Annotated in this window: 49 protein-coding genes (1 of these 49 running past the window's edge); 21 read left to right on the forward strand and 28 right to left on the reverse strand. The window is 71.2% G+C overall.

The genetic code is table 11. The features are described 5' to 3' along the window. Positions 1–660: 660 nt before the first annotated feature. The 11 genes from ettA to ETD85_RS13045 form a co-directional block, all read right to left on the reverse strand. On the reverse strand, positions 661–2,325 hold the full coding sequence (ettA, locus tag ETD85_RS12995; RefSeq protein ID WP_138689926.1) for an energy-dependent translational throttle protein EttA: 1,665 nt from the start codon (positions 2,323–2,325) through the stop codon (positions 661–663). Between the two features lie 820 nt (positions 2,326–3,145). Beyond that, a complete protein-coding gene (locus ETD85_RS13000; protein WP_240779120.1) occupies positions 3,146–4,231 on the reverse strand; it encodes a GGDEF domain-containing protein in 1,086 nt (361 codons plus the stop codon). A gap of 1,377 nt (positions 4,232–5,608) precedes the next feature. Then, complete coding sequence (locus tag ETD85_RS13005; RefSeq protein ID WP_170246650.1) at positions 5,609–6,376, reverse strand: single-stranded DNA-binding protein; 768 nt, start codon at positions 6,374–6,376, stop codon at positions 5,609–5,611. A gap of 596 nt (positions 6,377–6,972) precedes the next feature. After that, positions 6,973–8,595, reverse strand: a complete 1,623-nt coding sequence (locus tag ETD85_RS13010; RefSeq protein WP_138689929.1) for a GTP-binding protein — start codon at positions 8,593–8,595, stop codon at positions 6,973–6,975. Beyond that, complete coding sequence (locus ETD85_RS64620) at positions 8,592–11,732, reverse strand: dynamin family protein (protein WP_240779121.1); 3,141 nt, start codon at positions 11,730–11,732, stop codon at positions 8,592–8,594. The genes ETD85_RS13010 and ETD85_RS64620 overlap by 4 nt, the downstream gene beginning before the upstream one ends. Before the next feature lie 62 nt (positions 11,733–11,794). Then, positions 11,795–13,027, reverse strand: coding sequence for a uroporphyrinogen-III C-methyltransferase (gene cobA, locus ETD85_RS13020; RefSeq protein ID WP_138689930.1), 1,233 nt, complete (start codon positions 13,025–13,027; stop codon positions 11,795–11,797). Positions 13,028–13,106: 79 nt separating this feature from the next. Further along, positions 13,107–14,120 (reverse strand): agmatinase, encoded by a 1,014-nt coding sequence (gene speB, locus ETD85_RS13025; protein ID WP_138689931.1) that lies wholly within the window; start codon positions 14,118–14,120, stop codon positions 13,107–13,109. A gap of 25 nt (positions 14,121–14,145) precedes the next feature. Further along, a complete protein-coding gene (gene cobT, locus ETD85_RS13030; protein WP_138689932.1) occupies positions 14,146–15,225 on the reverse strand; it encodes a nicotinate-nucleotide--dimethylbenzimidazole phosphoribosyltransferase in 1,080 nt (359 codons plus the stop codon). A 12-nt stretch (positions 15,226–15,237) separates the two neighbouring features. Next, complete coding sequence (locus tag ETD85_RS13035; RefSeq protein ID WP_138689933.1) at positions 15,238–16,083, reverse strand: sirohydrochlorin chelatase; 846 nt, start codon at positions 16,081–16,083, stop codon at positions 15,238–15,240. A gap of 70 nt (positions 16,084–16,153) precedes the next feature. Beyond that, positions 16,154–17,329: a bifunctional cobalt-precorrin-7 (C(5))-methyltransferase/cobalt-precorrin-6B (C(15))-methyltransferase gene (locus tag ETD85_RS13040; protein ID WP_138689976.1), complete on the reverse strand. Its 1,176-nt coding sequence runs from the start codon at positions 17,327–17,329 to the stop codon at positions 16,154–16,156. A 104-nt stretch (positions 17,330–17,433) separates the two neighbouring features. After that, positions 17,434–18,513, reverse strand: coding sequence for a GNAT family N-acetyltransferase (locus ETD85_RS13045; RefSeq protein WP_138689934.1), 1,080 nt, complete (start codon positions 18,511–18,513; stop codon positions 17,434–17,436). Between the two features lie 77 nt (positions 18,514–18,590). Between ETD85_RS13045 and ETD85_RS13050 the strand changes: the two genes are divergently transcribed. Next, complete coding sequence (locus tag ETD85_RS13050; RefSeq protein WP_138689935.1) at positions 18,591–18,998, forward strand: DUF2795 domain-containing protein; 408 nt, start codon at positions 18,591–18,593, stop codon at positions 18,996–18,998. Between the two features lie 3 nt (positions 18,999–19,001). Next, on the forward strand, positions 19,002–20,024 hold the full coding sequence (locus ETD85_RS13055) for a baeRF2 domain-containing protein (protein WP_138689936.1): 1,023 nt from the start codon (positions 19,002–19,004) through the stop codon (positions 20,022–20,024). On the opposite strand, the gene ETD85_RS13060 is transcribed toward ETD85_RS13055, so the two are convergent. The 3 genes from ETD85_RS13060 to ETD85_RS13070 are packed head-to-tail and all read right to left on the reverse strand — an operon-like array spanning position 20,014 to position 22,686. Continuing rightward, positions 20,014–20,580 (reverse strand): LutC/YkgG family protein, encoded by a 567-nt coding sequence (locus tag ETD85_RS13060; RefSeq protein WP_138689937.1) that lies wholly within the window; start codon positions 20,578–20,580, stop codon positions 20,014–20,016. The two genes, ETD85_RS13055 and ETD85_RS13060, sit on opposite strands and share 11 nt — an antisense overlap. Then, a complete protein-coding gene (locus ETD85_RS13065) occupies positions 20,567–21,958 on the reverse strand; it encodes a lactate utilization protein B (protein WP_138689938.1) in 1,392 nt (463 codons plus the stop codon). The genes ETD85_RS13060 and ETD85_RS13065 overlap by 14 nt, the downstream gene beginning before the upstream one ends. Further along, positions 21,955–22,686, reverse strand: a complete 732-nt coding sequence (locus ETD85_RS13070; protein ID WP_138689939.1) for a (Fe-S)-binding protein — start codon at positions 22,684–22,686, stop codon at positions 21,955–21,957. The genes ETD85_RS13065 and ETD85_RS13070 overlap by 4 nt, the downstream gene beginning before the upstream one ends. A gap of 87 nt (positions 22,687–22,773) precedes the next feature. Here ETD85_RS13070 and ETD85_RS13075 point away from each other — a divergent pair, with 87 nt between their 5' ends. Beyond that, on the forward strand, positions 22,774–23,475 hold the full coding sequence (locus ETD85_RS13075; RefSeq protein WP_138689940.1) for a FadR/GntR family transcriptional regulator: 702 nt from the start codon (positions 22,774–22,776) through the stop codon (positions 23,473–23,475). Between the two features lie 20 nt (positions 23,476–23,495). Here ETD85_RS13075 and ETD85_RS13080 read toward each other — a convergent pair whose 3' ends face one another. Next, complete coding sequence (locus tag ETD85_RS13080) at positions 23,496–24,860, reverse strand: sulfatase family protein (protein WP_240779122.1); 1,365 nt, start codon at positions 24,858–24,860, stop codon at positions 23,496–23,498. A gap of 148 nt (positions 24,861–25,008) precedes the next feature. Here ETD85_RS13080 and ETD85_RS13085 point away from each other — a divergent pair, with 148 nt between their 5' ends. Continuing rightward, positions 25,009–26,010: an LLM class F420-dependent oxidoreductase gene (locus ETD85_RS13085; RefSeq protein WP_138689942.1), complete on the forward strand. Its 1,002-nt coding sequence runs from the start codon at positions 25,009–25,011 to the stop codon at positions 26,008–26,010. Positions 26,011–26,058: 48 nt separating this feature from the next. Here the strand turns inward: ETD85_RS13085 and ETD85_RS13090 are convergent, their stop codons facing one another. After that, complete coding sequence (locus ETD85_RS13090) at positions 26,059–27,996, reverse strand: FtsX-like permease family protein (RefSeq protein ID WP_138689943.1); 1,938 nt, start codon at positions 27,994–27,996, stop codon at positions 26,059–26,061. Then, positions 27,993–28,670, reverse strand: a complete 678-nt coding sequence (locus tag ETD85_RS13095; RefSeq protein ID WP_138689944.1) for an ABC transporter ATP-binding protein — start codon at positions 28,668–28,670, stop codon at positions 27,993–27,995. The genes ETD85_RS13090 and ETD85_RS13095 overlap by 4 nt, the downstream gene beginning before the upstream one ends. A gap of 92 nt (positions 28,671–28,762) precedes the next feature. On the opposite strand from ETD85_RS13095, the gene ETD85_RS13100 reads away from it, so the two are divergent. Further along, positions 28,763–29,410 (forward strand): response regulator, encoded by a 648-nt coding sequence (locus ETD85_RS13100; RefSeq protein ID WP_138689945.1) that lies wholly within the window; start codon positions 28,763–28,765, stop codon positions 29,408–29,410. 46 nt (positions 29,411–29,456) lie between these two features. Beyond that, the gene (locus tag ETD85_RS13105; RefSeq protein ID WP_138689946.1) at positions 29,457–30,170 is read left to right on the forward strand and encodes a DUF4328 domain-containing protein; all 714 of its coding nucleotides are present in this window, start codon (positions 29,457–29,459) and stop codon (positions 30,168–30,170) included. Positions 30,171–30,196: 26 nt separating this feature from the next. On the opposite strand, the gene ETD85_RS13110 is transcribed toward ETD85_RS13105, so the two are convergent. From ETD85_RS13110 to ETD85_RS13120, 3 genes are all read right to left on the reverse strand, one after another. Next, positions 30,197–33,868, reverse strand: coding sequence for a DNA polymerase III subunit alpha (locus tag ETD85_RS13110; protein ID WP_206058279.1), 3,672 nt, complete (start codon positions 33,866–33,868; stop codon positions 30,197–30,199). Next, on the reverse strand, positions 33,868–34,134 hold the full coding sequence (locus ETD85_RS13115) for a DUF6504 family protein (RefSeq protein WP_138689947.1): 267 nt from the start codon (positions 34,132–34,134) through the stop codon (positions 33,868–33,870). The genes ETD85_RS13110 and ETD85_RS13115 overlap by 1 nt, the downstream gene beginning before the upstream one ends. A 79-nt stretch (positions 34,135–34,213) precedes the next feature. Then, positions 34,214–34,960 carry a GntR family transcriptional regulator gene (locus ETD85_RS13120; RefSeq protein ID WP_138689948.1) on the reverse strand — a complete coding sequence of 249 codons (747 nt, stop codon included), beginning with the start codon at positions 34,958–34,960 and terminating at the stop codon, positions 34,214–34,216. Positions 34,961–35,072: 112 nt separating this feature from the next. On the opposite strand from ETD85_RS13120, the gene ETD85_RS13125 reads away from it, so the two are divergent. From ETD85_RS13125 to ETD85_RS13150, 6 genes are all read left to right on the forward strand, one after another. Beyond that, entirely contained in the window at positions 35,073–36,227 is a 1,155-nt protein-coding gene (locus tag ETD85_RS13125; protein ID WP_138689949.1) for an ABC transporter substrate-binding protein, read from the forward strand. Beyond that, positions 36,224–37,048, forward strand: a complete 825-nt coding sequence (locus ETD85_RS13130) for an ABC transporter permease (RefSeq protein WP_138689950.1) — start codon at positions 36,224–36,226, stop codon at positions 37,046–37,048. Before ETD85_RS13125 ends, ETD85_RS13130 begins: the two co-directional genes overlap by 4 nt. Further along, positions 37,036–37,878: an ABC transporter permease gene (locus tag ETD85_RS13135; protein ID WP_138689951.1), complete on the forward strand. Its 843-nt coding sequence runs from the start codon at positions 37,036–37,038 to the stop codon at positions 37,876–37,878. Before ETD85_RS13130 ends, ETD85_RS13135 begins: the two co-directional genes overlap by 13 nt. Continuing rightward, entirely contained in the window at positions 37,875–38,948 is a 1,074-nt protein-coding gene (locus ETD85_RS13140) for an ABC transporter ATP-binding protein (RefSeq protein ID WP_138689952.1), read from the forward strand. Before ETD85_RS13135 ends, ETD85_RS13140 begins: the two co-directional genes overlap by 4 nt. Next, the gene (locus tag ETD85_RS13145; protein WP_138689953.1) at positions 38,938–39,636 is read left to right on the forward strand and encodes an HAD family hydrolase; all 699 of its coding nucleotides are present in this window, start codon (positions 38,938–38,940) and stop codon (positions 39,634–39,636) included. Before ETD85_RS13140 ends, ETD85_RS13145 begins: the two co-directional genes overlap by 11 nt. An 87-nt stretch (positions 39,637–39,723) precedes the next feature. Continuing rightward, positions 39,724–41,349: a serine/threonine-protein kinase gene (locus tag ETD85_RS13150; RefSeq protein ID WP_240779123.1), complete on the forward strand. Its 1,626-nt coding sequence runs from the start codon at positions 39,724–39,726 to the stop codon at positions 41,347–41,349. Positions 41,350–41,532: 183 nt separating this feature from the next. Here ETD85_RS13150 and ETD85_RS13155 read toward each other — a convergent pair whose 3' ends face one another. After that, positions 41,533–42,081 carry a TetR/AcrR family transcriptional regulator gene (locus ETD85_RS13155; protein ID WP_138689979.1) on the reverse strand — a complete coding sequence of 183 codons (549 nt, stop codon included), beginning with the start codon at positions 42,079–42,081 and terminating at the stop codon, positions 41,533–41,535. Between the two features lie 115 nt (positions 42,082–42,196). Between ETD85_RS13155 and ETD85_RS13160 the strand changes: the two genes are divergently transcribed. The 5 genes from ETD85_RS13160 to ETD85_RS13180 all read left to right on the forward strand — a co-directional run bounded on the left by ETD85_RS13160 (position 42,197) and on the right by ETD85_RS13180 (position 47,845). Continuing rightward, on the forward strand, positions 42,197–44,485 hold the full coding sequence (locus ETD85_RS13160) for an ABC-F family ATP-binding cassette domain-containing protein (RefSeq protein ID WP_338087142.1): 2,289 nt from the start codon (positions 42,197–42,199) through the stop codon (positions 44,483–44,485). A 2-nt stretch (positions 44,486–44,487) separates the two neighbouring features. Then, complete coding sequence (locus ETD85_RS13165; protein ID WP_138689980.1) at positions 44,488–45,375, forward strand: Vgb family protein; 888 nt, start codon at positions 44,488–44,490, stop codon at positions 45,373–45,375. 160 nt (positions 45,376–45,535) lie between these two features. After that, positions 45,536–46,105, forward strand: a complete 570-nt coding sequence (locus ETD85_RS13170; protein WP_138689955.1) for a hypothetical protein — start codon at positions 45,536–45,538, stop codon at positions 46,103–46,105. 166 nt (positions 46,106–46,271) lie between these two features. Further along, positions 46,272–47,219, forward strand: coding sequence for a quinone oxidoreductase family protein (locus tag ETD85_RS13175; protein WP_138689956.1), 948 nt, complete (start codon positions 46,272–46,274; stop codon positions 47,217–47,219). Between the two features lie 5 nt (positions 47,220–47,224). Then, complete coding sequence (locus ETD85_RS13180; protein ID WP_138689957.1) at positions 47,225–47,845, forward strand: LysE family translocator; 621 nt, start codon at positions 47,225–47,227, stop codon at positions 47,843–47,845. A gap of 169 nt (positions 47,846–48,014) precedes the next feature. Here the strand turns inward: ETD85_RS13180 and ETD85_RS13185 are convergent, their stop codons facing one another. The 3 genes from ETD85_RS13185 to ETD85_RS13195 are packed head-to-tail and all read right to left on the reverse strand — an operon-like array spanning position 48,015 to position 50,714. Continuing rightward, entirely contained in the window at positions 48,015–49,034 is a 1,020-nt protein-coding gene (locus ETD85_RS13185; protein WP_138689958.1) for a PucR family transcriptional regulator, read from the reverse strand. Continuing rightward, complete coding sequence (locus tag ETD85_RS13190) at positions 49,034–49,825, reverse strand: ABC transporter permease subunit (RefSeq protein WP_138689959.1); 792 nt, start codon at positions 49,823–49,825, stop codon at positions 49,034–49,036. Before ETD85_RS13190 ends, ETD85_RS13185 begins: the two co-directional genes overlap by 1 nt. Then, entirely contained in the window at positions 49,803–50,714 is a 912-nt protein-coding gene (locus ETD85_RS13195; RefSeq protein ID WP_138689960.1) for an ABC transporter ATP-binding protein, read from the reverse strand. Before ETD85_RS13195 ends, ETD85_RS13190 begins: the two co-directional genes overlap by 23 nt. A 100-nt stretch (positions 50,715–50,814) precedes the next feature. On the opposite strand from ETD85_RS13195, the gene ETD85_RS13200 reads away from it, so the two are divergent. Both ETD85_RS13200 and ETD85_RS13205 read left to right on the forward strand, forming a co-directional pair. Continuing rightward, entirely contained in the window at positions 50,815–51,627 is an 813-nt protein-coding gene (locus tag ETD85_RS13200; protein WP_240779124.1) for a patatin-like phospholipase family protein, read from the forward strand. A 25-nt stretch (positions 51,628–51,652) separates the two neighbouring features. After that, positions 51,653–52,663, forward strand: a complete 1,011-nt coding sequence (locus tag ETD85_RS13205; RefSeq protein ID WP_240779125.1) for a 1-acyl-sn-glycerol-3-phosphate acyltransferase — start codon at positions 51,653–51,655, stop codon at positions 52,661–52,663. A gap of 3 nt (positions 52,664–52,666) precedes the next feature. Here the strand turns inward: ETD85_RS13205 and ETD85_RS13210 are convergent, their stop codons facing one another. After that, the gene (locus ETD85_RS13210) at positions 52,667–54,196 is read right to left on the reverse strand and encodes a cobyric acid synthase (RefSeq protein ID WP_138689961.1); all 1,530 of its coding nucleotides are present in this window, start codon (positions 54,194–54,196) and stop codon (positions 52,667–52,669) included. Positions 54,197–54,365: 169 nt separating this feature from the next. On the opposite strand from ETD85_RS13210, the gene ETD85_RS13215 reads away from it, so the two are divergent. Together ETD85_RS13215 and ETD85_RS13220 are read left to right on the forward strand one after the other, a co-directional pair. Next, positions 54,366–55,685 carry an MFS transporter gene (locus ETD85_RS13215; RefSeq protein ID WP_240779126.1) on the forward strand — a complete coding sequence of 440 codons (1,320 nt, stop codon included), beginning with the start codon at positions 54,366–54,368 and terminating at the stop codon, positions 55,683–55,685. A 16-nt stretch (positions 55,686–55,701) separates the two neighbouring features. After that, entirely contained in the window at positions 55,702–56,502 is an 801-nt protein-coding gene (locus ETD85_RS13220; protein ID WP_138689963.1) for an MBL fold metallo-hydrolase, read from the forward strand. A 3-nt stretch (positions 56,503–56,505) separates the two neighbouring features. Here ETD85_RS13220 and ETD85_RS13225 read toward each other — a convergent pair whose 3' ends face one another. From ETD85_RS13225 to ETD85_RS13235, 3 genes are all read right to left on the reverse strand, one after another. After that, positions 56,506–56,769, reverse strand: a complete 264-nt coding sequence (locus ETD85_RS13225) for an antitoxin (protein ID WP_206058280.1) — start codon at positions 56,767–56,769, stop codon at positions 56,506–56,508. 87 nt (positions 56,770–56,856) lie between these two features. Beyond that, the gene (locus ETD85_RS13230; RefSeq protein ID WP_138689964.1) at positions 56,857–57,195 is read right to left on the reverse strand and encodes a hypothetical protein; all 339 of its coding nucleotides are present in this window, start codon (positions 57,193–57,195) and stop codon (positions 56,857–56,859) included. A gap of 122 nt (positions 57,196–57,317) precedes the next feature. After that, positions 57,318–57,671 carry the 3' portion of a S8 family peptidase gene (locus ETD85_RS13235; RefSeq protein ID WP_138689965.1) on the reverse strand. It continues 3,333 nt past the right edge of the window, so 354 of the gene's 3,687 nt are visible here — the last part of the coding sequence; its start codon lies off the right edge, out of view — the gene reads right to left on this strand; its stop codon occupies positions 57,318–57,320.

Raw genomic sequence — 57,671 nt, forward strand, 5'->3', positions numbered from 1 at the left:
GGATCCGGGGCGGGTGGTGATGTACCGGGGATTACGCCTCGAACGCGGGGATGTGCTGGGGTTCTTCCGAGTCATCTACTTCTTCGTGGAATCCCTGGCCGCACTGGCCCGCGTCCCCGCCGATCCCTGAGGGCGGCGGTGACCAGGCGGCCGCCGCTCACCCTCCAGACGGCCGACGTGTTCGGCCGCTCCGCTGGCCACCGTTCGCCTCCCACTCGGTCGGCGTGCCTGCCGTGACGGCGGGCGGCCACGCGCGGGTCAGCGGGCATCTCCCTGGAGGTGCTCCGTCGGTGGGTGGTGCGCCGCCGGCTTGCCGTACGAGCTAGCTGGGCTGTGCGGGTTTTCACCAAGCCCGCGCAGTGCCTCGAACCATACGCAGGTCCAACCTCAAGCCGGCCCAGCGCACCATCCGGAAGCCCCTGGGGGATCGACCCGAAGGTCAGCCCAGCACATCGCTCGGAACAGTGCGCGGGATCGGCCTCGGACCGACCCAGCACACGCCCCGGAACGTGCGCGCGTTCGGTCAGCCTCGGCCCATCGCGAGCAAACCCCCCGGAAACGTGTGCGGGTCGGCCCTGGGCGGACCCGCACACCTTCGGAACGGAGGGTGCGGGACGACCTCGGGCCGACCCCACACCATCGGAGCCGGACGGGGGCGGATCAGTCGCGGTGCAGCTTCCGGTACGTCACCCGATGCGGGCGGGCGGCGTCGGCACCCAGCCGCTCGACCTTGTTCTTCTCGTAGTCGGCGAAGTTGCCCTCGAACCAGAACCAGTTCGACCCTTCCTCCCACGCCAGGATGTGGGTGGCGATGCGGTCGAGGAACCACCGGTCGTGCGAGGTGATGACCGCGCAGCCCGGGAAGTCGAGCAGCGCGTTCTCCAGCGACGACAGCGTTTCGGTGTCGAGGTCGTTGGTGGGCTCGTCGAGCAGGAGGACGTTGCCGCCCTGCTTGAGGGTGAGCGCCAGGTTGAGCCGGTTACGCTCGCCGCCCGACAGCACCCCCGCCTTCTTCTGCTGGTCAGGGCCCTTGAACCCGAACGCCGCGATGTAGGCCCGCGACGGCATCTCCACGTTGCCGACCTTGATGTGGTCGAGCCCGTCGGAGACGACCTCCCAGACGTTCTTGGCCGCGTCGATGCCGCCACGGCTCTGGTCCGCGTAGGAGATCTTGACAGTGTCGCCGACCGTGAGAGAGCCGCTGTCGGGCGTCTCCCCACCCGTGATCATGCGGAACAGGGTCGTCTTGCCGACGCCGTTGGGGCCGATGATGCCGACGATGCCGTTACGGGGCAGGTCGAACGTCAGGTCCTCCATCAGCAGCCGGTCGCCGAAGCCCTTGCTGAGCCGATCCGTCTTGATCACCGTGGTGCCCAGGCGCGGCCCCGGCGGGATCTGGATCTCGTCGAAGTCGAGCTTGCGGTGCTTGTCGGCCTCGGCCGCCATCTCCTCGTAGCGCTGGAGACGGGCCTTGCTCTTGGTCTGGCGGGCCTTCGGGTTGGAGCGGACCCAGTCGAGCTCGTCCTCGAGGCGCTTCTTCCGCTTGACGTCCTTCTGCCCCTCGACCTTGAGCCGCTGCGCCTTGGCCTCCAGGTAGGTGGAGTAGTTGCCTTCGTACGCGTATGCCCGGCCCCGGTCGAGCTCCAGGATCCAGCCCGCGACGTTGTCGAGGAAGTAGCGGTCGTGGGTGACGGCCAGGACTGTCCCGGCGTACTTCTCCAGGTGTTGCTCCAGCCACTGCACGCTCTCGGCGTCGAGGTGGTTGGTGGGCTCGTCGAGCAGCAGCAGGTCGGGGGCCTCGAGGAGCAGCTTGCACAGCGCGACCCGGCGGCGCTCACCACCGGACAGCTTGCTCACCTCCGCGTCGGGCGGCGGGCAGCGCAAAGCGTCCATGGCCTGCTCAAGCTGGCTGTCGAGATCCCAGGCGTTGCGATGCTCAAGCTGGTCCTGCAGCTTGCCCATCTCTTCCAGCAACTCGTCGCTGTAGTCGGTGGCCATCTGCTCGGCGATGTCGTTGTAGCGCTGGAGCATCGCCATCGTCTCGGCGACGCCTTCCTGCACATTGCCGAGGACGGTCTTCTCCTCGTTGAGCGGGGGCTCCTGCTGGAGCATGCCGACCGTGAAGCCGGGCATGAGCTTGGCATCACCATTGGACGGCTGCTCCAGGCCGGCCATCATGCGGAGCAGCGTCGACTTCCCGGTGCCGTTCGGCCCCAGGACACCGATCTTGGCTCCGGGCAGGAACGACAGCGTGACGTCGTCAAGGACAACCTTGTCGCCATGCGCCTTGCGCACGCGCTGCAGCGTGTAGATGTACTCCGGCATGTCCTCTAGCTTAGGGGCTCCCAACCCAGGCTTCCGCCGCTCCTCCCGACTAAGCGGACGGCTCTTCGCGAGTCAGCGGAGGGCGTACGACCCGGCGGCCCCGGCAGACACCGCCGGACACAGCTCCCGTCACGCCCCCTCCTGTCCCTTTCGCTGTCCCTTTCGCTGTCCCTGAGTCCCTCGCCCCTCGCCCCTGTGGCTGTCGCCCGCTCTACCCTCACGAACAACGTCAGCCCCTGGCTTCCGGCGCATGTGTGATGGACAGCACGGGCGCACCTGGGCAACTCAGGTTAATCAGGACGTCCCAGGAGCAGGTCAGAGGCCGTGTCCTTTCCCTCGCTGGCCGACCAGGACTGGCCTTCTGACCGCAAAGAGCAGGTCAGAAGTGGCGTAATCACCTCGCGGGGCTAACCAGGACTGGCGTCCTGACCGCGAAGAGCGGGGGCATTGGGTGGCGCCACCCCCTCGTAGGGCAGGTCAGGAGTGGCCTTCTGACCTCGCAGGGCCGACCGGGAGCTCTCCCGGAGCCGCCCTGATCTCGCGGGGCCGACCGGGAGGTCCCGCAGAGCCGACCTGACCTCCCGGGGCCGACCCGGAGCTCTCCCAGAGCCGACCGGGAACTCTCCCAGAGCTGACCTGACCTCGCAGGGCCGACCCGGAGGTCCCGCAGAGCCGACCTGACCTGACCTCGCAGAGCGACCCCGGGAGGTCCCGCAGAGCAACCCCGGAGACAACGCCTTAACCCCACAGAACGGGTCATGGGCGGCATTCCAACCTCACAGAGCAGACCAGGGGTGGTGTCCATTTCTCTCGGAGTCGGTCAGGGGGTGGTGTCCTTGGGGAGAGAGCGTGGGGGTGGGGGTTGCGCCGTGGGGATGCAGACGCGGTCCCGGCCCAGCTCCTTGGCCCGGTAAAGGGCCAGGTCGGCGGCGGCCAGCAGGTCGATCAGGTCATCACCGTGCACGCTCATCAAGGCACCTCCCGCCGAGATGGTGACCCTGATCAGGGTGTCGTCGGCGGGGACAGCCATGTGGCCGATGTGGGTACGCAGGCGTTCGGCGACCCGGCGAGCCTCGTGGGCGTCGGCACCGGGCAGCAGGACAACGAACTCCTCTCCCCCGAACCTGCCCACCACGTCATAGTCACGTAGCTGGCTGCGCAATGTGCTGGCCACTCCGACCAGAACCTGGTCGCCGACCAGATGCCCGTGGGCGTCGTTGACGCGCTTGAAGTGGTCGATGTCGATGATCAGCAGGGCCAGTGCCTCTCCCGTGCGGCGCGCCCGGACGATCTCGGTGTCGGCCTCGCGTTGCCAGGCAGCGGCGTTCAGCAGGCCGGTCTTGGCATCCGTACGGGCGGCGGCCTGGAGCTGGGCGTGCAGGAGGCTACGTTGCAGCAGCACCACCGGCGGCAGCGCGAGCACCAAGAGAGCCAGGTTGAGACCGCAGCCGATCGAGACCGTGACGCCCAGGCAGAGCTCGACGATGTCGAGCAGCACGCTCTCCCTGTCCCACAGAACCTCCCGCCAGGGCATGTCAGGGTCGGCGGTGTGCGCGGCGATGGCGATGAGGCCGATGTTGAGCAGGGAGAAGAGCACGGCTGCCACCACAGCGAAGGTGATCGGCGCGCCGCTTCCCTTGGACAGCACCCACGGGTCGTCCACGAGATGGTGGAACATCACAGAAGCAGTGCATCCGGCCAGGCCGATGGCGGCCGAGCTGAACACCCGGCGGTAGAGGACCGTCGCTCTCACGCGTATCTGGAGCAGGACCTGGAGCACGATCGGCGCGAAAAGGGCATAGATCGGCGGCAGGAGCAGCGCCACCGGCAGCCACCAGGCCGACAGCAGATCCCGCGAGACTCCGGCCGGGACGCCCAGGCGTCTGGTGGCCTCTATGCAGACCATGCCGCACCCCATAAGGGCGGCAAAGGTCAGCAAATCTCGCAGGCGGAAGTCGGTGGACATCGCAAAAAGCAGAATCGCAAAGAGATCAAGAGCGACTATCGCGCACAAATAGACCACGAGCGGGCGACGTTGCCCAAGCAACGGCCAGCGCCCGGCCAGTGTTGACACAGCGTCGCGAGACTTGACCGAGGCGTGACTGGTCGCCGCCATCTCGTCTCCTCCCTGACTAACGATGTGTAACACAATAATTGCGGAGTGTGCGATGCGCGATGGGAACCGATACGTTGGCAGTGACCACACCTGCTCAATCCGTGAGCGGGCCGTGATGGAAAGGAGCAGCCATGGTTCGGGGCGTGGTATGGACCTGACAGGTGCTCTAGCCATCTGACACGGCGACACACCATCGGCCGCCCTCGGGGTGACATAGGGATTTTGGCCGGTGCCCCCCTCCCCCCCCCCTTTCGACTCAGCCTTCTGCCGCTTCTCCGGCTCCCTTCGCAGCCCATCCCTTCGCGGCTCGTGCACCTTCCGGCTCGTCCTCGGCATCTCCCCTTCGTTCCGGGTCGTCTGCCTGGCACTTCTCCCGCTCGCTCCCCATCGCGGGGCTTCTCTGCGCATCGCCTCCCTGCGCATCGCCTCCCCGCGCATCGCCTCCTGTCGCGTCACATGGCCGCACGCTCCGTCGCATCACATGTCCGCGCTTCCCGTCGCGTCGGCTGTCCGCGCGTCCCGTCGCGTCGCGAGTCCGCGCGTCCCCTTGCATCGCCCGTCCGCACGTCCCGCCGCGTCACATGTCCGCACGTAACGTCGCGTCACATATCCGCACGTAACGTCGCCTCACCTCGCCGTACAAGACCCGATCCCCTGCGGCAGGTCCCATCGCGCTCATCCCACACCGCTTCGGCGCGTCCCCGTCGCTCTGTGCGCCGTCCCCGCCGGCTGCCCCTCCGGCCGAGCCTGTGGCTTCGCTCCTGCTGAGCGACCCTTTTGCCGATGCCAGGCCGGGCTTTCGTTCTTTGGACGCTGCCAGCACCTGACTGCGCGACGCCCCCTGGACACTCGCCTTCGTGGTGCCCGCCCTTAGAGTGCTCACCTTCGGAGTGCTCACCTTCGGAGTGCCCGCCCGTGGGGTGCCCGCCTTCAGGGTGCTCACCTTCCGGGTGCCCATCCTCGGGGTTCCCGCCCTTCTGGGTGCCCATCCTCGGGGTACTCGCCCTTCTGGTGCTCCCTTTGGTGTGCTCCACCTTGGGAGTGCTCGCCCCCGGGATACTCGCCCTTCAGACGGTCCCCCCTCAAGGTGCGCCCACTTGGGAGTGCTCGACCCGGTTGTTCGCCGGGTTGTGGAGAGGGCGGCGCGGTGGCCCTCTCCACCGGTGCTTACGCCGCTACGCGCTCGTCAGCCAAGCCAGCCTGCTCGGCATCGCCGTCTCCCTCGGCGCCTCCAGCGCGAATGGGGTCGAGGTCGTCGGCGCCCAGGATGCGTACGGTGTCACCGTCGCCTCCCAAGGTGAGGATGTTGCCGCCATCCGGTCCCGTGGCACGAGTGTCACCGCCGCCCAGTTCCAGGGCGTTGGGGTTATCGCCTTCCGGTCCTGAAGCGTGAATGCTGTGGCTGTCCGGTCCCAAAGTGCGTACGGTGTCGTGATCGGCGCCTGGATGAGCCGTGCCGGGTGCGCTCTCTTGGCGGGCGAGGGGCCGGAACGTGCGTGAGCCCATCGCCCAGTCCCGGGTCTCCTCGTCGAGCTGGTCGCGCATCTCCTTGCTCATCGATCCCGCCCCGCCGGCCCGGTCCGGCTTGGTGAAGACACCGCTGCCCCAGCGCAGGTCGTGCCCCACTGCGCTGGCTTCGATCTCGGGCACGAAACGGCGGTCGCCCTCGGCGCCGAACTCACGGATGCGTAGTTTGCCCGACACGACCACCGGGTGGCCGGCACGTACTGAGGCAGCGACGTTGTCTCCCAGGGTGCGCCAGCAGCGGACCGTGAAGCAGACCCGATCGCCGTCGGTCCACTGCCCCGTCCTCTTGTCGAAGTAGCGATGCGAGCTGAACACCTTCAGCGAAGTGACCTTGCTGCCGTCGTCAAAGCTGTATTGCCGTGGCTCTGCTGCGACGTTGCCGGTGAGCGTGATGTAAATGTCGTTCATCCCGTGCCTCCCATGCGGCGGGCCGGCTGCCCGCGACCTGGGACTACGGTGCCGCGCGGAGGATGGGTGGCGAGCGTTGGAACGCGGTTCTGTGGATGAGCGCCCTGCCGTGGGCGGGGGTTGTGGACGAAGGCCCGCCCGACTGTCCAGTTCGCAACAACTGCCCAGATCGCAACATACGACAGCACGCCCATGGGACACCCGTCGCCGCGCGCTGACAAGCCGATGCGAGGTCCATCGCCACACAGTGACGAGCCGACGCGACGTGTATCCCCGCACGCCGACACGCCGGCGCCTCTGCATTCCCGCACGCCAACAGGCCGACAGGACAACGCGCATCGCCGCCCGTCAACGCACTGGCGCAACGTGCGTCGCCACGGATCGGTGCATTGGGGGTGCCCCGCATCACCGCATGTCGGCGGGCTGGGGCGAGGTGTATCACCGCATGTCAGGCGGACTGGGCGCCCCGTATCACCGGGCGTCGGCGGACTGGGCGCCCCGCATTACCGCACGCCGGCAGGCTGGACGCCCCGCGTCACCGCACGCCGACAGGCAAGGGCGACGTATATCGCCGCACCAGCCAAGCCCGTGGTGGGTCAGACCGACAAGTCCCGCATGGCCGTGTAGAACGCGTGGTGCCGGCCCAGCTCTCGCTCGACCGGCTCGACGACCATGGTCGCCGACACCGCCCCGACCCTGCGGCGCATCTCCCGTTCCAGTCGCTCCCGCTCCCGGGAGGCGCCCAGCTCGACGAAGTTGCGGGACGCGATTCCGGACAGCGCGCCCAACCCCAGGACAGAGGCCATCATGAGCCCCACCCACGGCAGCGTCGCGGTGTCCCCCAGCAGCTCGAGCGAGGCCGGGAGCTGGCCGGGCATGAGCAGGCCCACCGCCAGCCAGGCGATCCCGGCCACGAACGCGGCCACCAGGAAGTATTGCCACACCTTGAGCACCCGCCACCAGCCCGGCACCCGGTCGAGCTGCGGCGCGACCTCCGTGAGGTCCTCGGTCAGCGCCTGCGGGAGCTGACCGGAGCGGGACCTGGCCGCCTGCTGGACAGCCGTACGCCACACCGGGCTCATCCCCATGGACAGCCCGTCGGCGAGCGCCTGCACGGCGTTGGCCACCTCGGCCGACTGCGCGCTCACCGAGCTGGTCGAGATGCCGCGGATCTCCTCGCTCACATCTTCCAGGCGCAGGCTCTTGAGCGGGTCTGAGCGGAATTTGGCGAACCACCGCGGGTACGGCCAGCCGACCCACCGGCTCGACCGCTCCGCGTAGACGTTCTCCATGGCCTCACCCACGGCCGGTACGCCCACCGCGTCGCACAGCGCGTCCGTCAGCCCCATTCTGCGGGCCTCGTCGACCGACGAGGGAGCCGACAGCGCCTCGCCCAGCGGCATCGCCTGGCTGAGACGCTGCTCAAGCCGGTGAAGGTCGGCTTCGAGCTTCTGGATGGCGGCGCGCCTGCGAGCGACGGCGGTGGCGACGACGCTCTTGAGGCTCTCGACGCCCCGGCCGGTGAGCGCCGAGGTGGGAACCACGCTGGGGTGTTCGACGCCTTCGCGGCGCAGCAGGTCGTTGAGGTCGATGACCAGCTCGGCCAGCTCCTCCGCGGTCAGCCGGTCGGCCTGGTTGAGGGCGAACACGGTCACCGCCTCGTGCCCCGCCAGCTCCGTCACGTACCGCCGGTGCGTGGAGGCGTCGGCGTACTTCTGCGGGTCGAGCACCCACACCACCAGGTCGGCCAGCCCGATGAGCCGGTCGGCCTCGGTGTCGGTGAGCGCCCTGATCGAATCGTGGTCGGGCAGGTCGAGCAGGATCAGCCCGTGGAGCTGGCTGTCGCCCTTGTCGAGCGCGCTGGCTCGGGAGAACCGGTGCCGCCACTGGATCTGCAGCCAGTCGAGCAGCGGCCCCGCGCCCTCCAGGCCCCACACGCAGGCGTGGGTACGGGCGGTGGTCGGCCGGCGTACGCCGGTGGGCGACAGCTCCAGCCCCGAGATGGAGTTGAACAGCGACGACTTGCCGCTGCCCGTCCCGCCCGCGAGGGCGACGACGGTGTGCTCCGACGACAGCTTGAGCCGGTCGCCCGCACGCAGCAGCAGGCTGTTGGCCTCGTTGAGCAGCTTCTTGTCCAGGCGCCCCGGACCCAGCTCCACCACCTTGGTGAGCGCGGTCAGCTTCGGCGCGAGCCCCGGCTTGGTGGTCGTGGTGGTCATCGAGCGACCTCGAGGTTGTACGTTGCCTGGTAGAGGCGGGTCGCGACAGACTCGTCGGGAATGCCCGCGGAGTCGAGCGCTTGCACGTAACGCATGGCTTCCTCGTCGAACAGCATGCCTATCCTGGCTCGCAGGTCACTGAGCGCCTTGGCGCCGATTCCGCGCAACGACTCCGCGCCCAGCAGGGCGGTGACCAGCCGGTGCGGCACTCCTTCGCCGTTGGCGCCGCTGAACATCGCGACCGTGAAAATGAGGGACAGCGAATCGGGGTCGAACGACACCAGCTTCGACACCGACCGCTTGGCCACGCCTTCCGTGCGTACGAGCTCGCTCAGGTGCTCCTGCCAGGAGGCGATGGCGCGGTTGGTGAGGCGTACGAGATTGTCCGAGGGCCGGTCGAGGCCCTCGGCGAGGGTGGCGCCCAGCTCCGAGCGGTGCCGCCAGCGCGCGACCACCTCCTCGGTGGCGCGGTTCGCGGCGGCGACGATCACCGATTCGAGGCCCGTACGGATCGCGGCCTTGAAGGCCAGGACGCGCTCCGGCGCCTGCTTGGCCGCCCGGCCGCGCTTGCGCAGCTGCAGCGAGCGCATGAGATCTCCGGAGCCGGCGAAGTCCTGCCAGCGCGCCAGCACCTCGCCGTGGAGCAGCGAACCGTTCTTCGACGCCTTGTCGATCTCGCTGAGCGCGCCCAGGAAACAGGTCTCCACGTCGCTGCGCAGCTCCGCCCTGAACGCGACCTGCCCTTCCAGGTGCCTGGCCAGCGCGGGTACGCGGGTGCGGAAGCTGTCGAGCACGCCGTTCAGGGTCTCGCGTACGGCCTGCGCCCGGCGCTCCTCGTCCACCGAGAGCTCGGCCAGCCAGAGTCGCAGGTCGGTGACCTCGCTGTCGGGCAGCCTGCCGTCGGTGACCTTCGCCTCGTTGATGACGAACCTGTCGATGTCGCCGAGCCCGTATTCGGTCAGCATGCGGACGAAATGCTTCAGAACCACGTCGGCGGACTTGGGCTGCACCCGCGAGAGCACGATGGCGAGCCGGGCGCCGCGCTCCTTGGCGAGCCGCAGCAGGCTCCAGGCCGGGGCGTCGGCGTAGCGGGCCGCCGTGGTCACGAAGACCCAGAGGTCGGCCGCGTCGAGCATGCGGTGGGCGACGTCGTGGTGCTCCTCCACGACCGAGTCGATGTCGGGGGTGTCGAGCAGCGCGACGCCCTGGGGCAGCTTCTCGGTCGCGACCACGACCATGCTGCGCATCCCGGCCTCGGGCGAGGGCTTGTCCACGCGTTCGAGCCCGCCGAGCAGCGCCCCCTCCTCGAACCACTTGCGGTCGTCGGGGTGGCAGGCGAGCACGGGGGTGCCGGTGGTCGGGCGGCGTACGCCGGTGCGCGAGACGGTCTTCTCGGCGAGGGAGTTGACCAGGGTGGACTTGCCCGCCCCGGTCGAGCCCGCGATCACGATGAGAGCGGGGGCGGTGTTGGTCCGCACCCGGGGCAGTACGTAGTCCTCCAGTTGGGCCAGCAGGTCGGCCTGCGCGCTCCTGGCCTCGCTCGCACCGGGCAGGTCCAGGCCGAAGCGCAGGTCGGCGACGCTTTCACGCAGGGTGTCGAGCGCCGCTGTGAGCGCCTCCACGGCTTGCGGCGGCAGCGCCTCCGACCTGCCTGGCGCCGGGCGCTCAGCGCCGCTGCCGACGCCCGCCTGCTCAGCGCCGCTCCCGGCTTCTGCTCGCTCCGCACCGCCGCCGGCTTCCGGCCGCTCTGCGCCGCCGTCGGCATCCAGGGGCTCTACACCGTCGGCCTCCGGACGTTCTGCGCTGCCGTCCACCTGCTCGTGCGACTGGGCGTCGGCTTCAGGGTCGTCCTCGGGCGACGGTTCGCCGGACGGCTCGGGCTGCTCGCCAAGCTGGCGCCGAGCGGTTGGCTCCTCGTCGTCCGGCTGCTCCTCGACCGCCTGCGGGCCGGTCAACGCCTCGTCGGCCGGCTCGTCGTCCGTCGGCTGCGCATCGCCCGGCTCCTCATCGGCAGGAGCCTCCTGCTCGTCTCGCGGCTCTTCACCGAACGACTCCGCGCGGGACGGCTCCGCATGAAACAGGTCCACGCCGGAAGGCTCCGCGCCGGACGACTCCACCTCGACAAGCTCCACGTCGGTGGGCCCTGCGTCGGTGGGCCCTGCGTCGGTGGGCCCTGCGTCGGTGGGCCCTGCGTCGGCGGGCTTCCCCTCGACGGGCTTCTCGTCGGCGGGCCCCGCGTCGAACAGGTCCACGTCGGCAGGCCCGGCGCCGAACAGGCCCTCGCCAGCGGTCTTCGCGTTGGCAGGCCTCGCGTCGAACAGGCTTACGCCGGCAGGCCCCTGATCGGCGGGCTTCTGGCCGGTCAGTCTTTCGCCGGTGATCTCCTCGCCGACCGCCGCCTGGTCGTCGGCGTGCTCGGCCGCCGCGCCCTGGGCCGCCCGCTTGGCCTGCTCACCGGCTGTGGCGCGTTCCGTAAAAGCGGCGCTCGGCGTCGCCTCGTCCGACCCGGTTTCGGCGGCGGCACGCGCCGCACGCGCCTCCCGGATCGCCTTCGCGGCCTCCGCCGCGTGCACGGCCCGTCCGGCCAGGGTCTGTCCGGGTGAGCTCTGTCCGGGAGGGGTCTGCGGTGCGCCCGGCCCGCCCAGCGAGGCGGGCTTCACGAAAAGGGAGGGCCGCTCGGCGGCCTGCGGCTCCTCGGGCGCGGCGGGCTCCCGCAGGGCCCTCGGCTTCTCGAAAGCCGAGAACGCCTCACTTCCGGCAGCCGGAACGGGGCCCGAAACCGGCGGCCGACCTGCCCGGGAAGCCTGAGGCCGCCTCACCTCCAGCGCCGGCGGGCGCTCGGCGGCCGGCGACCGTCTGGCGCCCAGAGCCGGCGACGACTCGGGTGACCGCCCGGAGTCGGCGGCAGCCGGGTGCCCCGCAGCGGAGCCAGGCGAGCTGCCCGCGCCGGAGCCGGCCGGGCCGCCCCCGCCGGAGGCAGGTGGCTCCTCGGCACCGCCCGAGGCAGCGGCCGGTGGGTCGTCAGCGCCGTCCGAGACCGCGGCCGGGTCGTCGCGGGCGCCGCGCGCGTCCACCGCCTCCGGCTCCCCTCGGACGCCCTTGGCGTCGAAAGCGTCGAAGGCGTCGTCATCCGTCACCGCACGGAAGCTCAACGTCTGCTCCCCAGGCGACTCCGGTCGCCCGTCATCCATGGCCGTATTCACGGCAAGCGCTCCGCTCGAACCATCTCGACCTCCTGGCCGACCCTCACGACGTCACCGACGATCACGATCGCCGGCGGCCGGATCCCAGCCGCGGACACGCGGTCGGCCACGGTGGAAAGCGAAGCGGTGACCGCCCGCTGGGTCGGAAGAGTACCGTCCTGTACCACCATTACGGGAGTATCCGGGGAACGTCCGTCTCGAAGGAGTGCCTCGGCCACCTTCGCCAGCCGCTCGACGGCCATCATCAGCACCAGCGTGCCCTGGGAACGAGCCAGCCCGGGCCAGTCGACAGTGGACTTGGGGTCGTCGGGCGCCACGTGCACGGAGATCACGTGGAACTCCTGGCTGACCCCCCGATGGGTCACCGGCACACCGGCCGCGGCGGGCACCGACACGGCGCTCGTGATGCCCGGCACCACCAGCACCGGGATGCCCGCCTGGGCGCAGGCGATCATCTCCTCGCCGCCGCGCCCGAACACGAACGGGTCGCCGCCCTTGAGCCGGACCACGAACTTGCCCTGCCTGGCGCGGTCCACGAGCAGCTCGTTGATCGTCTCCTGGGACAGCGAGCGGCCGTAGGGCACCTTGGCAGCGTCGATCAGCTCGACGTCGGGCGCGAGCTCGTCGAGCAGGCTGCGGGGCGCGAGCCGGTCGGCGACGACCACGTCGGCCTGGGCCAGGAGCTGGCGGCCGCGTACGGTGATCAGCCCGGGATCGCCGGGGCCGCCGCCGACCAGGGCCACTCCGACCGGTTTGGTGCGGTTGCGGCGGGCATCGACGGTGCCGTCACGCAATGCCCCGACGACCGCGTCCCTGATGCCGGCCGCCCGGCGCGGGTCGCCGCCCGCGGTGACGGCCACGCTGATCTCGTCGACCCGCCCGGTGGCGGGCGTCCAGGCGGCCGAGGCGTCCTTGTCGTCGGCTCGCACGCACCACACGCGTTTGGCCTCCGCCTCGGCGGCGACCGCCGTGTTGACGGATCTGTCGTCGGTGCAGGCCTGTACGAGCCAGGCCCCGTCGCAGTCGCCGACCTCGTAGGGGCGGGCGTGCCAGGTGACCCGGCCCGCCGCGATCAGGTCGTCGAGGGCGGGCGTGACACCCGGCGACACGACGGTGACCTCCGCACCGGCCTCTAGCAGCGCGGGAACGCGCCGCTGGGCGACACGGCCGCCACCCACGACGAGGACCCGGCGGCCGGAAAGCCGCAGGCCGAGGAGGTAGGGGCCCATGGGGGGAATCTCCCGTTCGCGAAGGTTGTGTTAAGAGGTAAACCTACCGGCTCTCACTGTGTCATTTGCTGCGCACACGTTAACGCCCGTCGAGAAGCGGCTGCCGGGGATCCCAGCGAGGCCCGCCCTCATCGTCCTTACGGCGTCTGGCCATCGCTGACAGAGCCTCAAGGATAACGCGGTTCCCGAGGTAGGCGGTGATGTCCGCGTGATCGTACGGTGGCGCCACCTCGACCACCTCCATGCCGGCCACGGGCAGCTCGTAGCAGATCCTGCGCACGGAATCGAGGAGCTGCCTGGCCGACAGCCCGCCGGGCTCGGGCGTGCCGGTGCCGGGCGCGTGCCCGGGGTCGCAGACGTCGATGTCGACGGACAGGAAGATCTGGTCGCACTCGTCGAGCGCGATCCCGAACGACTCCGTCAGGCACTCCTCCAGGCCGCGGGCCACGATCTCGGTCATCTCGTAGGAGCGCATGTTCTGCTCGGCCATCCAGCCGAGCGTCTCGGGCTCCGGCCAGTAGCCGCGCAGCCCGATCTGCAGGAACCTGTCGCCGCGGATGGCCCCGGACTCGATGAGCCGCCGCATCGGCTGGCCGTGGCCGTAGAGGTGGCCGAACGCGATGTTCCCCGTGTCGGCGTGCGCGTCGAAGTGGATCATCGAGGTACGGCCGGCCGCGTGCGCCCTGGCGGTGCCGCGGGCGTCGGGCAGCGCCACGGTGTGGTCGCCGCCGAGCACCAGCGGGATCGCCCCCGAGGACGCGATGCGGTGCACGGCCTCCTCGATGGCCGCCAGCGAGCCCTCGACGTCGCCCGAGTAGCACTCGACGTCACCCGCGTCCAGCACCCGCAGGTCCTTGAGCGCGTCCACGCGCAGCGCCAGGCTCGGCCTGGAGCCGTCATGGGGCAGGTAGCAGGCCTGGCGCAGGGCCATCGGGCCGAACCTGGCGCCCGGCCTGTTCGAGGTCCCGCCGTCGAAGGGGGCGCCGATGATCACCACATCGGCGTTCTCGTAGCTGGCGGGGTCGCCTACGTCGCAACGGTCCACGCCGAGGAAAGTGACATCCGGGCCGTACATGGGGCCGTAACGGGACACTGCCTCACCTCCAGTGTCCCCATCATCACACGGGCTTTTCCGTCACTCCCGCCGAGTCGAACGTGGCCACGTCGTGCATCACGCGCACGGCCGCGCAGACCATCGGGTGGGCGAGCAGGCCGCCGGTGCCCTCGCCGAGCCGCAGCTCCAGATCCACCAGCGGGCGCAGCCCGAGATGGGTCAGCGCGGCGGCGTGGCCGGGCTCAGCCGAGCGGTGTCCCGCCACGCAGTGGTCGGTCACGGCCGGGTCCAGGGCGGCGGCCACGAGCGCGGCGGCGCCCGCGATGACGCCGTCGAGGATCACCGGCACGCGGGCCGCCGCGCCGCCCAGGATGAAGCCGGCGAGCGCCGCGTGCTCGAACCCGCCGACGGCGGCCAGCGCCCGCAGCGCCTCGCTGGGCGGCGAGCCCGAGTCGATGAAGCCGACGAGACCGTTCACCCGCAGGGACTCGCGGACGATGTCCACCTTGCCGTGGTACATCGCGTCGTCGATCCCGGTGCCCCTGCCGGTCACGTCGGCCGGGTCCTTGCCGGTGAACACGGAGATCAGCGCGGCCGACGCGGTGGTGTTGGCGATGCCCATGTCGCCGGTGATCAGGCAGCGCGCGCCCTCGGCGATCAGCCCTCTGGCCACGACGATGCCTGCCTCCAGCGCCCTGACCGCCTGGTCGACGGTCATCGCGGGCCCCTGGGAAAGGTCGTCGGTGCCGTGCGCGATCTTGCGGATGACCAGGCCGGGCGCCTCGGGCAGGTCGGCGGCGACGCCGACGTCCACCACGGTCACCGTCACGCCCGCCTGGGCTGCGAAGGCGTTGGCGACCGCGCCGCCGGCCAGGAAGTTCGCCACCATCTGCACCGTGACCTCCTGCGGCCACGGGCTGACGCCGCGGGCGTGCACGCCGTGGTCGGCCGCGAAGATGGCCAGCGCGGCCGGCTCGGGCATGGGCGGCGGGCTGGCGCCGGCCGCCCCCGCCAGGCGGATCGCGACCTCTTCCAGCACGCCCAGCGAGCCGCGGGGCTTGGTGAGACGATCTTGGTGTGCGCGGGCCTCGGCGAGCGCCCGCGGGTCGGCGGGACGGATCGCGGCGAGCGTCTCTGCCAGCACGGCAACCTCCACTTACGGTACGAGTTGGAGCGCTTCCTCATATCGGTCGATCACGACGTCTGCCAGGATCTCGCAGTCGCCGATCACCTCGGCGCATCGGATGTCGAGGTCGGGGTGCCCGGCGCCGTAGGCCAGCGCCTGCGCCCACACGCGTTCGAGCAGGCCGCCCGCGAACAGCAGGTACGGCACCACGATCACGCGCTTGGCCCCCAGGCGCCGGCAGCGCTCGAGCCCTCCGGGAACCCCCGGCGGGGTGACCGACACGAACGCGGTCTCGACCGTCATGAAGTCGTAGGCGTGCGTCTCCCAGAACAGCCGGGAGACGCGGTGGATCTCGGCGTTGGCCGCGGCGTCCGTGGAGCCCTCGCCGACCAGGACGACCGCGGTCTCCCCCGGCTCGACGTGCACGGGATGGTCCTCGACCGGCAGCGAGTCGACGGCGCGCAGCCGGGGCCTGGCGCCGGCCAGTTCGAGCGCGCGCGGCTTGAGTATCTCGGCGGCGGCCTCGTTGAGCCGCTCGGCCAGCAGCGCGAGCACGCGCGGGTCGGGGCCGAGCGGGCGGCCGTAGTCGTACATGAGGGTGGGGTGACGCTGCTGTTCGAGCGCCATCGCGGCGGGGGCCTCCTCCACCATGCTGCTCAGGCTGAGCGGCAGGGCCACCAGGCGGTGGTGCCCCCTGGCGACCAGGGAGGCGACGGAGTCGCTCAACCGGGGCGTGGCCCGCTCCAGGTATCCGCCGGAGACGTCGGCGCCCGTCTGGTCGAGCCGGCAGCGCAGCCGGTGTACGAACCTGCCGAACTCCGCGGCGTAGGCGTCGTCTTGTGAGCCCTGCCCGATCAGCAGGAGCGGCGGCTTCATTGTGAGCGATTCTCCGGTGCACTAGACAAAGTCACGCGAGGATAACCGATGCGCACCGGTAGGGAACAGGTCACGCTGTGTGCGCAGGCGTCGCATGCACCACGAACACGGGGTCAGAGGCGCTCAAGGCGTGCGAGCCGTCGGGGTCGAGCGTGAGCCTGGAGGCCAGGATCTGGGTGCCCTCGCCCCGGTAGCCCTGCTCGCGCAGCCGGGCCAGCACCGAGGAGACCTGCTCGATCTTCTTGACCGTGCACACGAGCGTGCGCGGCCTCCGGGCGGCGCAGGCGACGACCACGTCAGGGCCGCCGCCGCCCACGTAGACGGCGTCGGGCTCGGGCAGCGGCTCCAGCGCGGGCGGCGCCTGGCCCCTGGTGAGAGCCACTTTGACGCCGTGGCGGAGCACGTTGGCGCGCAGCTCGGCGCAGAGCCGCTCGTCGCGTTCGACGGCCATCACGGCCGCGCCCATCCTGGCGCACTCGACGGCGATCTCGCCGGCGCCCGCGCCGACGTCCCAGACCAGGTCGCCGAGCCGCGGTCCCAGCTTGGCCAGGATGAACGCCCTGACCTCCGCCGGGAGCGCGTTCTCGAACGGCAACGCCCACTCGGCGGGACCCGGCTGCGCGCCCGCCACCCAGCCGGGCTCCTTGGGCTGGTGCAGCGGGTCGACGACGAGGACCACGTCAGGGTCCTTCCACGGCCTGGTCGTGGCCTCGCCCATGCGGCTGTGCGTGACCCGCTCGTCGGGGCCGCCGAGGTCCTCGCAGACGATCAGCGCGCGCGGCGTGGTCGGCGCCAGCTCCCTGGCGATCTCGCCGGGGCCGACGCCCGGTGCGACGAGGAGCGCGACCTTGGGGTGCGCGCGGCAGGCGTTCACGACCCGGTTGAGCTGGGCGGGGCCGGACGGGGCGACGACGAGCGCGTCCTCCCAGTTGAGCCCGGCGCAGGCGAAGGCGCGGGTGACGAGCGAGGTGGCGGGCAGCACGTCCGGGTTGAGGCCGTGTGAGCGTAATGTGCGCACGACGCCGAAGAAGCCGGGATCGCCCTCGGCGAGCACGACGGCGGGGCCTTCGCCGTGTTCGAGATGGTCGTCGAGCGCCTGCAGCAGCGCCCCGTCGGCCGCGGTCGGCGCGGCGAGCCTGAGCTGCCCCAGAATGGCGTCGGGTCCCACGACCAGCCTGGCCTCGTGCAGCCGGTCCACCGCCCTGGCCGAGAGCTCGGATCCGTCCCAGCCGACCACCGTGATCATGCGCCTCACCGTCCTCACCTCAAGGGTGACGGCTGCGGAGTGCTTTCACAAAGGGGTGCGAAGGTCAGGACGGCATGTCCTGAGGCCGTGAACGCCACGCGCGCTCAGGGCAGGTCGGCCGGGATGAGGCTGTAGACGACCAGGTCCTCGCCGCCGAGACCGGCGCGGGCGACGCCCTCGCGCAGGAAGCCGGCCTTCTCCGCGACCCGCTGGGAGGCCACGTTCCCGACGACCGCGCGCAGCTGGATCCTGGCGAACCCCTGCTGCTCGAACATCCAGCGGGCGATGGCCGCCACCGCCTCGCCCGCGTAGCCGTGGCCGCGGGCCCAGGGCGCGGTCATGTACCCGACCTCGGCCGTCCGGTTGTCCCAGTCGAGATCCCTGAGGTCCACGTTCACGGCGTATCGGCCGGTCTCCGACACCTCGCCGGTCCAGCCGACGCCCGCGCCCCTCGTCCGCATGCGTTCCACATGGTCGATGTAGGCCACGGCGTGCGCTTCGGTGTAGTCGCGCGGGACGCCCGCCTGGGCCTGGGTGAGCGGGTCCGCGCAGGTGGCGGCCAGGTGGGGGACGTCCGCGAGGGTGTGGGGGCGCAGGAGCAGCCGCGGGGTACGCAGCTCCGCCCTGGGCACGGAGTCGGCGGGCGACCGGCTGTCGTCGCGCAGCAGCCCGAAGATGACCAGGTCGTGCGGGCCGTCCACCTCCATGACCGCGTCGCGCAGCACGCCCTCCCAGGTGAAGCCCGCTTTGTGGGCCACGCGGAGCGAGGCCAGGTTGTCCAGGTTGGCCGTCAGGTCGATCCTGCGCAGCCCCGCGGTCTCGAACGCCCAGCGGGTCAGCCCGCGCACCGCCTCGGTGGCGAAGCCGCGGCCCCGGTAGTACGGGTGCACGCCGTACCCGACCTCGGTGGTGCGCGTGCTCCACGAGGTCTTGAACAGGCTGATGGCGCCCACGATCAGGCCGTCGGCGTCCGTCATGGCCAGGTGCACCCCCTGCCCCGAGCGGCTCAGCTCATGCACGCCGCGCGAGAGCCACTGGGCGATGCCCGAGGTCTTGGCGGGAGCGCCCGGCGGGAGGAACCGGACGCCGGACTTCACGATGGACCGGATCCTGGGCGTGTCCCGGGGGCCGAACGGCCGCAGTGTCAGCCGTTCCGTGGCGATGTTCACATCGAGGTCGAACACGGTCGGCAGGGTACACAGCGGCGATGTTTGCCCACGAAAGCGGGGGTAGGGGCGCCTTTGAGAGGAGTGAGGGAACTATGGAACGTGGGAGCGACAAGCACAACCCCCGCTTGGACGATCAGCAGAAGCATGAGACCGAAGGCCTGATCCGCGGCGGTGGCACCACGCACGCCGAGGAATGGAAAGAGCCCGAGGCCATGCCCGCGCCCGGCGAGGAGTCCCTGCAGTCGTACCCCCCAGGACACGCACCCGGCACACCCGAGGGCATCACGGCGGAAGGCGTCGACGTCCGGAGCGATCTTGCCAAATGGCTCAGCGATGCCCATTGGCCTGCGTCCAAGGACGAGCTGGTGCGACACGCCGAGCAGGTGGACGCGCCCGACCCGGTGGTGAGCATGGTGGACTCCCTCCCCGATCGCCGCTACGCCAACGTGGCGGAGGTGGCCAAGTCCCTCGGCCTCGGCGTGGAGAACAGGAGGTGGTGAGCGGTGCGGCTCGACTTCATCAGGCCGCTGTACGAGCGGCGGGGCCCGTACGCGTCGGTGTACCTGGGCGCGCTCACCGGCGCTGAGCGGGTGACGCACTGGCACAGCGTGCGCGACCAGCTCCACCGGCTCGACCACGTCGACAAGGCCACGCTGGAGGCCCTGGAGGAGGAGGCGACCGAGGCCGCCGCGGGGCGGGCGCTGTTCGCCACGCACGGGGACGTGGTGCTGGCCGAGTCGCTCGAGCGGCCGCCGTACGAGCAGGCGACCTGGTCGCCGTTGCCGCACATCACGCCCATGCTCATGCAGCGCGGCGAGAACGTGCCGCACATCCGCGTCATCGTGGACCACGCGGGGGCGGAGGTGACGGTGTTCGGGGGCGGCTCGCCGCGCAAGGCCACCGTCGAGGCCGAGACGTGGCCGCTGCAGAAGACCGCGCAGGGCGGCTGGTCGCAGAAGCGGTACGAACGCGCCGTGGACGAGACCTGGGAGCGGAACGCGGTCGCCGTCGCGCACGAGATCGACGAGCAGGTACGCCGCATCGGCGCCGAGCTGGTCGTGGTGGCCGGCGAGCCGAAGTCGCGCTCGTACCTGCTGCACCATCTCGGCACCAAGTCCGCGGACCGGGTGATGATGGTCGAGCACGGCAGCCGCGCCGACCACGGCCAGTTCGAGGAGGACGTGGAGCGAGCGCTCGACGACTGGCTGGAGCGCAGGCGCGCCGAGCTGGTCGAGCGGCATGCGGAGTCCGGGGGGCCCACCGGGATGTCCAGGGTGGCCCAGGCCCTGCGGGAGGGCAGGGTGCACGCGGTGCTCTCGCCGGGCGAGCTCGCGCGCAGGGTGTGGATCGGCGAGAACGGCGGCACCCAGGTCGCCACCGACCCGGCCGAGCTGCGCCGCTGGGGCGTGGCGGAGCCGATCGCGGAGCGCTCGGACTCCGCCCTGGCCAGGGCCGCCGCGATGACGGACGCGGAGCTGTGGTTCACCGACCGCGTCCCGGACGTGGCGGCCGTGCTCAGGTACTGATGATCACTTCGAGCGTCCTCGGGCCGTGCACGCCTTCGACCCGGTTCAGCTCGATGTCGCTGGTGGCGGAGGGTCCGCTGATCCAGGTGAGGGGGCGCGCCGGGTCGAGCCTGGCGATCGCCTCGGGCACGCCCGCGACGATCTGATCGGCCCTGACCACGCACAGGTGGTAGTCGGGGACCAGGGTCTGGGCCCTGGTGCCCTGGCCGGCGCCGTGGTCGAGGACGATCGTGCCGGTCTCGGCGATGGCCACGGCGCAGCTCGTGATCACGCCGTCGGCGTCGTCCAGGCCGCCGGCCTCGTCGAGCGAGCCGGGGCCGGCGAAACCGTCCGGGACGATCATGCGGCGGTCGCCGGCGCACTCGGCGATCCTGGCGGGGACGTCCGCCGCCGGGATCACGTGCACGATCGCCCGGTAGTCGTCCACCCGCTCGGCGAACAGGCCGACCAGGTCCTCGACGTGCCGTTCCGTCCGGTAATCGCGTGGGATCTCCACGTCGTCCGCGCCTGCGACCGCCGTGGCGATCCTGGCGAGAATCTCCTCACGCGCGCTCATTCCGCTCCCACCAGTCTCTGAAGGATTCTTCCGGGATCTCGGGCAGGTCCCTGGTGTCGGTCCACGCCGACAGCGGCCCCGGCAGGCGTCTCGGCACCAGCTTGCGCAGGCGGGTGGCCGCGCGCTGGGCCTTGGCCAGCCGTTCGTGGTCGTTCAGAATCCAGCCCGCCACCTTCATGCCGGCCCGCTCGGCCGCCGCGTGCGGGGCCTTGGCCCGCAGGTCCACCAGCACCTCGGGGATGTCGATGGCGACCGGGCACACGTCGTAGCAGGCGCCGCACAGGCTGGAGGCGAACGGCAGCGAGGCGTCCAGGTCCGAGGACATGCCCCTGAGCTGCGGGGTGAGGATCGCGCCGATCGGACCCGGATAGACCGAGCCGTACGCGTGCCCGCCGGCCCGCTCGTACACGGGGCACACGTTCAGGCAGGCCGAGCAGCGGATGCAGCGCAGCGCCTGGCGGCCCACCTCGTCGGCGAGCACGTCGGTGCGGCCGTTGTCGAGCAGCACCAGGTGGAAGTCCTGGCCTTCGACCGCGCCCGTCCACATGCTCGTGTAGGGATTCATCCGCTCGCCGGTGGAGCTCCTCGGAAGAAGCTGGAGGAACACCTCCAGATCCCGCCACGACGGCAGCAGCTTCTCGATCCCGACGACGCTGATGAGGGTCTCGGGGAGGGTCAGGCACATGCGGCCGTTGCCCTCGGACTCCAGGACGACCAGCGTGCCGGTCTCGGCGATCATGAAGTTGGCGCCGGAGATGGCGACCTTGCTCTTGAGGAAGCGCTCGCGCAGGTGCAGCCGGGCCGCCTCGGCCAGGGCCGGCGGGTCGTCGGTCAGGTTCTCCGGGACCTTGGGCATCTTGTCGAGGAAGATCTCGCGGATCTCCGACCTGTTGCGGTGGATCGCGGGGACCAGGATGTGGCTGGGGAAGTCGTCGCCGAGCTGGACGATCAGCTCGGCCAGGTCCGTCTCGTACGCGGTGATGCCCTGCTCGGCCAGCGCCTGGTTGAGGTCGATCTCCTGCGTGGCCATCGACTTGACCTTGACCACCTCGGTCTCGCCGGTGGCCTTGACCAGCCCCGCGACGATGCGGTTGGCCTCGGCCGCGTCCCTGGCCCAGTGGACGGTGCCACCGGCCGCGGTCACGGCCTCCTCCATCCGGATCAGATAGCGGTCGAGGTTGCGCAGCGTGTGGTCCTTGATGGCCTTGCCGGCCGCGCGCAACTCCGGCCAGTCGGGCAGCTCGCCGACGACGCCGGCCCGCTTGCCGCGGATGGTGTGCGTGGCCTTCCTGAGGTTGTAGCGCAGCTGCGAGTTCTGTACGGCCGCCGCGGAGTTCTCCGGGAAGCTGCCGGGCATGCCGAGAAAGGTCGCGCTCATTGGGCCTCCTCCGTCGCCGCGAGGATCTCGGCCAGGTGCATCGTCCTGACTCCGCTCTTCTGGCGGCTCAGCGTGCCGCCGATGTGCATCAGGCACGAGTTGTCGGCCGCGCACAGCACCTCGGCGCCCGTGTCCAGGATGTTGCGGGCCTTGTCCGTGCCCATCGCCGCCGAGACCGCGGGGTTCTTGACCGCGAACGTGCCGCCGAAGCCGCAGCACTCCTCCGCGCCGCCGAGGGGCACCAGCTCCAGGCCGCGGACGTTCTGGAGCAGCCTGGTGGGCCGGTCGCCCAGGCGCAGGCCGCGCAACGAGTGGCACGTCGGGTGATATGTCACCCGGTGCGGGAAATATGCGCCGACGTCATCAGTCTTCAGGACGTCGATCAGGAACTCGGACAGCTCGTACACCCTCGGCGTGAGCTCGGCGATCGCCGCCGCACCCTTGCTGCCCGGCTTGGCCAGCTTGGGGTACTGCTCGCGCACCATGGCGGCACACGAGCCCGACGGCGCGACGACGGCGTCATAGCCGGCGAACACCTCGGTGAAGTGCCGCGCCAGCCGTACGCCCTCCTCGCGATAACCGGTGTTGACGTGCATCTGCCCGCAGCACGTCTGGGCGGCGGGGAAGTCCACGTCGCAGCCGAGCCTGCGCAGGAGCGACACGACGGCCTTGCCCGTGCCGGGGAAGAGCGTGTCGTTCACACACGTGATGAACAGGGCGACTCGCACGACTCTCCTTCCAAGGTATGGTCTGACCACTGTATGGTCAGACCATACCTAACACCATCCTTTCCGGCCACCACGAGGGAGGCTTCGTTGGACGGCAGCGGCTGGCGGCCCGTCAAGCGAACCCGGACGTTCGAGGACGTGCTCGCACAGATCGAGCGGCGCATCGCCGAGGACGGCCTGACCGTGGGCGACCGGCTGCCCGCCGAACGCCAGCTCGCCGAGCAGCTCGGTGTCAGCCGCTCGTCGGTACGCGAGGCCATGCGCGTGCTGGAGACCCTCGGCGTGGTGTCCTCGCAGGTGGGCCGGGGTCCTGACGCGGGCGCCGTGCTGACCTCGCGGCCCGACTCCGCGCTGACGGACCTGCTGCGGCTGCACCTCGGGCTGGCCAACCTGGAGATGCGCGAGGTCATCGACACCCGGCACATGATCGAGCAGTGGGCCGCCGCGCAGGCGGCCGCCGCCGGGGCCGACACCTCCGAGCTCGCCGCCGCGCTGGCCGGGATGGACGCGGCCAGGACGGCCGAGGAGTTCGTGGAGCACGACACTGCCTTCCACTGCGCGATCGCGGACGCGTCGGGCAACCGGCTCATCGCCGCCATCATGCGCTCACTCCGCGACTCGATGCGGAAATATTCGGTCGAAGCGGTGCGGCGCCTGGGCGACACGTCGGTCCTGCGGGCCGACCACGTGCGCATCCTCCAGGCCATCGGCGGCGGGGACGCCGACGACGCCGTACGCGCCGTGTCCGACCATCTGGCCCACGCCTATCCGTCACTGTTCGATCGCTGACGTCCGGTCACCGGCGCCGGTCACTGGTGGAGGTCGGCCTGCCGGCAGGTGGGCCCCGAGCAGGCCGCCATCGCCGCCAGCCGCGTCTGGAGATTGGCCAGCAGCACGGGATCGGCGCTCGCCGCCAGGTTGTGCAGCTGGTAGGGATCGGTGCTGAGGTCGTAGAGTTGCGTCTCGCCCGTCTCGTAACGCACGTACGTGTACCGGTCCGTCCGCAGGGCCTGATACGCCGGCACCGGCGTCTGGGCGGCCGACGACCTGTTCGCCGGCCGGCTGAACTCGACCAGCACGTTCTTCCGCCACTCCGCGGGCGGCCTGCCCCGCAGCAGCGGCGCCAGCGACCGCCCCTCGGCGAACGGCGCCGCCGTGGCCCCGCCCAGCTCGGTGAACGTCGGCGCCAGGTCCACGGTGGCGCCCATCTGGTTGATCGTGGCGCCTGCCTTGATGCCCGGCCCGCGCACCACGAGCGGCACCCTGATCGCCTCCTCGAACGGAGTGGTCTTGCCCTGCTTGAGGCGGTGCGTACCGAGATGGAAGCCGTTGTCAGAGGTGAAGAAGATGTAGGTGTTGCCGAGCTTGCCCGACTCCCGCAGCGCCTGGACCACGGAGCCGACCAGGTCGTCCACGCCGAGCATGGCCCGCAGCCTGGCGCGGTAGCGCTCGTCCACGCCTTCCAGGGCGGGCCCGGAGAGCTGCGGCCTGCTCCGCAGCCAGAGCGGCTCGGCGCTCACGTCCTCCTGGTTGAACGACGGCGTCCGCGGCGCCATGGCCGTCGGGAAGGCGCCGGCGTGCCGGATGGCGGGATTGGCCGGATTGTGCGGGCCGACCGGCGCCAGGTAGAGGAAGAACGGCGTCTGCGACCCGGCGATGAAGTCGCGGGCCTTCTGCGCCAGCACGTCCGACAGGTAGTCCCGCTCCGACCAGCCGTAGTCGAACAGGCCGCCGTTCTCGTTGAGCCGGTAGCCGTACTCCTCGTAGAGGGCGTGCACCGGCACGTCCCACTGGTTCCACCCCGGCGGCACGTACGTCTCGTCGGCGGTGCGCCCCGGATAGTGGTTGAGGAACTTGCCCATGAGCCCGGTGCGGTAGCCGGCCTGCTGCATCCAGGTGCCGATCGTGGAACGTTCCAGATCCAGCGTGTGGAAACGGTCGAACCCGCCTTCCGGCGCGGTGTTGGTCAGCACGCCGTGACTGTGGACGTACTGGGAGCGCAGGATCGACGCCCTGGACGGGCAGCACCAGGAGTTCGTCACGAAGAACCGGTCGAACGAGGTGCCCTGGGCGACGAGCTCGCGCGTGATGTTCGGGAAGTACGGCAGCGTGCCGCTCTCCAGGTCGTCGGCCATGATGAGCACGATGTTCGGCCGGGCATCGCCGTTGGCCATAGTCGACTCCGCCGCCGGCATCAGGAGAACCAGCAGGCAGGCGAGTCGACAGAGAGCCTTGACCACAGAGTGTGACTTCCCCGGAAGGTCCTCCATTGACACTTAGGACCGCCTCCGCCGTAATAGAACTTAATTCGGGAGGTGTCCTATGAAACTTGGCCTCAATCTCGGCTACTGGCAGCGGCACGGCGACGACGCGACCGAGTCGGTGCTGGCCGCCGAGCGGCTCGGCTACGACTCGGTGTGGACGGCCGAGGCGTACGGCAGCGACGTGTTCACGCCACTGGCCTGGTACGGAGCGCGTACGAGCCGCATCAAGCTGGGCACCTCCATCGCCCAGATCTCGGCCAGACCGCCCGTCACGACCGCCATGACCGCCATGACCCTCGACCACCTCACCGGCGGCCGCCTGCTGCTCGGCGTCGGCGCCTCGGGGCCGCAGGTCGTGGAGGGCTGGTACGGCCAGCCGTTCGCCAAGCCCCTGGCCAGGACGCGTGAGTACGTGGACATCATGCGCCAGGTGTGGCGGCGCGAGGAGCCGGTCACCAGCGACGGCCCGCACTATCCGCTGCCGCTGTCCGGCGGCCTCGGCAAACCGCTCAAGCTCATCACGCATCCGCTCCGCCGGGAAATCCCGCTCTATCTCGGGGCGGAGGGCCCCAAGAACGTCGCCCTGGCGGCCGAGCTGGCCCAGGGCTGGCTGCCGTTGTTCGCGTTCCCCGCCAAGATCGAGGAGATGTACGGCGAGGCGCTGTCCGGCGCCGCCGAGGGCTTCGACGTGGCCGCCATGGTGATGGTGGTGATCTCCGACGACGTGCGGGCCGCGCTGGACGGGGTGAAGATGATGCTCACGCTCTACATCGGCGGGATGGGGGCCAAGCAGCGCAACTTCCACGCCGACATCATCGGCAGGATGGGCTACGCCGAGGCCGCCGAGCACATCCAGGCCCTCTACCTGGCCGGACGCAAGGACGAGGCGTTCAAGGCGATCCCGGACGAGCTGGCCGACGGCATCTCGCTCGTCGGCCCGCCCGGCCGGATCAAGGAACGCCTCGAGCTCTGGCACAAGAGCCCGGTCACGAGCCTGCTGGTGATGGGCCCGCGCGACGAGCCCTCGCTGAAACTGGTCCGCGACCTGGTTCTCGGCTGACGGGCCCCATCGACAGGCTCGATCGAAGGCTCGGCTGACGGCACCGGGTCAGTCGGGGCGGGGCGCCGGGTCGGCGGTGACCGACCGCAGCAGGGGCCTGCTCAGCGCGCCCGCCCCGATCACCCCGGCGAACCCGGCGACCACGCAGCCCACCAGCGTGATCACCCCGATCGCGCTCACCGAGCCCAGCATGAACGGCAGCCCGCAGAACACCCCCACCAGGATCGCCCCGCCGCCCATCACGGTCAGCGGGATGAGCGTCTCCGCGCGCCTGGCCCGGTCCAGCACCTCCAGCGGCGTGCCCGCCAGCCGCAGCAGCCCGTACGTCTGCCGCCGGTCCAGGACGGACGACGCCGCCGTGATCCCCGCACTGGCGATGGCCACCAGGAACGACACCGACAGCACCACGATCGTCCCCACCCGGACGTCGGCCAGGATCTGGGTGCCGAAGCGCTGGTCGTCGGCCTCGCTCGTGGGCGTGCGGCCGGGCACGATCCCGGCCAGCGCGGTGCGCGCCCGGTCGATGACGGCCGGATCGGCGCCGCTGCCCAGGGCCGCGACGACGACGTTCTTCGAGAACTTCACGGTGGCCGGGACCCCGGCCGCCGCCAGCCGTTCGCGGGCCTGCCCGCTCACCTGCGCCACCTGCCCGGCCGGCGCGGTGACGCGGAGCTGGGGCGGCGCGGCCCCGTCGCCGAACACGCCCGGGCTGAGCAGGCCGAGGAAGCCCGCCACGAAGCCGGTCATGGCCACGCCGCTCACCGTGCGCCAGGCCGAGCGCGGATCGTCCACCAGGCGGCGGCCCGCCAGCAGCCGGGCGGGCTTGCGCGCGCCGGCCGCGGTGATCCGGCCGATCAGCCCGACCACCCACGGGCCGGCCAGGTTGATGCACAGGAAGGCCAGGCCGAGCGCGACCGCGATGATCGCGACGCTGGATCCCCTGCTCAGCATCGGGAAGACGGCCAGCACGGCCAGCAGGGCGACCACCCGGACGAACCGCATGGCGGGCGGGGTCTCCCGCTTGGCCACGCCGAGCGGGCTGACCACGACGCGCCGCAGGCCCACCACCGCCGACAGCCCCACCAGCAGCGGCACCGCCACCAGCACCGCGGCCAGGTACAGCGGGGCGGGGAACAGGTCGGAGACGAACCACGGGCCGCCCTGCATCTCGATGCCGGACAGCGGCGGCACGGCCAGGGCGAAGGCGGCGGCCCCCGCGAGCGCCCCGGCCAGCGCCACGATCACTGCCTCCGCCACGGTCATCCCGGCCACCTGGCCGGGCGTCGCGCCGATCAGCCTGAGCGCGGCCAGCCGCTGGTCGCGCCTGGCCACCGTGAGCCGGGCCGCGGCGCCGCCGAAGACCAGCAGCGGCACCACCATGAGCACGCTCGCGATGAGCGTGAGCACGCGGTAGGCCTCCGCGTCCTCGCTCGGCGTGCCCGCCAGGCCGGACACCTTGACCGGCGGCTTGGCGATGATCCAGTCGTCGCTGCGCGGCGCGGTCATCTCCGGGGCGGCCGGCTCGTGACCGACGACCGCGACCAGCTCGTCCGGATGGACCAGCGCCGCCTCGCCGAGCACGCCCGCGGGATCCGGGTAGCGCTTGGCGAGCTGGTCGGCGGGCAGCTCCTTGGCCAGCTCGGCCAGGGCGGGCGACAGCCACACCTCGCCGGGCGCGGGGAAGCGCGGCATGCCGGGCGGCGCGGGCGCCGGGCCGAGCGCGGCCAGGTCGACGACCGTGATCGCCTGGTCGCGGACGAAGTCGTAGCGTTGCGCCTCGATCGCCACCGCATCCGCGCCGGACCGCGCTGGTACGGGGTTGCGCCAGGCGCCGCGCTCGGCCCTGGCCTCGAAGGCGGAGTTCGCGGCCACGGCGAACAGCAGCAGCGCCGTGGACACGGCGACGGCCCCCAGCGTGAGCCAGGTGCCGAGCATTCCCTTGCGGCCTCCGCCTCTGAGCAGCCGCCAGGCCAGGCCGAGGTTCACGCGGGCACCCCGCCCGCGAGAAGCCGGCCGTCGCGGACCTCGACCGTGCGGTCGCACCAGCCGGCCACGTTCGGGTCATGGGTGACCACGATCAGGGAGGCGTCGTTGTGCCTGGTCGCCTCCACGAGCAGGCGCATCGTGTCCTGGCCGGTGCGCTGGTCGAGCGCCCCCGTGGGCTCGTCGGCGAACACCACGGCCGGCCTGCTCACCAGCGCCCTGGCGATGGCCACCCGCTGCGCCTGGCCGCCGGACAGCTCGCCCGGCCGCCTGGACTCCATGCTCTGCAGGCCGAGGGGCGCGAACCACTCGCGCGCCTGGTGTACCGCCTGGGCCCGCGCCACGCCGCCCAGCATGAGCGGGAGCGCCACGTTCTCCTCCGCGGGCAGCTCGGGCAGGAGCTGGCCGAACTGGAAGACGAAGCCGAAGCGGGTGCGGCGCAGCGCGCTGCGCTTGCGCTCGCCCATGGCGTCGATGCGCTGGCCGAGCAGGTGCACCTCGCCCGCGTCCGGCTTCATGATCCCGGCCAGGCAGTGCAGCAGGGTCGACTTGCCGGAGCCGCTGGGGCCCATGATCGCCACGGCTTCGCCGGCACGTATCGCGATGTCCACGCCGCCCAGGGCGACCGTCTGCCCGAACCGCTTGGTCAGGGCTCGTCCAACAAGCACGTCGTTCATGGCGTCCAGCCTCGCGGCGGCGCGGGGTCCGGCGGATCGGCCGTGCGACCATAACCGCCTCGGCCGAACGGCTGATCCTTAGAGTTGGGACCGTGACTATTCGGGTTCTCATCGCCGACGACCAGCAACTGGTGCGCACCGGCTTCCAGATGATTTTGGACGCTCAACCGGACATGGAGGTCGTCGCCGCGGTGGCCGACGGCGCGGAGGCGGTGTCCGAGGCCCGGCGGCTCAGGCCGGACGTTTGCCTGCTCGACATCCGGATGCCCAAGCTCGACGGGCTGGAGGTGACCAGGGTCCTGGCCGGGCCCGGGGTGGAGCACCCGCTGCGGGTGGTCATCGTCACGACGTTCGACCTGGACGAGTACGTCTACGGCGCGCTGCGCTCGGGCGCCACCGGCTTCCTGCTCAAGGACAGCGGGCCCACGCTGCTGATCGAGGCCGTCAGGGCGGCCGCGGCGGGGGACGCGCTGGTGTCGCCGTCGGTGACCGTACGGCTGTTGCAGCACCTGGCCCAGCCCCGGCGGGCCGCGCCGCCGGCGACCGACCCGCTGACCGACCGCGAGCTGGACGTCGTGCGCCTGGTGGCCAGGGGACGCACCAACCAGGAGGTGGCCGGGGAGCTGTTCGTGTCGCTCTCGACCGTCAAGACGCACCTGGGCAGCATCCAGGCCAAGCTCGGTGTCCGCAATCGAGTTGAAATCGCAGCTTGGGCGTGGGAATCCGGCGTGGTGAGCTGATTAACAGCGGGGCTCGCGGGATACAAGTGAATCAGAGCCTCAGCGCATGGCCCGGGGGGAGAACAACGTGCGCTACACCCAGACCCTGCCTACCAGAGCCGCCTCCGCCGTATATGTGGCGCTTGCCGCCCACGTGGTCTCCCTCGCCGCTCTCGTGATCTTCGAGCTGTCCCGCGGCCGCCGGCTCGCCGCCCAGCTCGCCGCGTTCGGCGGCCGGCCGCAGGGCGCGGACGCTGAGGCGGTGGTAGGGGCGGTGACGACGTTCGCGGTGCTGATGATGCTGGTGGCGGGCACCTCGATCGCGGCGGCCGCCGCCTACGTGACCTGGCTGGTGCGGGCCAGGCAGGCCAACGACCGCTCGGCCGCCTCCGGCCCGGTGGCGGCCGCCTGGCTGATCCCCGGCTACAACCTGGTCGCGCCCGCGGTGCTGGTCGACGAGGTGTGGCGCGGCACCAGGCCGCCGGCCGGGCAGCGGGGTCGCTGGCTCGCGCTGCTGGCCGGGTGGTGGCTGAGCTGGCTGGCCACGCTCGCGCTGGTCACGATCCGGCTGCCGCTCGACGCGTCCGCCGGTGATCTGACGGGGGTGGGGGTGCCCGAGCTGGCCTGCTCGGCGGTGGCCGCCCTGCTGTGCGCGAGCACCGTACGCGAGCTGACCCGGCTCCAGCTGGCCGCCCGCTCCAGCCGGGCCGAGCCCGAGGCCGTACGCGCCTTCTCGCCCCATCCGTCCACGGGCACCACGCCGATCGGGCACACGGGCTAGGACGGGCTAGGACGGGCTAGGACGAGCTAGGCGGCCGTCGGGCCCGAGCTGCCCTGGCTGGCGTGCCAGAGCTTCCTGGGCGGCTCGGCGATGGCCGGGCCGAGGTCGGAGTAGGGCGAGAGCCGGTAGCCGTTGGCGTACTCGATCTTGCGTCCGCCGACCCCCGCGAGCTCCTCGGGAGAGCGGGTGAGCACGGCGCGGACCGCCTCGACGCCCTGGGCGCGCCACAGCGCGTCCAGGTCCGTCAGGTTCCAGCAGTCGACGGCGCGCATCGACACCGCGCGGGTGCCCGTGCGCCGGACCACCCCCTTGGCCAGCACGAGCCACGAGCCGAACACCGTCGCCGCGCACCGGCCCTGCACCGACTCGAAGAACGTCAGGTCGATCGGCCCCGTCGAGTCGTCGAGCGTGGTGAAGATGACGCGCTGGCCGGAGCGCACCGCCGGGGTCTGCGTCGCCACCTTGACCCCCGCCACCAGCACCTCCGCCCCGTTGCGCTGCGCGAGCAGGTCTCTGGACCTGACCACTCCGAGCGCGTCGAGCAGCTCGTCGTGGAAGCTGATGACGTGCCGGCTGATGTCGATGCCGAGGATCTCCAGCTCGGCCTCGACCATCTCCGTCTCCGTCATCTCGGGCAGCTCGCCGGGCGGCAGGTGCTCGCTGAAACCCAGCGGGAGCTGCACGGCCGGCTGGGCGGCGGGCCGCGAGGACAGGTCCAGGTGCGAGGTGTAGCGCTTGGACTTGCGCGGGCCCGCCCGCACGCCGATCGCCGAGGCCCGGTCGAGCGCCCCGACCTGGGCGATCAGGTCGCGCCTCGTCAGCTCGCCCGGACGCCATCGAGGGCCGCCCGGGTGCAGGTCGTGCAGCGCGTCCAGGCCGCCGACCTGGACGATCCGCTCGATCGTGGGCCGCGAGGGCCGGGCCCGGTCCCAGAAGTCGGCCAGCGACGTGTACGGCTGCCCGGCGACCATGCGCTCGACCTCGGCCTCGCTCACCCCCTTGATCGCCGAGAACGGCACCCGCAACGCGTACCCCCTGCCGATCTCCCCGATCTTGAAGTCTCTGACCCGGCGCTGCGCCTCCGCCGGGGAGGAGCCGCCCAGGGCCGAGGCGCGCACCCGCACCTGGACGCGCGGCCCGAGCCGCTCCACCCGCCAGTCCTTGCCCGACTTGTTGATGTCGAGCTGCAGGATCTTGACGCCGCACTGCCTGGCCTCGTCGATGATGACCCGCGGCGGGTACATGCCGGGCTCGTGCGTGAGCACCCCCGCGAAGAACGCCGCCGCGTGATGCCGCTTGAGCCACGCCGACTGGTACGTGGGCAGCGCGAACGCCGCCGCGTGCGCCTTGCAGAACCCGAACGCCCCGAACGCATCCAGCACCTGCCAGGCCCGCTCCACCGCCGCGTCGTCGAAGCCGCCGGCCTTGGCCAGGGGCACGAACGTCTTGCGCACCCGCGTCCGCCCCTCCGGCGTGGCCAGCGTGCGCCGCAGCTTCTCGGCGAACGACAGGTCCCGTCCGGTCATCACCGAGATGATCTTCAGCACCTGCTCGTGGAACACCACGACGCCGTGCGTCTCCTTCAGCGCCTCCCGCAGCCTCTCGTGCGGGTAGTACGGCTGCCGCCACCCGTGCCTGGCCTCCAGGTAGGGGGTGACCATGTCGGAGTTGACCGGCCCCGGCCTGAACAGCGAGATGTCCACGATCAGGTCGTGCATCCTGCGCGGCTCCAGCTTGGCGACCAGCTCCCGCTGCCCCGGCGACTCGATCTGGAAGCAGCCGAGGGTGCGGGAGGCGCAGATCATGTCGTAGGTGTCCTGGTCGTCGTGCGGCACGTACTGGACGTCCGGGTCGCCGCCCTGCTGCGCGTCCAGCTCCACCACGACGTCGTCCACCCGCTTGATCTCGCTCAGCGCGTACGCCAGGGCGGACTGCATCCGCACGCCCAGCACGTCGAGCTTGAGCAGCCCGGCCTCCTCCACGTCGTCCTTGTCGAACTGCGACATCGGGAACTCCAGCATGCTGCGCTCCACCGGCGTCCTGTCGTGCAGCCCCGAGTTGCCGATCAGCACGCCGCACGGGTGCAGCGCGATGTGCCTGGGCAGCCCGTCGAGCTTCTCAGCCAGCCGGAACACCCGGTCCAGCCCGGCCTCCCCCAGCCGGCTCTCGCGCAGCTCCGGCAGGTCGTTCAGGGACGCGGTGATCTGCCTGGCCCTGATGTGCGGGAACGCCTTCGCGATCGCGTCGATCTCGTGCGGGGGCAGGCCCATCGCCCCCGCGACGTCGCGGATGGCGCTGCGCGCCCGGTAGGTCTCCATCATCGACACGCAGGCCACCCGCGCCTCGCCGTACCGCTCGAAGATGGCCTGGTAGCAGTCGAGCCTGCGGGCGGACTCGACGTCCACGTCGATGTCCGGCAGCCCGATGCGGCCCTCCGAGAGGAAGCGCTCCATGAGCAGGCCGTGTTCGAGCGGGTTCACCTCGCCGATGCCGATGAGGTAGTTGACCAGGCTGCCCGCGCCCGAGCCGCGGATGGCGCAGCGGATGCCCATGCCGCGGATCATGTCCGTGATGCCGGCCACGGCTATGAAATATCCGGACAGGCGCTTCTTCTCGATGATGGCCAGCTCCGCCCTGAGGCGTTCCCTGGCGTCGCCCGAGCGGCCGAGCCCGCGCCTGAGCAGCCCGTCCTCGACCCGGTGGCGCAGCAGCGGCACCGGGTCACGGCCGATCTCGGGCAGGTGCAGGTTGGGCGGGTCGTTCTTCAGCGCGAGCAGCTCGGCCGGCTCGATCGAGCACGCCTCGGCCAGCCGCCTGGTGGTGAGCAGCAGCCGCGCGACCCGCTCCTGGTCCGCGCCGCAGACCTTGGCCGCCACCTGCCACATCTCCTTGGTGCTCTTGAGATAGGCGTGCGAAGTGGTGCGTTCCAGGTGGCGCGGGTGCAGCGGGACGAGCTGGCGGGCCGCGTCGAGCACGTCGCCCACCTGGTGGTCGGCCGGGTCGAGGTAGCGGGCGGCGTTGGTCAGCACGGCCGGCACGCCCATGGACTCGGCCAGGCCGAGCATGCGGACGGCCGTGATCGCGTCGCGGAAGCCGTACTGGTCGACCAGCTCGATCACCACGCCCGGCACCGCGGAGCGCCACAGCCCGAGCAGCGTCCTGGCCTGCTCGTCGCGCCGCGCGGCCACCGCGCGGCCCACGTCGGACCGGGGGCCGAGCAGCACCACGAGGCCGTCCTCGTCGCCGAGGCCGTACTCGCCGCCGCGCCCCTCCCCCGGGCCGCCCGCCCATTCGCCGACCAGCTCGCGGGTCACCTTGGGCGCGCCGCGGTCGCCGGCGCGGTGCGCGGCCGTGACCAGGCGGCACAGCCGGGACCAGCCGCCGGAGCGGGCCAGCACCGTGACGCGGTCCTCGGCCTCGGGTCCGGTCCTGGGCCTGGGCGTCTGGATGCCGGGCACCGGGCTGAAGGGCGAGGCGGGGGCGTCGAGCGCCAGGTTCACGCCGAAGACCGGGGCGATCCCGGCCTCCGCGCACGCCTGGGCGTGCTTGATCGCGCCGTAGAGCCCGTCGCGGTCGGTCAGCGCCAGGATGTCCATCCCGTGCTCGGCCGCCCGCTTCACCAGCGCCTGCGGGAAGGCGGTGCCGTAGCGCATGGAGTACGCCGAGCACACGTTGAGGTGCGCGAAGGGGGGCGCCATCAGTCCCACGCCCGCAACAGCAGCCAGCCGTTGCTGGCGGTGTCGTATCTCAGCTCGTACGAGCCCGGCTCGCGCCCCGGGCTGGCCTCCACCCGCCAGAACTGGCGCTCGCCGGGATCTCCCTCGCCGGTCTTCCACCACTCACGCGCGACCACCCAGTGGTCGAGGACGTTGCGAACGAGATAGAGCCGGTCGCGCCAGACGAACTGAGTCGGCTCCCCGTCCCTCGTCCACACCTCTATCGGATCGCCATAGAGTCTGCTCAAGTCGCTTCTCCCCGCGGCTCTGGTCCGTATGCTGAGCCACCCGGGGGAAGACGGGTGCTTATGACTCGAACATATGTTCTCAGCCCCCGAAACGCAAGTCGCCCGCCCGCCGGACGAGCGGGTTGGCGCCGATCGAGTTGCGGATGCTGAAGGTCACGCTGCCTGCGCGGTAGCGGTCGTCCGACGACTCCACCGGCCTGCCCTCGTGCGTGGTCGTGGTCCTGCGCTGCCGCAGGAGCGGGCTGCCCCGGCGCACCCCCAGCAGCCGGGCGTCCTGCGCGCCCGCGGGGACCGCGTCGATGAGGTGCTCGCCATAGGCGAACACCAGCCCGATCGAGTCGTACAACGCCTCGGTGACCGACTCGCAGCCGGCCGGCAGCCCCTCCACGGCCCCGGCCACCCACCCGGCGTAGACCGTCCGCTCGACCAGCACCGGCTCGCCCTCCAGCGAGCGCAGGCGCAGCACCTCCAGCACCTCTCCCGGGCCGAGCCTGGCGGACTCGGCGCCGCTCGCGCGCCTGCGGCGCTGCTCGATCACCTGGCCGCCGAAGCGGTGGCCGTTGGCGCGCGCCCACTGGGCGAAGCTGTGCAGCTCGGCGAAGCTCTGGCTGCGCGCGTTGCCGAGCACGATGCGCCTGGCCCCCTGCCGGGAGCCGACCAAGCCCTCGGCGGCCAGCACGGCCACCGCCTGGCGCACGGTCCCGCGGGCCGCGCCGAAGCGCCCGGCCAGCTCGGACTCGCTCGGCAGCTGGGAACCGACCGGATGCGCGCCGGCGAGGATCTCATCCCGCAGCTCATCAGCGATCCGTTCATAGCGGGCAACCATCCCCGACCCTTCCAATTCACGAAAGAGCAATATTTATGCGACTTACTAGTGCTCGCTTGTTTGTACAAGTTCCCCTAAGTTCTTTCCACACCCCCTGGAAAGTGGAGGCGTCGTGTTCACACCTCGCGCCCGTTCGGCCGGCGTTGTAGCAGCCCTTACCGTAGTCACCGCGGCCTGCGGCGCCGCCCCCAGCACCCAGCAGACCACCCAGGCGTCGGAGGGCGGGGTGAACGCGGCGACCGCCGCCTCCGCCGCCGACTTCGGCGGATTCGACAAGCTCGTCGAGGCGGCCAAGAAGGAGGGGAACCTGCACGTCATCGCCCTGCCCCCCGACTGGGCCAACTACGGCGAGATCATCGAGAAGTTCCAGGCCAAGTACGGCATCAAGATCGAGAGCGAGACCCCCGACGCGGCCAGCGCGGACGAGATCAACGCCGTGAAGACCCGCAAGGGCCAGGACCGCGCCCCCGACGTGCTGGACCTCGGCCAGTCGTTCGCGATCAGCGGCGCCAAGGAGGGGCTGTTCGCCCCGTACAAGGTGCAGACGTTCGACAAGATCCCCGAGGGGCAGAAGGAGGCCACCGGGCTCTGGGTCAACGACTACGGCGGCTACGTGTCCATCGGCTGCGACGCGAAGAAGATCGCCACCTGCCCGACGAGCTTCGCCGACCTGCTCAAGCCCGAGTACAAGGGCAAGGTCGCGATGAACGGCAACCCGACCAAGTCCGGCTCGGCCTTCGCCGGCGTGTACGCGGCCTCCATCGCGAGCGGCGGATCCTTCGCCGACATCCAGCCCGGCATCGAGTTCTTCAAGAAGCTGAAGGACGCCGGCAACTACAACCCGGTGGAGACCACGCCCGCCACCATCGAGAAGGGCGAGACCCAGATCAGCATCGACTGGGACTACAACAACGCCGCCTACGCGCCCCAGATGACGCCCAAGGGCCTCGACTGGAAGGTCAACGTACCCACCGACGGCAAGTACTTCCAGATGTACGCCCAGGCGATCAACAAGGACGCCCCGCATCCGGCCGCCGCGCGCCTGTGGCAGGAATACCTCTACAGCGCCGAGGGCCAGAACCTCTTCCTCAAGGGCTTCGCCCGTCCTGTCCTGCTGCCCGTCATGACCGCCGACGGCACCGTGGACAAGGCGCTGGCGGAGAAGCTGCCCGCGGTGGAGGGCACGCCCGAGTTCCCCACGACCGAGCAGGTGGACGCGGCCAAGGCCAAGCTGGCCAGCGGCTGGGACGCCGCCATCTCGGGATGACCCGCTCCCGTTCGAGGGGCTGGCTGGGCGCGCTGCCGCTGCTGGCGTTCTTCGCGTTCGTGTTCGGCGTCCCCGCCATCGCGCTGGTGGCGGGGGCGTTCACGGCGCAGGGGCGGCCGAGCCTGGCCAACCTGTCGCAGAGCCTGCAGGGCGGCTACCTCACCGCCATGATCGGCAGCGTCAAGCTGTCCGCGGTGGTGGCGCTGCTCGGGGCGGTGCTGGGCACGTTCCTCGCCTACGCCGTCGTGACCTCCCGCTTCACCCTGCTGCGCGAGGCCGTGCTGACGGCCTCCGGCGTGCTGGCCAACTTCGGCGGCGTGCCGCTGGCCTTCTTCTGGATCGCCACGCTCGGCAACTCCGGCGTGATCAGCGGCCTGGCCGGGCTCCCCTCGGGGGCGCTGTACACCTTCTGGGGCCTGGCCGTGGTCTACCTGTACTTCTCGGTCCCGCTGATGGTGCTGGTCATGGCGCCGGCGCTGGACGGGCTGCGGCCGCAGTGGCGCGAGGCGGCGGCCAACAGCGGCGCCACCGCCTGGCACTACTGGCGCTTCGTGGCGCTGCCCGTGCTGACGCCCGCGATGCTCGGCGGCGTGGTCCTGCTGTTCGGCTCGGCCTTCTCCGCGTACGCCACCGCGAACGCCATGGTCGGCACCGTCGTGCCGCTCGTCACGCTGAAGATCGCCAGCGCGCTCACCGGAGACGTGCTGATCGGCTACGAGAACATCGCGCTGGCGCTCAGCCTCGACATGGTCGTCGTGGCCGGGCTGGTGATGGCGATCTACCTGCCGCTGCAGAAGAGGAGCTCCCGATGGTTGCACTGACCGGCCTGGAGCGCGTCTCGGGGACCGCCGCCCGGCCGAGGGTGTGGCGCGGGGTGGTGTTCCTGCTGGCCGCGGCCTATTTCCTCATCCCGCTGGGCGCTTCGCTCTGGTACACGGTCTACACGCCGACCGCCGGGGTCTCGCTGTCGGCCTACGGCGAGCTGCTGACGGCCGAGGGCTTCATCCGCTCGCTGGCGCTGTCGCTGTCGCTGGCGGCCGCGACCATCGTGCTGGTGCTGCTGCTCGCGCTGCCCGCGATGCTGGCCGTACGGCTCTTCGCGCCCCGGCTGCGGCCCGTCATGGAGGTGCTGTGCACGGTGCCGCTGGTGGTGCCGCCGATCACGTTCGTGGCCGGGATCGGCACGTCGCTGCGCAACGGGACCGAGGCGCTCGCGCCCACCCCGTTCTGGGGCACGCTGATCGCGATGCAGGACCCGGCGTTCCCCGTGGTGCTGGTGCTGGCGTACGTGGTGCTGGTGCTGCCGTTCGTGTACCGGTCGCTGGACGCGGGGCTGCGCACGATGGACGTGCGGACGCTGGTGGAGGCGGCGCGCAACCTGGGGGCGTCGTGGCCGTACGTGCTGGTGCGGGTGATCGTGCCCAACCTGCGCTCGGCGCTGGCCAGCGCGTCGTTCCTGACGCTGGCGCTGGTGCTGGGCGAGTACACCGTCGCGAGCCTGCTGGGCTACGAGCCGTTCGCGGTGTGGATCGTGACGGTCTCCGGCTCCAAGGGCCAGCTCTCGGTCGCGGTCTCCATCCTCAGCCTCCTGCTCATCTGGCTGCTGCTGCTCGCCGTGTCCACCATTTTCGGGAAGGAGAAGGGGAAATGACGGCATCGGTGGAGTTCCGCGGGCTGCGGCGGGTGTTCGGCAAGACCGTGGCACTGGACGGTTTCGACCTGACCGTCTCACCCGGCGAGTTCGTCGCCCTGCTGGGGCCGTCGGGGTGCGGCAAGACGACCGCGCTGCGGTGCGTGGCCGGGTTCGAGCGGCCGGACTCCGGTGCGGTGCTGGTGGATGGCCAGGACATCACGGACGTCCCGGCCAGCAAGCGGGACGCGGGCATGGTCTTCCAGTCGTACTCCCTCTTCCCCAACCTGAACGCCCGCGACAACGTCGCCTTCGGCCTGCGCGTACGCAAGGTGCCCGTGGCCGCGCGGCGGGCGAAGGCGGACGAGCTCCTCGAACTCGTCGGCCTGCCCACCCACGCCGACCGCTACCCGCACCAGCTCTCCGGCGGCCAGCAGCAGCGCGTCGCCCTGGCCCGCGCGCTCGCGCTGGAGCCGCGCGTCCTGCTGCTGGACGAGCCGCTGTCGGCGCTGGACGCCAAGGTGCGGGTGGCGCTGCGCGAGGAGATCCGGCGGCTCCAGCTCGACCTCGGCATCACCACCATCTTCGTCACGCACGACCAGGAGGAGGCGCTGTCCATCGCCGACCGGGTGGCGGTGCTGCGGGACGGGCGGCTGGAGCAGGTGGGGGCACCCGCCGAGGTGTACGACCGGCCGGCCACGCCGTTCGTGGCCGAGTTCGTCGGCACCATGAACCATCTGGCCGGGCGCGTCTCCGGGGACCAGGTCACGGTGCTCGGCCAGCTCCTCCCGCTGGACGGGCCGCCTCCCGCGGATCCGTCCGTGGACGTGCTGATCCGTCCGGAGGCGGTGCGGATCGTCCCTGCGGCCGACGGTCCCGCCGAGGTGCTCGCCGCGTCCTTCCGCGGCTCCTCGGTCCGGCTCAGGGTGGCCGTGGAGGGCGGCGAGGTGCTCGCGGACGTGCCCGGACACGAGGCGGCCCGGCTCGGGCCGGGGGCGCGCGTCACGGTCCGGCTGGTGGAGCGCCCGGTCCTGGTGGCGGCGCGCACGGTCACGGTCCCCGTACCCGTCATCGCCGCCGATGCCGTCTGACCTCGCGGGGCTCGCCGCCGTCCTGCTGGACATGGACGGCACGCTGGTGGACACCGAGGGGCTGTGGTGGGAGGCGGTCGCCGACGTCGCCGCCTCTCTTGGGCGGCCGCTCGGGCCCGCCGACCTTCCCCACGTCCAGGGGCGGACGATCGAGGACGTGGCACTCCACCTGCTCCGCCCCCACCCCTCCACCCCTGCCCGGACGGGCTCGGCGGGGTCGGCCGGCTCGGCCGGGCTCGTGGAGCGGCTCACCGGCGCGTTCGCCGACCGGGTCGGGCGGGAGGTGACGATCATGCCGGGCGCGCCGGAGCTGCTGGCCGGGCTCGCCGCCACCGCCATCCCCACCGCCCTGGTCAGCGCCTCCCCCCGGAGCATCGTGGAGCTGGTGCTGCCGCGGCTGGGGCACGCGTTCGACCTGGTCATCGCCAATGAGGACACCTCGCGGGGCAAGCCCTGGCCGGACCCCTACCTGGAGGCGGCCCGGCGGCTCGGGGTCACGCCCTCGCGATGCGTGGCCATCGAGGACAGCCCGGCCGGGATCGCCGCAGCCAGGGCGGCGGGGTGCCGGGTGCTGGTCGCGAGCCCCGAGAAGGGGCTTCCGTCGCTGCGCTCCATACGCGCGTGGAGAGCCGGTCACGAGGGATCCATGGATGAGCCGGCTCGAATTCGTCAGCCACGAAACTTCTGAGCCGTCGGCCGCGCAGGATCCTGTCCGGGAAGGGCGGGTGCCGCCAGGCCTGCGGCAGCGGGCCTGGTGTAGGTAAGCTTGCGCGGCGTGAACGGTGAAACCTCCCACATCGGGCGCTACAGGTTGCTGAGCGTGCTGGGCCGGGGTGGGATGGGCACAGTCCATCTCGCCGAGGACCCTGCTGGGCAGCGGGTCGCCGTCAAAGTGATCAACCCGGAGCTCAGCCAGCACGAGCAGTTCCGCATGCGCTTTCGCAGGGAGGCCGATGCGGCGCAGCGGGTGCGCAGGTTCTGCACGGCCGCGGTGATCGAGGCCGCACTCGACGGCGGGCAGCTCTACGTGGTGACCGAATACGTGCCGGGGCCGAACCTCGAGGAGGCCGTACGCCAGTCGGGCCCGCTGCGCGGCTCCAGCCTCGACGCGCTGGCCGTCAGCGTGGCGACCGCGCTCACCGCCATCCACGGAGCCGGTGTGGTGCACCGGGATCTCAAGCCGTCCAACGTGCTGCTGTCCCCCGTCGGCCCGCGGGTGATCGATTTCGGGATCGCGCGGGCGCTCGACACCCTCGGGGGCGTCACGGGCACCGGCGAGCTGGTCGGCACGCCTCGCTACATGGCTCCGGAGGTGCTGCGGGGCGAGCCGGTGTCGCCGGCCTGCGACGTGTTCTCGTGGGGCTGCCTGGTGGCGTTCGCGGCGAGCGGACGGGCGCCCTTCGGGGGCGACACGCTGCCGTCGATCGTCTACCAGGTGCTCAACACCGAGCCGAAGCTGGACGAGGTCGAGCCCGGCCTGCGCGAGCTGGTCAGGGCCGCGCTGCAGAAGGATCCGGCCCTCCGGCCGACCGCTCAGCAGCTGCTCGACCACCTCGTCGGGCGCTCGGCCGCGCCGGAGCAGGCGGCGCACACCGTACAGGTGGCCTGGCAGCGCGCGACCACGCCGTTCACCGGCGTCGCGCCCGGCGGGACCAAGCGGCGTGGCAAGCTGATCGGCGTCCTCGCGGCGGCCACGGCGGTGGTCGTGGTCGGGGCCGTGGCCACCTGGGCTGCGCTCAGGCCCGGCGGGCCGCCCGAGGACCTGGCCGTTCTCTATCGCGAGGACTTCACGCAGACCTCCGGCGGCTGGAACGGGATCTACGATGCCGACGAGAGCGCGAGCTACGGCTACCGTACCGACGGGACGTACGGGCTGGACGTGGAGGACGGGTACGAGGAGCGGCGGACCAAGGCTCCCATCCCCTTCCTCATCGCCACCCCGACGACCACGCCGGACCCCTCTGCCACGCCCACGCCGATGCTGCCCTCGTCCGTCGTCGTCGCCGCCACCGCCGAGGTGAAGAAGTCGACCGGGACCGGCGAGTACGGCATTTACTGCCACAACTCCGACAATGACGACACCTATTACGAGTTCGCCCTCGACACCACCGGCAAGGCCCGGATCCGCCGGATCGTGAACGGGTCGGGCGGGACGCTGGCCCAGCCCGTACAGGTGGACGGGCTGCCCGGCAAGGCCAGGATCGTGGCGTCGTGCGCGCAGTCCGGGTCCTCCGTGCGGCTGACGATGTGGGTGAACGATCGGCAGGTGCACGAGGTGGATGACCCGAACGGCATCGGCAACGGGTATGTGGGGGTGTTCGCGCGCACGCCCAAGGGCAGCGAGTCGCTGCTGAAGACCACGTTCGACGACTTCGAGCTACGCGGCCAGAAGGAACCCTGACCCGAGCTCTGGCCACTGACCGGCTATCGTCCGGCCACGGAATCCCGTCCTGTCCGGCCACGGGATCCCCGTCCTGTCCGGGTTCGGAATCCCCGTCCCGACCGGGTACGGGACCTCCTTCCCGACCGGATACGGAGCACCCGTCCCGACCGGCCACGGACCCCTGGCCGGCTCCCGGCCTGCCTACAGGACGCCGGCGCGGGCTGCGGCGAGTGCCGCGTCGGCGGCCCGGTCGGCGTCCCGCTCGGTCACCGGCTCGTGCGCGACGAACAACCGGTAGTAGACCGGGGCGACCGCGACCCTGATCACCTCTCGCACATCGATGACATCGGGCAGCTCACCTCTCGTGATCGCCCGCCGCACCACCTCAGCCGACTGCTCGTGGCGGGCCACGAAGAACTCGTGCAGCGCCCGGGCCGCATCTGCGTCCTGTACGGCGGCCGCCACGAACGCCGCCGACACCGGCCCCAGCTCCGGATCGTCGAACCCGCTGCGCACCAGCTGGACGATGCCCCGCAAATCGCCCTCGATCGAGCCGGTGTCGGGGATCGGCCACGGCTCGTCCTTGGCCAGTTCGAGCGCATCGGAGATGAGCCCCGCCACACTCCCCCAGCGCCGGTAGACGGTCGTCTTGTGCACGCCTGACCGCTCGGCCACGTTCTCGACCGTCAAACCCCTGAAGCCGTGCTCGGCCAGCTCGCCGAGCGTGGCCTGCCGTACGGCGTCGCGCACCCGCGCACTTCGCCCGCCTGGCCGCTTGTTCGATTCCAAAAACTACTCCAGTTGCGTTAACGTCGCCTGCGTGGCACAGTAAAGCTACAACAGTTGCGATTGGAGTTCCATCCTGATCAGCCTCAAAAGGGTTTCCAAGTCTTACGGCGAGCGGGCCGTCCTCACCGACGTCAGCATGTCGGTGGGGCCGGGCGAGCGCGTGGGCATCGTCGGCGAGAACGGCTCGGGCAAGTCCACACTGCTGCGGCTCCTCGCCGGGATCGAGCGCCCCGACGACGGCACGGTCACCGTGCCTGAGGACGCCGGCTACCTCGGGCAGACCCTCGAGGAGACGCTCAACCTCCCGCACGGACGAGCGCAGGACCGCCCGTACGACCACATGAACGACCGGACGCAGGACGGCTCATACGACCGTGTGAACGACCAGACTCTGGACCGCCCGTACGACCGTGTGAACGACCGGACTCAGGACCGCCCGGACGACCGTGTGAACGACCAGACTCAGGACCGCCCGGACGACCGGACACAGGACCTCCAGTACGCCTGCTCGCACGAACGAACGCCGCACCCGGCACACGACCGGACGCACGACCTGTTGCACGAGCAGGCGCACGGCCTTTCGCACGTGCACGAGCAGACGCACGACCTGCCTCACGTGCACGGACAGGGCCACGACCTGACGCACGCGCGCGGACAGTCGCTCGATTCGCCTAGCTCGCATGAGCGGACGCCCGGCCCATCGGTCGACCCGGTGCTCGGCCACACGGTCCAACAGGCGATCGACGCCGCGCTCAGTGACCTGCGCGCCATGGAGCGCAGGATGCGGGAGCTGGAGTCCGACCTTACCGACGACGTCATGGACGAGTACGGCGAGTTGCTCACGGCGTTTGAGCTGCGGGGCGGCTATGAGGCGGACGCGCGGGTCGACAAGGCGTTCCACGGCCTCGGGCTGGCCCACGTGGGTCGGGAGCGGGTTCTGTCGAGCCTGTCGGGTGGCGAGCGGGCGCGGCTTGGCCTTGCCTGCGTGCTGGCCGCCGCGCCCCGGGTGCTGCTGCTCGACGAGCCGACCAACCACCTGGACGAGTCGGCGCTGACCTGGCTGGAAGACCGGCTGCGCGAGCACAGGGGCGCGGTGGTCGTCGTGTCCCACGACCGCATCTTCCTGGACCGGATCGCCACGGCGGTGCTCGAGGTGGAGGAGGGCTCCATCACCCGCTTCGGCGGCGGCTACACGGGCTTCCTCACCGCGAAGGCGGCGGCCAGGGCGCGCTGGGAGCAGTCGTACGCGACCTGGCAGGAAGAGCTGCGGCAGTTGCGGGAGCACACGGCCACCACCGCCCATCGAGTGGCGCCTGGGCGGGTGATGCGCGACAACAACAAGATGGCCTACGACCGGAACGCGGGGCGGGTGCAGAGCTCGGTGGCCAGCAGGGTGCGCAACGCGTACGAGCGGCTGCGCAGGCTGGAGGAAAACCCAGTGCCGAGGCCCCCGGACCCGCTCCGCTTCCACGGCACGTTCACCAGCCGCCCGGAGGACTCGCACACGACCGGCAACCCGCGGGAGCACTCGCGCGCACCCCGCAACCGGCCAGAGGCGTCGCGCACGTCCGGCAACCAGCCAGAGGAGTCGCGCACGTCCGGCAACCAGCCCGGAGACTCGCTGTCGCTCGGCGGCCGTCCCGCAGAGTCGCACACGTCCGGCGACCGGCCCCAAGAGTCGGGCCCGCTCGGCGGCCGTCCCGAAGAGACGCGCACGTCCAGCGGCCCTTCCGAAGAGTCGGGCCCGCTCGGCGGCCGACCCCAACGGTCGGGCACGCTCCGCAGCCGACCCGACGACTCGGGCACGTTTGGCGGCCGGGCAGCGGCTTCGCGTGCGCTTGTCGAGTTGCGCGACGTCCAGGTCGGCGACCGGCTGTACATTCGCTCGCTGACCATCGGGAGCGGTGATCGGCTGCTGGTCCGTGGCGCCAACGGCGCGGGCAAGTCCACGCTGCTGCGGACCATCGCCGAGCATGCTCGCGGACGGGTCGGCCACCTGTTGCAGGAGGACACCTTCGACCCGGACCTGACGGTGCCGGCCGCCTACGGGTACGGCTACCCGGACGAGCGCAGGGCGGCCCTGCTGCGCACCGGCCTCTTCAAGGCGCACACGCTCGACCAGAAGGTGGGCGCGCTGTCGGTCGGGCAACGGCGCCGCCTGGCGCTGGCCCGGCTGCTGGCGGGCGAATACGACCTGCTCCTGCTCGACGAGCCGACCAACCACCTGTCGCCGGTCCTGGCCGAAGAGCTTGAGCAGGCACTCGCCGACTACCGTGGCGCACTCGTCGTGGTGTCGCACGATCGTGCGCTCAACCGGCGCTTTCGAGGAAACGAAATCCAGCTCTCAGGGGGACGCATATGCTGACCATGATCGACGAAGGCGCACCGTACGGCATCGCGGCCGGGCCCGATGGGGCGCTCTGGTTCACGCTCGTTCACCAGGGGCGTATCGGCAGGCTGGTGCCCGGACAGGACCCGGAGATCCATCAACTCGACCCGGCCGACGGGTTGCCGACCGTGATCACGCCTGGGCCCGACGGGGCGATGTGGTTCACGGAGTACAAGGGCGGGCGGGTCTGCCGCATCACCGCCGACGGGCAGGTGACGGCCTACCCGACGAGTTCACCGTACGGGCTCGTCGCCGGCCCTGACGGCGCCATGTGGTTCACCCAGATGGAGCCGGGAAGGATCGGCCGCATCGGGCCCGACGGGATCCTGACGGCGTTCGATGTGCCGGTGGAGGGTGGCATGCCCTCCTTCATCGCCGCTGGTCCCGACGAGGCTCTCTGGTTCACCCTCAACCAGGGCAACGCCATCGGGCGCATCTCGTTGTCGGGCGAGGTGAGCGTTCATCCCCTCCCCACGGAGGGGGCCGCGCCGGTCGGGATCACGTGCGGGCCGGACGAGGCGCTCTGGTTCGTCGAGATCGGTGCGGGCCAGGTCGGGCGGATCGACACGTCCGGCAAGATCACCGAATTTCCACTCCCGGACCGGGCCGCTCGTCCGCATGCCATCATCACGGGTCCGGACGACGCCCTCTGGTTCACGGAGTGGGGCGCCAACCGACTCGGCCGCATCACCACCGACGGCGACATCAAGGAATACCCGCTCCCTGAGTTCGGGACGGTTGAGACGGTCGGGGAGGGCGATGGAGCGGCGCGTAAGGCCGAGCCGCACGGGCTGACAGTGGGCCCGGACGGGGCGATCTGGGTGGCTTTGGAGGCGGGCGCCCTGGCCCGGATCGCTGGAGCTTGACCCGTCTGACCGCGACTGATGTGTGGGACACACGCATGAGCCGCACTTGTCCTCGAGAGAGCATGAGGAAACACGTATTTTAGGCACCCCCACGTGTCGGGCATTGGGGCGAGGGGAGGAATGCCCCTGCAAACGTCGCCCGTGTGAAAGGGATGCCGCCGTGGGCCAGGATGCCGATGTGCTGATCGTCGTACCCGCACCCCAGCAATTCCAGAACGCCACCGGCATCTCCTGGTGCACGGCTTCCGACGGCGACTCGGGATTGGTCATCACCGGTTTCAGCGAGGACGGAAAAGAGGTGGGAAACCTCACCGCTGCATTCTCGGGCGGCATCACGCTGGCCATCGCCGAAAACTCCGAGCGGGCCACGCTCACGGGGAGCATCTCGGCGTCAGAGGAGTACGGCTACGAGGTGGACGGCCAGGAGGTCGGGCAGTGGGGAAGCTTCGTCATCCAGAGCAGCCAGGCCGAGGGTAATCCTGCTTTCTCGGAACTCCTCCAATCCTGGGGTCTCCTGGGCGATGCGTTCATCACCGTTGGATATGCGCTCAAGAATGGCGGCACAGGCGGTGGAAACACGCAGCGGGTCTCTTGCCGGGCTCTTGCCACGGGAATCCTTCTGGAAGGCGTCAGATATATCGTCGACGCGGGCAATAATCAGGAATGGGGCAGGATAGGGGATGCCACTCTCGCCTACCTCGGCAACGGTTGTGGCTCCGTCTCCACGTGAGAATGCGGGACGGGTGGCGCGCGGCGCCGACCAGCCCAACTGGTGAACAGGTGAACGGCTGACCGACCCACGGCCCGACGGCCCGACGGCGAAGCGGTCGGTGACGGGCGCGCCGAGCGCCGGGGGCGGGTGGCACATGCGGGCGCAGGCGGAGTTGACTAGGGGCATGCATGCCATCACCATTTCCGCCCAGGGCGGCCCCGAGGTACTCAAATACGTCGAGCGACCCGACCCCGTCCCCGGCGCCGGGGAGATCGTGGTCGACGTCGCCGCCAGCGGCGTGAACTTCATCGACATCTATCACCGCTCCGGCGCATATCCCCTCAGCCTGCCCACCACCATCGGGTCCGAGGGCGCCGGCACCGTCTCCGCGCTCGGCCCCGGGGTGCAAGGGGTCGCCGTGGGCGACACCGTGGCCTGGGCCAGCGTGCTCGGGAGCTACGCCGACAAGGCCGTCGTGCCCGCCGACCGGGCCGTGCCCGTGCCGGACGGGGTGCCGGCCGAGGTGGCGGCCGCGGCGATGCTGCAGGGCCTGACCGCCCACTACCTCACCCACTCCACTCACGAGGTACGCGCGGGCGACCAGGTGCTCGTGCACGCCGGAGCCGGCGGCATGGGGCAGTTGCTGGTCCAGCTGGCCAAGCTCAAGGGCGCCAAGGTCTACGCCACCGTCTCCACCAGCGAGAAGGAGAAGCTGGCCCGCGAGGCGGGCGCGGACGAGGTGCTGCGGTACGAGGACTTCGCCGAGGCCCTGCGCGGCAAGATCGACGTGGTGTACGACGGCGTCGGGGCGGCCACGTTCGACGGCGGGCTGGAGGCGCTGCGCCCGCGCGGCCTGATGGCCCTGTACGGCGCCGCCAGCGGCCCGGTCCCCCCGATCGACCCCCAGACGCTCAACAAGCAGGGCTCGCTCTTCCTCACCAGGCCCACGCTCGTCCACTACATCGCCGAGCGCGCCGAGCTGCTCCAGCGCGCCTCCGACCTGTTCGGCTGGATCGCCTCGGGTCAGCTCGCCATCAACGTCTCGCACCGCTACCCGCTGTCCGAGGTACGCCAGGCGCACGAAGACCTCGCGGGCCGCCGGACAACCGGGAAGCTCATCCTCATACCCTGACCATCATGGACATCGCCGGATCGATCTGGTCGTTCGCCGCCGTGGTGGCGCTCCTCACGCTCACCCCGGGCCTGGACACGGCCCTCATCCTGCGTACGTCGCTGCTGGCGGGCCGGCGCCCGGCCTGGGGCGTGACGCTGGGCATCCAGCTCGGCACGCTCGTCTGGGGCGTGCTGACCGCGGCGGGGCTGTCGGCGCTGCTGGCGGCCTCGCAGACGGCCTACGACGTCCTGCGCTGGGCCGGTGCGGCGTACCTGGTGTGGATGGGGTTGCGCATGCTGCTGGCCAAGGACGGCGCGGAGGGCGTGCCCGAGCAGGAGGCGGTGGGGTTCGGGAAGGGGTTCACCCGCGGGCTGGTCACGAACCTGCTCAATCCCAAGGTCGGGGCGTTCTACGTGGCGATGCTGCCCCAGTTCATCCCGGCCGAGGCTCCGCACGCGGTCATGGGGCTGCTGCTGGCCGGGGTGCACGTGGCCGAGGGGCTGGTGTGGAGTGTTGTGCTGATCGGGTTCGCGTCGCTGATGAGCGGGTTCCTGCGCACACGGGCGGTGCGGCGCTTCCTCGACCGCCTGACCGGCGTGGTCATCGTCGGTTTCGGCGTCCGGCTGGCGCTCACCGACGGCTGAGCCCCCCACGCTCACCGACGGCCGAGCCCCCGCCCCGTCGTCCCGCTTGCGCTCACCGACGGTTGAGCCCCGCGCCGGCGTCCGATCGGCCCTCATCGACGGCCGGCCGAAGCCCCGCCGGAGCCCCACCGAAGCCCCACCGCCGGTCGGCGCACGTCCGGCAGCGGTCTCAGGAGGAGAAGCCGGCGGGCCAGCCCAGCAGGCGGGCGCCGAGGACGGCCGTCTCCAGGGTGAAGCGCTGCGTCGGGTCGTCCGGCGAGAAGCCGGTCAGGCGGCGGATGCGCTCCAGCCGGTACGTGACCGCCCGCGGGCTGAGCCCCAGCCGCCGGGCCGCGGCCGTCTGGTTGCCGTGCGAGGCGAAGATGGCCTCCAGGGTCTCCAGCAGCGGCTCGTGCCCGCCCCGCGCCCCCAGCAACGGGCTCAGCACGCTCGTCACCAGATCCTCGATGGCGCTCCTGTCGCGCAACAGCACGGGGAACACCAGCAGGTCGGCGGCCTTGACCACGTCGATCTTGAGCTTTAGCCCGTCGGCCAGCTCCAGCGCCTGAGCCGCCTCCCGGTACGACGCCACCACACCGCCCGGCCCCCGGTGCGCCCGTCCCACGCCGACCCGCCACCCGGCCGGGAAGCGGGCGCGTACGTGATGGGTGAACTCGCCCACCGCGGCCGGCAGGGTCGCGGGCGCCACGCAGACCAGCAGCCCGTCGCGCACGGCCACGAGCACGTTGTGCGAGCCGAACCTGGCGATCAGGTCCCGCTCGATCCGCTCCTGGTCGCCTTCGCGCAGGCCCCTGGCCACGGCCACCACGTACGACTCGGCCAGCCGCAGCCCGAAGTGCTCCGCCCGCTCGGCCAGCCGCTCGGCCCGCCCCTGGAGCAGGTCGTCCACGAACTCCCTGCGCGCCGCCTCCTCGGTGCGGATGGCGACGAGCTGGGCCCGCTCGTACCCCTCCATCAGCGCCGACACCGCCTTGCGCAGCGCGGGCAGCGCCCCAGGCAGTCCCTCGCCGTCCGCGAGCGCGCCGTCCACCAGCAGCCGCAGCGGGATCCCGAGCTCGGCGGCCCGCGTGCCCGCGGCGCGGTAGGCGTCGAGCGCGGCGCGATCCGGTAAGCGCCCGGTCGCGGCGGACTCGGCCAGCACCTTGCGATGCCCGCCGAGCAGGTCGGCGGGCATCTCGGAGATCGCCATCACACTCCCACGTCGCGCCTGTCGAACGCGAGGACCGCAGTGAGCGCGAGCACGGCCGTCGCCCCCGCCAGGACAAGGTAGTCCCCCACCGGCAGCCCCTCGTAGAGCGGCCTGCCCTCGGCGTAGTAGTGGAACGGCGAGATCCACTTCAGCCACGAGATGGCGTCGACGTCGCGGCCGATCGTGACGACCATGTAGCCGGCCACCACCCACACCCCGACCACGGCCGAGGCGACCAGCCGCCGCCCGGTGGCCGCGCCGACGGCCAGCGCCACGGTGCCGAACAGCAGCCCGAGCAGCAGCACCCCCGTGTGCGCCGCCAGCATCCGGTCGAACGGCACCCCCATCTCGACGGCCTGGCTCATCGCCCACGCGACGGCCAGGGTCACGCCGGCCACCACGAGCATCCCCGCCACCAGCGCCGCGAACCTCTCCAGCACCAGCCGCCGCCGGTCCACGGGCAGCGTGACGATCAGCTCCAGCGTGCCGGTCTCCTCAGGCTGCGCGATGGCCCGGTTGGCGAGCAGCGTCGCGCACACGATGAACAGCACCGGGACGAAGAGCTGGTAGACGACCGACTGCAGGTAGCCGGCGCCGCTCACGAAGTCCTGGAGACCGCCCATGAGATCTTTCAGGGCGCCGGGGAACTTGTCCATGGCGACCTGGCCGTAGGTCTCGGGGTTGAGCTTGACGCTGGCGTACGTGCCCAGATAGAGGCACATGAACAGGCTGATGCCGACGGACCAGAGGATCAGCGCCCGCCGGTTGTCACGCAGACTCTTGGCGATCATGGTGCCGCTCCTCGTCGCTGTAGTAGGTCAGGAAGATCTCCTCCAGGTCCGGCTCCGCGCTGACCATGTGCACCACGGTGAAGCGGGCCGCCGCCTTGATCAGCGCGTCCGGGCGCCCGTCGATCGTGCAGTGCACGCTGGCGCCCTCCACGCGCAGGTCGCGCACGCCGGGCAGGCTCTCGAAGGCCGCCCGCGGCACCGGCGCGTCGAAGTGCAGCTCGACCCGGCGCACCGCCTTCTCGCGCAGCGCCGCCACGTCCTCCACCGCCACCAGGCGGCCGGAACGTACGATGCCGACCCGGTCCGAGACGCTCTCGACCTCGGCGAGCACGTGCGAGGACATCAGCACGGTACGGCCGGACTTGCGCACCTCCCTGACCAGAGCCAGGAACTCGTGCTGCACCAGCGGGTCGAGCCCGCCCGTCGGCTCGTCCAGGATCAGGAACTCCGGCTCGTGCATGAACGCCTGGATCAGCCCGACCTTCTGCTTGTTGCCCTTGGAGAGCTTGCGCATCTGCACCGACAGGTCGGCGTCGAACCGCTCGGCCAGCTCGTGGATGCGGGACTCCGGCACGCCGCCGCGCACCTGGCCGAGGAACCGCAGGTAGTCCCTGGCCCGCTCGCGGCCTTCGAGCGCCAGCTCGCCCGGCAGGTAGCCGATCCGCGCCCGGACGGAGGAGTCGCGCGGGTCCGCGCCGAGCACGCGTACCGTGCCCCGGGTGGGCCTGATCACGTCGAGCAGCAACCTGAGCGTGGTGGTCTTCCCCGCGCCGTTCGGCCCGAGATAGCCGAAGATCTCCCCCGGCTGGATCTCCAGCGTGAGATCCTCCAGACCTCGGCGCCTGCCGTAATACTTGGTCAGCCCTTCGGCTTGCACCACTGCTGTCATGGCGGCATCGTCCCGCGCGCCGGGCGGCCCGTCACCGGACGGGTTCGGCAGGCTGCCGATGGCTTTGCTTCCGGGACGCGGCAAGGAGAGGGTGGGGAATGTGGAGACCGCGTTCGTGCTCGGTGGCGGCGGCGTGCTCGGCGCTCACGAGGTGGGCATGCTGCAGGCCCTCGACGAGGCGGGCATCAGCCCCGACCTCGTGGTGGGCACGTCCGTGGGGGCGCTGAACGGCGCGCTCATCGCCGCCGCCCCCGCCGAGGCGGTGGACCGGCTGACGTCCCTGTGGCGCTCGGATGTCGTCCGTACGGCGTTCGCCGGCTCCTGGGTCGCCCGATTGTCCACGCTGGCCAAGACCCGTACCCATCTGCACCCGATCAGCCCGCTTCGCGAGCTGCTGAGCAAGACCGTGCGGGTTTCCCGGATCGAGGAGCTGGAAGTGCCGTTCCAGTGCGTGGCGGCCTCGGTGGAGCGGGCGGCGGCGCACTGGTTCACCGAGGGGCCGCTGGTGGACGCGGTGCTGGCCTCGTGCGCGGTGCCCGGCCTGCTGCCGCCCGTGGTGGTCGGCGGCGAGCACTTCTACGACGGCGGCCTGGTGCACAGCATCCCGATCGGGCGGGCCGTTCAGCTCGGTGCCAAGCGCGTCTACGTGCTGCACGTCGGGCGGATCGAGCGGCCGCTGTCACCGCCGCGGCGCTTCTGGGAGGTGGGCATGGTGGCCTTCGAGATCGCGCGCCGGCACCGCTTCGCCGAGGACATGGCCACGCTGCCGCCGGGGGTGGAGGTGCACGTGCTGCCTGCCGGGGTCACCGAGCCGCTGTCGCCGCTGCGCTATCGCAACCTCTCGCAGATCTCGGCCTACATCGATCGGGCGCACGAAGCGTCTTCCCGCTACCTGCGGACCGGGGCAGGATGAAAGGTGAGACCGTTCAGGGAGGCCCATGTTGCTCCCCCCTCGCATCCTCCGCCGGCTCGTGCTGGCTCCGCTGGTCATCGTGGTGACCGTGTTCATGCTGGTGACGCTGCCGTTCTGGCTCGTCGTCACCGCAGCGGCCTCGCTGCGCCTGCCGCCTCCGCAGCGCAGGGGCCTGAGGTTCGTCTGGTTCGGGGTGGCCTGGCTGACGCTGGAGTCGGCCGTGCTGATCGCGTGCTCGTGGCTGTGGGTGGCGGGCGGTGCGCGCCGCCAGGAGCGGCACTACGCGCTGATCAGGTGGTTCCTGGCGAAGGTGTACGCGGCGGCGGTGCGGATCTTCCGGCTGACGCTGGACATCCAGGAGCCGGAGCTCACGCATGACGAGCAGGCCGCCCGGCTGACCCGGCCGATCATCGTGCTGTCCCGGCACGCGGGCCCCGGTGACTCCTTTCTGCTGATATTTCATCTTCTGGAGCTCTACCGGCGGCGTCCCCGCATCGTCATGAAGGCCGCACTCCAGTACGACCCCTCGCTGGACGTGGTGATCAACCGGCTGCCGAACGCGTTCGTGCCCCGCAAGGCCGGGCACAAGGGGGTCATCGAGGAGATCCGCCGGCTCTCCGCCACGATGAGCGACGAGGACGCGCTCGTGATCTTCCCCGAGGGCGGGAACTTCACCCCGCGCCGGCGCCGGCTGGCGATCAGGCGGCTGGAGGAGAAGGGGCTGGCCGAGGAGGCGGAGCGGGCGCGGGGCATGGATCACCTGCTGCCGCCGCACCCGAACGGCGCGATCACGGCCATCGAGGCGTGCCCGTCGGCGGACGTCATCTTCGTCGCGCACACCGGGCTCGACGATCTCATCACGATCGGGGACGTCTGGCGCAAGCTACCCTTCAGCGCTCGGATCACCGCGAAGTGGTGGCGGGTGCCGGCCGCCGAGGTGCCACGGGAGCGCGAGGACCGGATCCGCTGGCTGTACGACCACTGGGAGCGCATCGACGCCTGGATCGCCGCCCAGCGCATGGCCAAAACCGGCTGAGCGCTAGGCGCCCGGCGGGCCCGATGGCAGGGCCGGGACCTCCGGCGCGCCCGGCGGCAGGACCGGGACCTCCGGGGTGCCGTCCTGGATCAGGCGGAGCAGCGCGCCGGTGTCCAGGTGCCGCTCGACCAGGTCGCCGAGCGCGTCGAGCCGCTCCTCCCTGAGCCGGGCGAAGTCCGTGTCAGGAGCCGGTACGAAGTCCCGCCCGGCCCGCTCGGCCACGTCGGTCAGGAAGGCGCGCCGGAAGCCGTCGTTCTCCAGGGCGCCGTGCCAGGTGGTGCCCCACACGTTCCCGGCCCGGCACCCGTCGAGGAACGGCTCGCCCCCTTCGACCGTGGCCCGCCCGTGGTGGATCTCGTACGCGGCCACCCGATGCCCGTACGCCGTGCCCTCCGGCCGGCCGAGCAGCTTGTCCTGGGCGAACTCCACCCGCACCGGCAGCCTCCCCAGCCCGTCGACCCGCCCGGCGCCCGACTCGACCGTGTCGACGATCTGCCTCCCGAGCATCTGGAACCCGCCGCAGATCCCCAGCACGGGACCGCTCCGCTCCGAGATCGCCGCCGCCAGCCCCGTCTCGCGCAGCCAGGCCAGATCGGCGACCGTGGCCCGGGAGCCGGGCAGCACGACGAGATCGGCGTCGTCCAGCTCGACCGGATCGGTCACGAACCGCACCACCACGCCCGGCTCGGCGGCCAGCGCGTCCAGGTCGGTGAAGTTCGAGATCCGCGGCAGCCGGACGACCGCCACGCGCAGGGTCTGCCTCCCGTGCGGCCGTCCCGCGGTGACCCGGCGGCCGTCCAGGTCGAGGGAGTCCTCCACGTCCAGCCAGAGCCCGTCGAGCCAGGGCAGCACGCCGTACACCTCGCGGCCGGTCACCCGCCTGAGCATGTCGAGGCCGGGCTCCAGCAGCTCCTTCGCGCCGCGGAACTTGTTCACCACGAATCCGGCGATGTGTGACTGGTCGGCCGCGTCGAGGAGGCCCACCGTGCCGTAGAACGCGGCGAACACCCCGCCCCTGTCGATGTCCCCGACCACGATCACGGGCAGGTTCGCGGCTCTGGCCAGGCCCATGTTGGCGATGTCGCCGCGGCGCAGGTTGATCTCGGCGGGGCTGCCCGCGCCCTCGCAGACGACCACGTCGTACTGCTTCCTCAGCCGGTCGAGCGCCTCCAGCGCGGTGGCGCGCAGCAGGTCTTTCAGCGCGCCGTACTCCATCGCGTCCACGTCCGCCACCGGGTTGCCCATGACGACGACCTGGCTGCGGCGGTCGCTGCCCGGCTTGAGCAGGATCGGGTTCATGTCGGCGACGGGCTCCAGGTAGGCGGCCTGCGCCTGCATGACCTGGGCCCGGCCGATCTCGGCGCCGTCGGCGGTGACGTACGAGTTGAGCGACATGTTCTGGGCCTTGAAAGGCGCGACGCGGACGCCCCGGCGGGCCAGCCAGCGGCAGATCCCGGCGGTGACCACGCTCTTGCCCGCGTCGGAGGTGGTGCCCGCGACCAGCAGCGCTCCCGTGATCTGCGCGTCTCCCATGCGATCACCGTATCGGAGCCCCGCCGGAGCCCCGCCGAATCCCGATACGACGAAATATCCCGGAAATCGGCCATTTACGAAAGCTGTGACTTCTGCCACTCTGGCTAGAACGTTGCCCTAGAACGGAATTCTAGATTTCCCTACTGAAAGGGTGGGCATGGTCGGGACGTTGGGTTCCCCGCGCACCGGCGCCATCGACGCGCGGGCTCGCGCGCCATTCGGCTGGGCGCCGCTGGTGGTCCTCTTCATCGTCGGACTCGTGGACCGGATCGAGTCCAATCTCCTGTCGGGGATGCTCCCGGCCATACAGAAGGAATGGGGCTTCAGCGACACCGCCGCCGGCTCGATCCCCACCGCGGCGGCCCTCGCCGCCGCGGTCGTGGCCCTGCCCGCCGGCTACCTGGCCGACCGGTTCAGCCGGACCAGGATCATCGCGGTCGTCGTCTTCCTCTGGGCGGTGGCCACCCTGGGCTCCGGCCTCGCCACCGGCTTCGCGATGTTCTACCTGATGCGGGTGCTGCTCGCCGCCGCCGAGAACATCGACAACCCGGCCGCAGGCAGCCTGCTCGCCGACTACTACCCGCCGGTCAGCCGGGCCAAGGCGTACGGGCTCACGCGCGTCACCACCTACCTCGGCGGGATCGGCACGATCCTCGGCGGCGTGCTGGCCGACGCGTTCTCGTGGCGCACGGCGTTCCTGGTCATGGTGATCCCCGGCGTGCTCACGGCCGTGCTCGTCTGGTTCCTGCGCGAGCCGCGCCGCGGCGAGCTGGACCGGCTGGTCGCCAACGCCGACGCCGACCCGCAGGCGACCGTGCCCACCCCAGAGCCCATCGTGCCGAAGGCGCCCTTCTGGCAGCAGTTCCGCCAGGTGCTGTCCATCCCCACGCTCGTCTTCGTCTGTGCCGGTCTGTCCTTCCTCACCCTCGGCCTGGCCGGCATCTTCTTCTGGCTGCCCACGCTCATGGTGCGCGGTTTCGAGGTCAGCACGGGCCGGGCCGCCCTGCTCAGCGGCCTGATCACCGTCGCGGGCACGCTGACCGGCACCCTGGTCGGCTCGTGGCTGGGCCGGAAGTGGCACGGCACCCGCCAGGGCGGCCGCCTGCTGGCGGGCGGCGGCGGCATCACGGCCGGCACGCTCGTCCTGGCGGGCGCGTTCGCCATGGACTCGATCGGCGCGTTCACGGCCCTGGTCCTGGTGGCCTGCTCGCTGATGTCGATCGCGATCCCCAACATGACGGCCTGCCTGGCCGACGTCGTCCCCGCCTCCGCCCGCGGGCTCGGCTTCGCCGTCCTGCAACTGCTCATCACGGCCGGCGCCGCCTTCGGGCCGCTCTTCGTCGGCATCGCATCCGACCAGTTCGGCTCGCTGCTGTCCGGCATGTACGTCCTGGTCATCCCCATGCTCGTCGGCGGCCTGCTCACGCTGGGCGCGCGGGCCTCGTTCGAGCGCGACGCGCGCAAGGTCCTGGAGGCCGCCAGACACTGACGCCTATGCTGATCGGATGGCCAGCGACCTGCCCATCTGCCGCACCTGCGGCGTCCAGTACGCCGAGCCCCGGCCCGACTGCCCGATCTGCGAGGACGAGCGCCAGTACGTCGGCTGGTCCGGCCAGCAGTGGACCAGCCTGGCCGGGCTGGCGGCGGAAGGCCATAAGGGGCGCGTGGAAGAGGAGGGCCCGGACGTCGTGGGCATCGGCACCGCCCCGCCCACGGCCATCGGCCAGCGCGCCCTCCTCATCCGCACACCGGCCGGCAACGTGCTCTGGGACATGGTCTCCTACCTCGACGACGACCTGTTCGCCCAGGTGAAGGAGCTGGGCGGGCTGACGGCCATCGCCATCAGCCACCCCCACTTCTACGGCTCCATGGTCGAGTGGGCGCACGCGTTCGACGCCCCGATCCACTTGCACGCCGCCGACCTCGACTGGGTGGCCAGGCCGGACGACGCGGTGGTGTTCTGGGAGGGCGACACCCATCGGATCGCCGAGGATCTCACGCTCGTCAACGCGGGCGTCCACTTCGCGGGTGGTCAGGTCCTGCACTGGTCCCGCGGCGAGGGCGCCCTGTTCTCGGGTGACATCCTCCAGGTCGTCCAGGACCGGCGCTGGATGAGTTTCATGTACAGCTACCCGAACTACATCCCCGAACGTCCGCAGGTGGTGCGGCGTGCCCTGGCATTGCTGGAGCCGTACGCGTTCGACCGGGTTTACGGCGGATGGTGGCAGCGCATCGTCCACACGGACGGCGCCGCGGCCGTCCGCCGGTCCGCCGATCGCTATCTGAAGTTCGTCAGCGAGGACTGAACGTCACGGCTGGGGCCTGCGCGGCTCCTGCCCCTGCTCGTGCTCCTGCTCGGGCCGCCGCTCAGTGCCCGCACCGGTGGCGGGGTCGGCTCCTCCGCCGTAACGGCGCTGCACCGCGTCCACACCCTTGCCGATCTGGTCGTCGTACTTGTGCCCGGTGCGTTCCTTCGCATACTGCTCGGCGCGGTCCAGGATCTGGTCGGCCTGCTTGGAGTGCCCTCTGGCCAGGTTCTCTGCCTTCTTCAGCCATTCGCCGATGCGGCTCATCACGGTTCCCCGTTCTTCAGACTACGGTCGCCCCCTACCCGTCGACACTCGGATGATGTGCCCACCCGGGATCGCGGGGGCGCCGGGTCAGGAGAAGACGGCCGACTTGAGCAGCAGGCGCTCGGAGGCCCGGCCGCCGTCGGGGCGCAGCGTGTAGTAGTCGCCCCGGCAGTCGAAGTCCGTGAAGACCGTGACCGTGGAGTCGGTGTCGTTGCGCGGCGTGTGGGCGCTGCCGCCGGTGGCGCGCAGCTCGGACAGGTTGACGCACTCCCCGCTCTCCGGGTTGACGAACCCGCCGATCCGCAGGTCGCCGCTCAGGTCGCGGTAGCGGTAGGTGAAGGTGCCCGTCGCGGCGTGGGCGGGGGCGCACAGCGACAGGGCCAGTGCCAGGGAGCCGGCGGCGAGTACGGCGGAACGAGCGCGCATGGCGGGAGATTCCCTTCCTCGGGATGGCGGTTCGGACAGGACTCCACCCTAAGGCCACCCTCCGTAGTTGCATAGCTACGCAGCGTGCGGGGCTCCGCCGTGAAGGGCGGAGCCCCGCACGGTCACTTCAGCGCGAACGCCCTGGTGATCGTCTGCTCGACCTTGTTGCCCGACGTGTCCCAGGCGGCCACCTTCAGGGACGCGTATCCGCCGTGCCCCTTGTGCTGGGCCTGGACCCGGTACGTCCCGTTGCCCCGCCGGTCCACCTCGGCCTCGACCCAGGTCGCGCCGTCGTCGTACGAGATCTGCGCCGTGGCTCCGGCGACCTTGACGGGCGCGGCCCCGGTCGGCGGCCGGACGCCGAACTCGAACGTGTGCCGGCCCCGGGAGGAGACGGCGTTGCGGAGATCGACGCCGAGGTCGTAGTCGATCGCGAGCAGCGGCAGCACCTCCCGCTCGCCGGTGTGCGCCGAGGA

The sequence above is a fragment of the Nonomuraea zeae genome (assembly GCF_005889725.1).
GTDB classification, from domain to species: domain Bacteria; phylum Actinomycetota; class Actinomycetes; order Streptosporangiales; family Streptosporangiaceae; genus Nonomuraea; species Nonomuraea zeae.

Bases quoted from the DNA above. Each gene is read 5' to 3' on its own strand.
- ettA (WP_138689926.1), bottom strand. From the start codon at position 2,325: ATGCCGGAGTACATCTACACGCTGCAGCGCGTGCGCAAGGCGCATGGC.
- ETD85_RS13000 (WP_240779120.1), bottom strand. From the start codon at position 4,231: ATGGTCTGCATAGAGGCCACCAGACGCCTGGGCGTCCCGGCCGGAGTC.
- ETD85_RS13005 (WP_170246650.1), bottom strand. From the start codon at position 6,376: ATGAACGACATTTACATCACGCTCACCGGCAACGTCGCAGCAGAGCCA.
- ETD85_RS13010 (WP_138689929.1), bottom strand. From the start codon at position 8,595: ATGACCACCACGACCACCAAGCCGGGGCTCGCGCCGAAGCTGACCGCG.
- cobA (WP_138689930.1), bottom strand. From the start codon at position 13,027: ATGGGCCCCTACCTCCTCGGCCTGCGGCTTTCCGGCCGCCGGGTCCTC.
- ETD85_RS13035 (WP_138689933.1), bottom strand. From the start codon at position 16,083: ATGAAGCCGCCGCTCCTGCTGATCGGGCAGGGCTCACAAGACGACGCC.
- ETD85_RS13040 (WP_138689976.1), bottom strand. From the start codon at position 17,329: ATGATCACGGTGGTCGGCTGGGACGGATCCGAGCTCTCGGCCAGGGCG.
- ETD85_RS13050 (WP_138689935.1), top strand. From the start codon at position 18,591: ATGGAACGTGGGAGCGACAAGCACAACCCCCGCTTGGACGATCAGCAG.
- ETD85_RS13060 (WP_138689937.1), bottom strand. From the start codon at position 20,580: ATGAGCGCGCGTGAGGAGATTCTCGCCAGGATCGCCACGGCGGTCGCA.
- ETD85_RS13065 (WP_138689938.1), bottom strand. From the start codon at position 21,958: ATGAGCGCGACCTTTCTCGGCATGCCCGGCAGCTTCCCGGAGAACTCC.
- ETD85_RS13080 (WP_240779122.1), bottom strand. From the start codon at position 24,860: ATGGCCAACGGCGATGCCCGGCCGAACATCGTGCTCATCATGGCCGAC.
- ETD85_RS13085 (WP_138689942.1), top strand. From the start codon at position 25,009: ATGAAACTTGGCCTCAATCTCGGCTACTGGCAGCGGCACGGCGACGAC.
- ETD85_RS13095 (WP_138689944.1), bottom strand. From the start codon at position 28,670: ATGAACGACGTGCTTGTTGGACGAGCCCTGACCAAGCGGTTCGGGCAG.
- ETD85_RS13105 (WP_138689946.1), top strand. From the start codon at position 29,457: ATGGCCCGGGGGGAGAACAACGTGCGCTACACCCAGACCCTGCCTACC.
- ETD85_RS13110 (WP_206058279.1), bottom strand. From the start codon at position 33,868: ATGGCGCCCCCCTTCGCGCACCTCAACGTGTGCTCGGCGTACTCCATG.
- ETD85_RS13120 (WP_138689948.1), bottom strand. From the start codon at position 34,960: ATGGTTGCCCGCTATGAACGGATCGCTGATGAGCTGCGGGATGAGATC.
- ETD85_RS13130 (WP_138689950.1), top strand. From the start codon at position 36,224: ATGACCCGCTCCCGTTCGAGGGGCTGGCTGGGCGCGCTGCCGCTGCTG.
- ETD85_RS13135 (WP_138689951.1), top strand. From the start codon at position 37,036: ATGGTTGCACTGACCGGCCTGGAGCGCGTCTCGGGGACCGCCGCCCGG.
- ETD85_RS13140 (WP_138689952.1), top strand. From the start codon at position 37,875: ATGACGGCATCGGTGGAGTTCCGCGGGCTGCGGCGGGTGTTCGGCAAG.
- ETD85_RS13145 (WP_138689953.1), top strand. From the start codon at position 38,938: ATGCCGTCTGACCTCGCGGGGCTCGCCGCCGTCCTGCTGGACATGGAC.
- ETD85_RS13165 (WP_138689980.1), top strand. From the start codon at position 44,488: ATGATCGACGAAGGCGCACCGTACGGCATCGCGGCCGGGCCCGATGGG.
- ETD85_RS13175 (WP_138689956.1), top strand. From the start codon at position 46,272: ATGCATGCCATCACCATTTCCGCCCAGGGCGGCCCCGAGGTACTCAAA.
- ETD85_RS13180 (WP_138689957.1), top strand. From the start codon at position 47,225: ATGGACATCGCCGGATCGATCTGGTCGTTCGCCGCCGTGGTGGCGCTC.
- ETD85_RS13185 (WP_138689958.1), bottom strand. From the start codon at position 49,034: ATGGCGATCTCCGAGATGCCCGCCGACCTGCTCGGCGGGCATCGCAAG.
- ETD85_RS13190 (WP_138689959.1), bottom strand. From the start codon at position 49,825: ATGATCGCCAAGAGTCTGCGTGACAACCGGCGGGCGCTGATCCTCTGG.
- ETD85_RS13195 (WP_138689960.1), bottom strand. From the start codon at position 50,714: ATGACAGCAGTGGTGCAAGCCGAAGGGCTGACCAAGTATTACGGCAGG.
- ETD85_RS13205 (WP_240779125.1), top strand. From the start codon at position 51,653: ATGTTGCTCCCCCCTCGCATCCTCCGCCGGCTCGTGCTGGCTCCGCTG.
- ETD85_RS13210 (WP_138689961.1), bottom strand. From the start codon at position 54,196: ATGGGAGACGCGCAGATCACGGGAGCGCTGCTGGTCGCGGGCACCACC.
- ETD85_RS13220 (WP_138689963.1), top strand. From the start codon at position 55,702: ATGGCCAGCGACCTGCCCATCTGCCGCACCTGCGGCGTCCAGTACGCC.
- ETD85_RS13225 (WP_206058280.1), bottom strand. From the start codon at position 56,769: ATGAGCCGCATCGGCGAATGGCTGAAGAAGGCAGAGAACCTGGCCAGA.
- ETD85_RS13230 (WP_138689964.1), bottom strand. From the start codon at position 57,195: ATGCGCGCTCGTTCCGCCGTACTCGCCGCCGGCTCCCTGGCACTGGCC.